Source organism: Sphingopyxis sp. PET50 (assembly GCF_025244705.1).
Taxonomy (GTDB): domain Bacteria; phylum Pseudomonadota; class Alphaproteobacteria; order Sphingomonadales; family Sphingomonadaceae; genus Sphingopyxis.
Genome location: NZ_CP104207.1, coordinates 507,230 through 564,900, shown reverse-complemented (window position 1 = coordinate 564,900; position 57,671 = coordinate 507,230). Strand labels below are relative to the sequence as shown.

General features: G+C 67.0%; 47 protein-coding genes and 6 pseudogenes (2 of these 53 running past the window's edge). 16 read left to right on the top strand and 37 right to left on the bottom strand.

All coding sequences use genetic code 11. The features are described from left to right. The 3 genes in view from N0A20_RS02935 to N0A20_RS02930 are tightly spaced (at most 1 nt apart) and all read right to left on the bottom strand, a layout consistent with a single transcriptional unit that may run on beyond the window. A protein-coding gene (locus tag N0A20_RS02935) for an efflux transporter outer membrane subunit (RefSeq protein WP_312846594.1) crosses the window boundary here: on the bottom strand, positions 1-629 show its 5' portion. The gene continues 343 nt to the left of window position 1, outside the view; only the first 629 of its 972 coding nucleotides appear in the window; the start codon lies at positions 627-629; its stop codon lies beyond the left edge, outside the window. 1 nt (position 630) lies between these two features. Next, complete coding sequence (locus tag N0A20_RS19980; RefSeq protein ID WP_312846633.1) at positions 631-1,017, bottom strand: TolC family protein; 387 nt, start codon at positions 1,015-1,017, stop codon at positions 631-633. After that, the gene (locus N0A20_RS02930; RefSeq protein WP_260583799.1) at positions 1,017-2,189 is read right to left on the bottom strand and encodes an HlyD family secretion protein; all 1,173 of its coding nucleotides are present in this window, start codon (positions 2,187-2,189) and stop codon (positions 1,017-1,019) included. Before N0A20_RS02930 ends, N0A20_RS19980 begins: the two co-directional genes overlap by 1 nt. Between N0A20_RS02930 and N0A20_RS20475 the strand changes: the two genes are divergently transcribed. Continuing rightward, entirely contained in the window at positions 2,170-3,924 is a 1,755-nt protein-coding gene (locus tag N0A20_RS20475) for a hypothetical protein (RefSeq protein ID WP_409574719.1), read from the top strand. The genes N0A20_RS02930 and N0A20_RS20475 overlap by 20 nt on opposite strands. An 83-nt stretch (positions 3,925-4,007) precedes the next feature. Here the strand turns inward: N0A20_RS20475 and N0A20_RS02920 are convergent, their stop codons facing one another. From N0A20_RS02920 to N0A20_RS02910, 3 genes are read right to left on the bottom strand one after another with little or no spacing between them, the layout of a single operon-like run. Continuing rightward, the gene (locus tag N0A20_RS02920; protein ID WP_260582528.1) at positions 4,008-4,610 is read right to left on the bottom strand and encodes an FkbM family methyltransferase; all 603 of its coding nucleotides are present in this window, start codon (positions 4,608-4,610) and stop codon (positions 4,008-4,010) included. Then, positions 4,579-5,958 carry a hypothetical protein gene (locus N0A20_RS02915; RefSeq protein ID WP_260582527.1) on the bottom strand — a complete coding sequence of 460 codons (1,380 nt, stop codon included), beginning with the start codon at positions 5,956-5,958 and terminating at the stop codon, positions 4,579-4,581. Before N0A20_RS02915 ends, N0A20_RS02920 begins: the two co-directional genes overlap by 32 nt. A 4-nt stretch (positions 5,959-5,962) precedes the next feature. Continuing rightward, a complete protein-coding gene (locus N0A20_RS02910; RefSeq protein ID WP_260582526.1) occupies positions 5,963-6,703 on the bottom strand; it encodes an HAD family hydrolase in 741 nt (246 codons plus the stop codon). A 160-nt stretch (positions 6,704-6,863) separates the two neighbouring features. Here N0A20_RS02910 and N0A20_RS02905 point away from each other — a divergent pair, with 160 nt between their 5' ends. The 8 genes from N0A20_RS02905 (at position 6,864) to N0A20_RS02870 (ending at position 15,200) form a co-directional block, all read left to right on the top strand. Beyond that, complete coding sequence (locus tag N0A20_RS02905) at positions 6,864-7,538, top strand: response regulator transcription factor (protein WP_260582525.1); 675 nt, start codon at positions 6,864-6,866, stop codon at positions 7,536-7,538. Further along, positions 7,535-8,896 carry a sensor histidine kinase gene (locus N0A20_RS02900; protein WP_260582524.1) on the top strand — a complete coding sequence of 454 codons (1,362 nt, stop codon included), beginning with the start codon at positions 7,535-7,537 and terminating at the stop codon, positions 8,894-8,896. Before N0A20_RS02905 ends, N0A20_RS02900 begins: the two co-directional genes overlap by 4 nt. A 54-nt stretch (positions 8,897-8,950) precedes the next feature. Beyond that, complete coding sequence (locus tag N0A20_RS02895) at positions 8,951-10,162, top strand: hydrolase (protein WP_260582523.1); 1,212 nt, start codon at positions 8,951-8,953, stop codon at positions 10,160-10,162. After that, positions 10,159-11,160, top strand: coding sequence for an arginine N-succinyltransferase (locus tag N0A20_RS02890; protein ID WP_260582522.1), 1,002 nt, complete (start codon positions 10,159-10,161; stop codon positions 11,158-11,160). The genes N0A20_RS02895 and N0A20_RS02890 overlap by 4 nt, the downstream gene beginning before the upstream one ends. Positions 11,161-11,307: 147 nt before the next feature. After that, on the top strand, positions 11,308-12,558 hold the full coding sequence (locus tag N0A20_RS02885; RefSeq protein WP_260582521.1) for an N-succinylarginine dihydrolase: 1,251 nt from the start codon (positions 11,308-11,310) through the stop codon (positions 12,556-12,558). A 10-nt stretch (positions 12,559-12,568) separates the two neighbouring features. Continuing rightward, entirely contained in the window at positions 12,569-13,651 is a 1,083-nt protein-coding gene (locus tag N0A20_RS02880; protein ID WP_260582520.1) for a helix-turn-helix transcriptional regulator, read from the top strand. Positions 13,652-14,064: 413 nt separating this feature from the next. After that, positions 14,065-14,322, top strand: a complete 258-nt coding sequence (locus N0A20_RS02875; RefSeq protein ID WP_260582519.1) for a hypothetical protein — start codon at positions 14,065-14,067, stop codon at positions 14,320-14,322. Positions 14,323-14,447: 125 nt separating this feature from the next. Continuing rightward, positions 14,448-15,200 (top strand): alpha/beta fold hydrolase, encoded by a 753-nt coding sequence (locus N0A20_RS02870; protein ID WP_260582518.1) that lies wholly within the window; start codon positions 14,448-14,450, stop codon positions 15,198-15,200. Here the strand turns inward: N0A20_RS02870 and N0A20_RS02865 are convergent. Both N0A20_RS02865 and N0A20_RS02860 read right to left on the bottom strand, forming a co-directional pair. Next, on the bottom strand, positions 15,154-16,185 hold the full coding sequence (locus tag N0A20_RS02865; RefSeq protein ID WP_260582517.1) for an alpha/beta fold hydrolase: 1,032 nt from the start codon (positions 16,183-16,185) through the stop codon (positions 15,154-15,156). The genes N0A20_RS02870 and N0A20_RS02865 overlap by 47 nt on opposite strands. A 49-nt stretch (positions 16,186-16,234) precedes the next feature. Then, the gene (locus N0A20_RS02860; protein WP_260582516.1) at positions 16,235-17,623 is read right to left on the bottom strand and encodes a DEAD/DEAH box helicase; all 1,389 of its coding nucleotides are present in this window, start codon (positions 17,621-17,623) and stop codon (positions 16,235-16,237) included. A 430-nt stretch (positions 17,624-18,053) separates the two neighbouring features. On the opposite strand from N0A20_RS02860, the gene N0A20_RS02855 reads away from it, so the two are divergent. Continuing rightward, on the top strand, positions 18,054-19,841 hold the full coding sequence (locus N0A20_RS02855) for a di-heme-cytochrome C peroxidase (RefSeq protein WP_260582515.1): 1,788 nt from the start codon (positions 18,054-18,056) through the stop codon (positions 19,839-19,841). Positions 19,842-20,044: 203 nt separating this feature from the next. After that, a complete protein-coding gene (locus tag N0A20_RS02850; protein WP_260582514.1) occupies positions 20,045-21,517 on the top strand; it encodes a glycerol kinase in 1,473 nt (490 codons plus the stop codon). Positions 21,518-21,526: 9 nt separating this feature from the next. Here the strand turns inward: N0A20_RS02850 and rpmE are convergent, their stop codons facing one another. The 12 genes and pseudogenes from rpmE to rpsB form a co-directional block, all read right to left on the bottom strand. Next, positions 21,527-21,754: a 50S ribosomal protein L31 gene (rpmE, locus tag N0A20_RS02845; RefSeq protein ID WP_058814783.1), complete on the bottom strand. Its 228-nt coding sequence runs from the start codon at positions 21,752-21,754 to the stop codon at positions 21,527-21,529. Positions 21,755-21,973: 219 nt separating this feature from the next. Beyond that, positions 21,974-22,371: pseudogene (fabZ, locus tag N0A20_RS02840) on the bottom strand (3-hydroxyacyl-ACP dehydratase FabZ). After that, positions 22,305-23,087: an OmpH family outer membrane protein gene (locus N0A20_RS02835; RefSeq protein ID WP_260582513.1), complete on the bottom strand. Its 783-nt coding sequence runs from the start codon at positions 23,085-23,087 to the stop codon at positions 22,305-22,307. Before N0A20_RS02835 ends, fabZ begins: the two are co-directional and overlap by 67 nt. Before the next feature lie 60 nt (positions 23,088-23,147). Further along, positions 23,148-25,832 carry an outer membrane protein assembly factor BamA gene (gene bamA / locus N0A20_RS02830; RefSeq protein ID WP_260582512.1) on the bottom strand — a complete coding sequence of 895 codons (2,685 nt, stop codon included), beginning with the start codon at positions 25,830-25,832 and terminating at the stop codon, positions 23,148-23,150. Between the two features lie 71 nt (positions 25,833-25,903). Next, entirely contained in the window at positions 25,904-27,034 is a 1,131-nt protein-coding gene (rseP, locus tag N0A20_RS02825) for an RIP metalloprotease RseP (protein WP_260582511.1), read from the bottom strand. Then, a pseudogene (locus N0A20_RS02820) lies at positions 27,027-28,191 on the bottom strand (1-deoxy-D-xylulose-5-phosphate reductoisomerase). Before N0A20_RS02820 ends, rseP begins: the two are co-directional and overlap by 8 nt. Before the next feature lies 1 nt (position 28,192). Continuing rightward, a complete protein-coding gene (locus tag N0A20_RS02815; protein WP_260582510.1) occupies positions 28,193-28,867 on the bottom strand; it encodes a phosphatidate cytidylyltransferase in 675 nt (224 codons plus the stop codon). Between the two features lie 3 nt (positions 28,868-28,870). Next, a complete protein-coding gene (uppS, locus tag N0A20_RS02810) occupies positions 28,871-29,515 on the bottom strand; it encodes a polyprenyl diphosphate synthase (protein ID WP_409574763.1) in 645 nt (214 codons plus the stop codon). Positions 29,516-29,719: 204 nt separating this feature from the next. Continuing rightward, a pseudogene (gene frr, locus N0A20_RS02805) lies at positions 29,720-30,275 on the bottom strand (ribosome recycling factor). 14 nt (positions 30,276-30,289) lie between these two features. Then, entirely contained in the window at positions 30,290-31,021 is a 732-nt protein-coding gene (gene pyrH / locus N0A20_RS02800) for a UMP kinase (protein WP_260582508.1), read from the bottom strand. Between the two features lie 114 nt (positions 31,022-31,135). Then, a pseudogene (gene tsf, locus N0A20_RS02795) lies at positions 31,136-32,064 on the bottom strand (translation elongation factor Ts). 134 nt (positions 32,065-32,198) lie between these two features. Beyond that, on the bottom strand, positions 32,199-33,047 hold the full coding sequence (gene rpsB, locus N0A20_RS02790) for a 30S ribosomal protein S2 (protein ID WP_260582507.1): 849 nt from the start codon (positions 33,045-33,047) through the stop codon (positions 32,199-32,201). 315 nt (positions 33,048-33,362) lie between these two features. Here rpsB and N0A20_RS02785 point away from each other — a divergent pair, with 315 nt between their 5' ends. Continuing rightward, positions 33,363-33,638: a hypothetical protein gene (locus tag N0A20_RS02785; RefSeq protein WP_260582506.1), complete on the top strand. Its 276-nt coding sequence runs from the start codon at positions 33,363-33,365 to the stop codon at positions 33,636-33,638. Here the strand turns inward: N0A20_RS02785 and N0A20_RS02780 are convergent. Then, on the bottom strand, positions 33,611-34,384 hold the full coding sequence (locus N0A20_RS02780) for a phosphatidylcholine/phosphatidylserine synthase (RefSeq protein ID WP_260582505.1): 774 nt from the start codon (positions 34,382-34,384) through the stop codon (positions 33,611-33,613). The two genes, N0A20_RS02785 and N0A20_RS02780, sit on opposite strands and share 28 nt — an antisense overlap. Continuing rightward, positions 34,384-35,115, bottom strand: coding sequence for a phosphatidylserine decarboxylase (locus N0A20_RS02775; RefSeq protein ID WP_260582504.1), 732 nt, complete (start codon positions 35,113-35,115; stop codon positions 34,384-34,386). The genes N0A20_RS02780 and N0A20_RS02775 overlap by 1 nt, the downstream gene beginning before the upstream one ends. 138 nt (positions 35,116-35,253) lie before the next feature. On the opposite strand from N0A20_RS02775, the gene N0A20_RS02770 reads away from it, so the two are divergent. Together N0A20_RS02770 and N0A20_RS02765 are read left to right on the top strand one after the other, a co-directional pair. Continuing rightward, positions 35,254-36,468, top strand: a complete 1,215-nt coding sequence (locus tag N0A20_RS02770; protein ID WP_260582503.1) for an NADP-dependent isocitrate dehydrogenase — start codon at positions 35,254-35,256, stop codon at positions 36,466-36,468. Positions 36,469-36,541: 73 nt separating this feature from the next. Beyond that, positions 36,542-38,329 carry a cation:proton antiporter gene (locus N0A20_RS02765; protein WP_260582502.1) on the top strand — a complete coding sequence of 596 codons (1,788 nt, stop codon included), beginning with the start codon at positions 36,542-36,544 and terminating at the stop codon, positions 38,327-38,329. Between the two features lie 152 nt (positions 38,330-38,481). Here N0A20_RS02765 and N0A20_RS02760 read toward each other — a convergent pair whose 3' ends face one another. Together N0A20_RS02760 and N0A20_RS02755 are read right to left on the bottom strand one after the other, a co-directional pair. Continuing rightward, positions 38,482-41,331, bottom strand: coding sequence for a M16 family metallopeptidase (locus tag N0A20_RS02760; protein WP_260582501.1), 2,850 nt, complete (start codon positions 41,329-41,331; stop codon positions 38,482-38,484). Positions 41,332-41,484: 153 nt separating this feature from the next. After that, positions 41,485-41,622 (bottom strand): hypothetical protein, encoded by a 138-nt coding sequence (locus N0A20_RS02755; RefSeq protein ID WP_260583994.1) that lies wholly within the window; start codon positions 41,620-41,622, stop codon positions 41,485-41,487. Here N0A20_RS02755 and N0A20_RS02750 point away from each other — a divergent pair. Beyond that, positions 41,591-42,357 (top strand): annotated as a pseudogene (locus tag N0A20_RS02750) (carbon-nitrogen hydrolase family protein). The gene N0A20_RS02755 and the pseudogene N0A20_RS02750 sit on opposite strands and share 32 nt — an antisense overlap. A 119-nt stretch (positions 42,358-42,476) precedes the next feature. On the opposite strand, the gene N0A20_RS02745 reads toward N0A20_RS02750, so the two are convergent. Both N0A20_RS02745 and N0A20_RS02740 read right to left on the bottom strand, forming a co-directional pair. Next, entirely contained in the window at positions 42,477-42,725 is a 249-nt protein-coding gene (locus tag N0A20_RS02745; protein ID WP_260582500.1) for a hypothetical protein, read from the bottom strand. Between the two features lie 180 nt (positions 42,726-42,905). After that, complete coding sequence (locus N0A20_RS02740) at positions 42,906-43,688, bottom strand: NUDIX domain-containing protein (RefSeq protein ID WP_260582499.1); 783 nt, start codon at positions 43,686-43,688, stop codon at positions 42,906-42,908. A 100-nt stretch (positions 43,689-43,788) separates the two neighbouring features. Here N0A20_RS02740 and N0A20_RS02735 point away from each other — a divergent pair, with 100 nt between their 5' ends. Then, complete coding sequence (locus tag N0A20_RS02735) at positions 43,789-44,421, top strand: DUF4126 domain-containing protein (RefSeq protein WP_260582498.1); 633 nt, start codon at positions 43,789-43,791, stop codon at positions 44,419-44,421. Here the strand turns inward: N0A20_RS02735 and N0A20_RS02730 are convergent, their stop codons facing one another. The 11 genes and pseudogenes from N0A20_RS02730 to N0A20_RS02685 form a co-directional block, all read right to left on the bottom strand. Continuing rightward, positions 44,422-45,645, bottom strand: a complete 1,224-nt coding sequence (locus N0A20_RS02730; protein WP_260582497.1) for an NAD(P)/FAD-dependent oxidoreductase — start codon at positions 45,643-45,645, stop codon at positions 44,422-44,424. It lies immediately after the preceding gene. Positions 45,646-45,881: 236 nt separating this feature from the next. Beyond that, positions 45,882-49,004 carry an efflux RND transporter permease subunit gene (locus N0A20_RS02725; RefSeq protein ID WP_260582496.1) on the bottom strand — a complete coding sequence of 1,041 codons (3,123 nt, stop codon included), beginning with the start codon at positions 49,002-49,004 and terminating at the stop codon, positions 45,882-45,884. 17 nt (positions 49,005-49,021) lie between these two features. Further along, positions 49,022-49,963 carry an efflux RND transporter periplasmic adaptor subunit gene (locus N0A20_RS02720; RefSeq protein WP_260582495.1) on the bottom strand — a complete coding sequence of 314 codons (942 nt, stop codon included), beginning with the start codon at positions 49,961-49,963 and terminating at the stop codon, positions 49,022-49,024. A gap of 2 nt (positions 49,964-49,965) precedes the next feature. Next, the gene (locus tag N0A20_RS02715) at positions 49,966-51,207 is read right to left on the bottom strand and encodes a TolC family protein (protein WP_260582494.1); all 1,242 of its coding nucleotides are present in this window, start codon (positions 51,205-51,207) and stop codon (positions 49,966-49,968) included. Positions 51,208-51,277: 70 nt separating this feature from the next. After that, the gene (locus N0A20_RS02710) at positions 51,278-51,598 is read right to left on the bottom strand and encodes a hypothetical protein (RefSeq protein ID WP_260582493.1); all 321 of its coding nucleotides are present in this window, start codon (positions 51,596-51,598) and stop codon (positions 51,278-51,280) included. Positions 51,599-51,724: 126 nt separating this feature from the next. Then, the gene (locus N0A20_RS02705) at positions 51,725-52,390 is read right to left on the bottom strand and encodes a TetR/AcrR family transcriptional regulator (RefSeq protein WP_409574718.1); all 666 of its coding nucleotides are present in this window, start codon (positions 52,388-52,390) and stop codon (positions 51,725-51,727) included. Between the two features lie 67 nt (positions 52,391-52,457). Beyond that, entirely contained in the window at positions 52,458-52,886 is a 429-nt protein-coding gene (locus N0A20_RS19975; protein WP_409574717.1) for an AMP-binding enzyme, read from the bottom strand. Further along, positions 52,792-54,045 (bottom strand): AMP-binding protein, encoded by a 1,254-nt coding sequence (locus N0A20_RS19970; protein WP_409574716.1) that lies wholly within the window; start codon positions 54,043-54,045, stop codon positions 52,792-52,794. Before N0A20_RS19970 ends, N0A20_RS19975 begins: the two co-directional genes overlap by 95 nt. Next, a complete protein-coding gene (locus N0A20_RS02695; protein WP_260582492.1) occupies positions 54,042-55,007 on the bottom strand; it encodes a carboxylesterase family protein in 966 nt (321 codons plus the stop codon). The genes N0A20_RS19970 and N0A20_RS02695 overlap by 4 nt, the downstream gene beginning before the upstream one ends. A gap of 97 nt (positions 55,008-55,104) precedes the next feature. Next, a pseudogene (locus N0A20_RS02690) lies at positions 55,105-56,889 on the bottom strand (MFS transporter); the annotation flags it as partial. Between the two features lie 70 nt (positions 56,890-56,959). Further along, positions 56,960-57,671, bottom strand: the 3' end of a protein-coding gene (locus N0A20_RS02685; protein ID WP_260582491.1) for a TonB-dependent receptor. The gene runs 1,541 nt beyond the window's last position; only the last 712 of its 2,253 coding nucleotides appear in the window; the start codon falls outside the window, past its right edge — the gene reads right to left on this strand; its stop codon occupies positions 56,960-56,962.

Sequence of the window (57,671 nt, the reverse complement as noted above, 5' to 3'; positions counted from 1 at the left end):
CGCCCGCCCGAGAAGATCGGCGCGAGGATGCTGCCGCCGACCGACCAGATGCTGATCGGATCGTCGAGCAGGGTCGAAATCGCCGCGCCCGCCGACGCCGACAGGCGGACCTGCGGCAGGAACTGCGCGCGGGCGGCGCGCAGATTGGCGTCGGTCGCGGCGAGCGCATATTCGGCCTGCGCGATGTCGGGACGGCGCCGCACAAGGTCGGAGGGCAGCACCGCGGGAACGCCGGGCGCGGCGAGCGCGTCGAAAGCCGCGCCGCGCGCGATGGCGTGCGGCGTATCGCCGACCAGCAGCGACAGCGCATGTTCCTGCCGCGCGATCGCCGCCTCGATCGCCGGGATCTGTTGTTCGGTGGCGCGATATTCGGCCTCGGCCTGGCTGAGTTCGAGCCGCGAGGTATAGCCCGCCTCCGCCCGGTCGCGCGCGATGCGCAGCGCCTCTCCGCGCGTGGCGAGCGTCTGGCGCAGCAATTCGTGCCGCTCGTCGAGCGCCAGCAGGACGATATAGCTGCTCGCCGTCGCCGCGCTGACCGACAGCGTCGCCGCCTCGCGCGCCGCCGCGACCGCCGCGGCGTTGGCGCGCGCGGCATCGACCTGCGCCGCGTTGCGGCCGAACAGGTCCATTTCATAGGCGGCCTGGAACAGCCGGCTGCGCGGCGGTGCTTTCGCTCGGCTGGCCGAAGGCGTTGACGCTGCGCGATTGCGAAGCGAGGACGCCGGCCGACAGCGAGGGCAGCAGCAGCGAGCGCGCGACATTTTCCTGCGCGCGCGCCTCCGCCACGCGCGCCGCGGCGATGGCGAGGTCGCTGTTGTGCGCCCGCGCCTGTTCGACCAGCGCCGTCAGTTGCGCGTCGCCGAACCCCGCCCACCAGGCGCGCTCGACCGAGCCGTCGGCGGGTATCGCGCTGCGCCAGCCGGCGGGCGGCGCGACAAGGCTGGTTTCCGGGCGCGGAGTGATCGCGGGCGCGCAGCCCGCGAGCAGCAACGCCATCGTCAGGGCGGCGCGGCGCATCAATCGTTCCCGGTGTGGACGGTCGCGATCACCGACATGCCGGGGCCCAGCCGCTCGGCGGGCTTCTGGTCCTTGTCGATGCGGATGCGCACGGCGATCCGCTGCGGCACCTTGACGAAATTGCCCGATCCGGTGTCGGGCTTGATGACGCTGAACTCGCTGCCCGCCGCCGGGGCGATGCTTTCGACATGGCCCGTGATCTTCACGCCGTCCAGCGCATCGACCTTCAGCGTCGCCCGCTGGCCGACGCGGATCTTCGCGGTCTGCGCTTCCTTGAAATTGGCGACCACCCAATGCGTCCGCGGCACCAGATACATGAGCTGCGTGCCCGGATTGACGAGCTGGCCGACGCGCACGCCGACCTCGCTGAGCTTGCCGTCGCGCGGCGCGCGGATGACGGTGCGTTCGAGGTCGAGGTCGGCGAGGCCCTGCGCCGCCTGGGCATTTTCGACCCCGGCCTGAAGCCCGCCGCGCCCGACCGCGACCGAGCGCACCTGTTCGAGCGCGATCTGGCGCTGCGCCTCGGCCTGGCGGACGCCCGCCTCCGCCTGGCGCAGCGCGGCGAGCGTCTGGTCGCGTTCGCGCAGCGACACCGACCCTTCGCCGACCAGCTCGTTGACGCGCCGCATGTCCGCCTGCGCGCGGGCGAGCTGCGCGCGGGCGTTGCCGATCGCCGCCTCCTGCGCGCGCACCTGCGCCTCCGCCGACCGCTGGTTCTGTTCGCTGTTGCTGAAGCCCGCTAGCTGCACCGCGATCCCCGCCGCGCCCTGCGCGACGCGGCGGCGATAGGTGCGGTCGTCGATCCGCACCAGCACCTGCCCCGCCTTCACGGCGTCGAAATCCTGCACCAGCACCTCGGTCACATAGCCGCCGACCTGCGGCGCGATGATCGTCGTCTGGCCCCGGACATAGGCATTGTCGGTGGTCTGGCTCGATGCGCGGAAGGGCGGCAGGCCCCAGGCGTAGAGGACGGCGAGCGCGCCGATCAGGATGATCGCGGCGAACAGGACGATCTGCCGCCGCGAGCGGTCGGGCCGCCAGCCGGCTTCGGCAGGCGGCGGCGCGGGTTCGGGCCCCGGCTCCGGCTCCGGCGCGGGCTCGGGTTCGGCCGGCGGCAACGCGGCGGGCGGCTGGTCTTCGGGCTGGGCACTCTTGTCTTCGGTATCGGTCATTGTCGTTGCGCCAACATTTTCTGGAGGTTGGAGAGGTCCGCCGCGAGCGGGCTGTAGCCGCGCTGCGGCGATCGTTGAGCCAGCGCGCGAGGATGATCAGAAAACCGGTCGCCGACAAGGCGCCGATGACGAAGAACACGTCGTTATAGGCGAGAACCATCGCCTGGCGCGCCGCTTCGCGAACGACGTCGCCGCCCGCGAGCGCGCCGCGCAGCGCGGGGTCGGCGACCGTGCCGGCCCGTCCCTCCGCGAGCCCGCCGAGAAGCTGGGCGAGCCGCGGGTCGTCGGTCGGCAGGCTGAGCCCGAGGGTCATCAGATGATCCTTGGTGCGCACCGTGAAAAAGGCCGACAGCGCCGCGGTTCCGGCGAGGCCGCCGACCGTCTGCGACAGGTTGAACAGCGCGAGGAAGCTGACGATGTACGACGGGCCGCGGCTGAGCGCGCGCAGAAATCCCTCCATCAGCATCGGCCCGATGAAATAGACCGCCGCAAAGGCGATCGCCGCCTGGCTGAGGTAGAGGTTGACCGGGCGCGTCATCAGCCCCGAATGGGTGTCGGCAAAGGCGGCGACGGCGATGATCGCGAGCGAGATCAGCGTCGACATGCGCAGGTCGACCGGGTTGAGCCGGACGAGCGGCAGGACGACGCCGAGGCAGGCGGCAGCGGCGGTGACCGCATAGAAGGTCACCAGCTGGTCGTTCACCAGCCCCAGCGTGGTCAGCAGGCCGGTCGCCCCGAAATTCTGTTCCGACAGCACGACGCGCACCAGCGCGCCGCTGAGCGCGAGCTTGATCAGGTCGCTGCTCGCCATCCACCGCGTCTCGAGCATCGGGTGCAGGCGGTTGTGCTCGATCAGGAAAGCCGCGCCGATCAGCACGACCGACAGCGCCAGCACGCCGCCGAGCCAGGGTGTCGGCCACCAGACGATGCGGCCCTGCACGAAGAAGACGCAGAGCAGCCCGACCCCGACCGCGAGCAGCGGGAAGCTGATCATGTCGTAGATGTTGAACGCGCGGATCTTGATCCCCTGCGGCAGCGGCAGCACGTTGACGAGACCGACGGCGACGAGCGAGAGACCGAACTGGAAGGCGAACAGGCTCTCGACATTGCCGTCATAGACGAGCAGCGGCGAGAGAGCGCGCGCCAGCGGCAGCCCGGTCTGCACCATGCCGATGCCCAGGATCAGCGCCGCCATCCGTTTCGGGCCGGGCAGGCTCTGGAACATGTAGAAGATCGCCAGGGTCACGAGGCCGCTCGCCGCGATGCCCGAAAAACCGCGCGAAATCAGCTCGACGCGGTAACTGACGTCGAACAGTTGCACGAAATTGGCGGCCAGCAGCGCGATCATCGTCGCGCGGACGAAGCGCTGGATGCCGAAATGCTGCCGCGCCTTGAACAGCAATATGCTCATGCAGACGTTGGTCACGCTGTAGGCGACGGTGATCCAGCCCGATTCGACCGGCGTCAGGCCCATATGCCCCTGCAGGACGGTGAGATTCGCGAGCAGCAGGCCGTTCTGGAAGCCGCTGACGAGGCCAAGAAACACGCCGATCGCGAAATAGGCCTGGCGGCGGCGGAGCGGATGGTCGGGGGTCGCCGGCGAACCGGGGATGAGCGGCTGCTCATGCGGTTTCAGCACATAGTCGCCGGGCTTTTGTCCGTCAGCCATGGGGAACCCGCGGTCCGGCACGGCACAGGGGATCGGGTCGGATCATCGGAGCGGCTCCCCTGTTAAGACCGGCCCCCTTATGCGCCGGTTCGCCACCGCTCGGCAATCCTCCAGTTGTACGACATGTCCGATTTCATTGCATCATCATGTCATCCCGCAAGGGCCTGGCGGACCGCCAGTACGTCGTAATGGCGCCCGAAGCCGAAGCGGTCGAAGCGGGCGAAACCCGCCGCAGCCAGCCGTGCCTCGATCGCCGCCGCGTCGGTCCAGCGCCGGTCGACCTCGTAGAAGACGGCGGCGATCCGCGCGGCGTGCGCCGAGGCCGTCAGCGCGGCGATCACCGCCTCCTCATGCCCCTCGACGTCGACCTTGACGATCATGGGGAAATTGCCCGCGAGCATCTCGTCGAGCGCCGCGCCGCCGACCAGCCGCACCATTTCCGCGCCATCGGAGCCGTTCCCGTCGCGCAGGCTGGCGGTACCGCTGTGCGCGGCATCGGTCGAGATGGCGGCGGTGCCGGATTCGCGCGATACCGCCGCCGCGACCGGACGGATCGTCCCCGCCCGGTCGCTCAGCGCGATATTGCGGCAAAGGCGGTCGTGCGTCGCTGCGACGGGCTCGAAGGCGATCACCGACCGGCAATGCGGGTTGTCCGCCGCGATCAGGCTGTACAGCCCCTGGTTCGCGCCGATGTCGATGAAGGTGAAGGCGCGGCGCTGGCTAAGCCAGAAAATCCGACAGCACCCGGCCATAGGTCGCATGATAGCAATATTGAAAGGTCCGGTCGCGCCAGTTGGCGTGCATGCGCACCCCATAGCGCGTCCGCACCGGCGCGTCGTTCGCCTGGCGCAGCGCGGATACCAGGCGCGCGCGCCACTTGGCGAGCGTCTTGAGCAGGCCATATTCGACAAAGGCCCCGAACGGCGAAGGTGCCATGATGCCGGTCATGCCCGCCCCCAGAAAATCGAGGATCGCCTCGGCCGCGCGCTCCGACGACGGGCGTTCGTCGAGGTCGAAGCTGTACGCGAACAGGTCGCGCTGGCGCTGGCGGTCGGCGGGATCGAGCAACGGCACCTCTTCGAAGGCGGCGGCGAAATCTTCGATCGTCTCGACCACCGGTCCCGCCTGCCAGTGCGTGAAATCGGGATTGCCGCGCCACGCGTGGCCGCGCGGGTTCAGAAAGACGCATGGGCGCGGGCGGCGGAGGAATTCGTAGACCTGGCTGCTCGCATCGCCAAGATAGATGTCCGCAGCGTCGGTATAGGTCATGTCGAGGCTGGCCGGGCTGCCCGTGTCGATCAGCATATGGTCGCGGTCGTAATGACGCGCATCGGGCCAGCGGTTCCAGCCGAGCGCGAAGGGCGACAGAGAGGCCGTGATCCGTTTCCGGAACAGCATGACGTGCGGCGCGAAGATCAGATTGTACCGGTCGCTGTTCGCGAACCAGTCGAGAATCTGTGGCCCCATCCGGTACCAGCTCGACAGCGCGGGCGACGGATGCGGGTTGTAGAGGACGGTCGGCCGGTCCTTGACGAACAGCCGCGGGCGCGGAGTGCGCGGCGGCAGGTCGAATTTGGGATAACCGGTGATCGCATGGCCGCCCGCGCGCAGCAGCCCCGCATCCTCCAGCCGGTCGCGGATCTTGGCGCCCGACATCAGCACAAGGTCGAACTGCCCGCTCGCCTTGTCGAAACCGATCGCGCGGTCGCCGGCGCCGTGGCGGGTATGGATCAGCTTCAGATTGTCGAGCCCGAAATGCGTCCTCAGCAGCAGCGAGGTCTTTTCGGGCACCACCAACGCATCGAGGTCGCGAAAGCGGTCGAGATTGCGGCGCAGCACCGACAGCGTGTCGGCGGGGACCGCCCCGCCGGTCGCGCGCTTGGCGGCGCGGGCGAGCCGCGACGGCGGCGCCAGCCGGACGATATCGGGACGCGGCCCCGCCTCGCGGTCGGCCAGCCGCGTCACCTCGGCCGCGCTGCCCTCCGAGACGAGGATGCGGATGTCGGCGCGGTTCGACAGGCGCCGGAGCGCGAAGGCGACGGGCAGCGCGTGCGCGACCTGATGCCCGCCGCCATGGTTGAAGAGAAAGCCGATTCGCATGGGGTCAGGCCCGGGGCTGGCGCCAGTCGAGCACCGGCCAGCCGCAGCGGGCGGCGATGGCGGCGAGCTTTGGCGAGGGGTTCACCGCGACGGGCTCGTCGCAACAGTCGAACAGCGGAAGATCGGACACATGATCCGAAAAGAAGCGGATATGCGCCGCATCGCGCGCGATCCCGGCGCGGCGCATGAACGCCTGCACCATCGCGCATTTGTCGGCGCCGTAGCAGTTGGCGCCGTCGATCGCGGGCACGAGCTGGCCATCCCGCCACGACGAGGCGGTCGCGACGACATCGGCGATGCCGAGCCGGCGCGCGAGCGCGGCGGTGTAGAAATGCGGCGCGGCGGTCGCGATCAGGATGCGGCGGTCGGCGGCGCGTTCGCGCTCGATCAGTTCGATCCCCTGACGGTAGAGGCCGCGCGCGACGAGACGCCGGGCGAAATCGTCGGCGAGGCGCGCGGCGTCGCGCTCGGCGAGCGATCCGCCGAGCGCGAGGCGATGCATCGCCTGCTTCATGCGGCGGCGCGGGATCAGCTTCAGAGCATGGAGAAGCGCCAGCGGCAGCAGCAAGGGTACGAGCAGGAGCCGCCACGGCGCATGGGTACGCGCCGCGAAGAAAAGAAAGGATGCGTAGGTCGGCCGGATCGTCAGCGTGCGGTCGAGGTCGAACACCGACAGCCGGACCGGTTCCGGCACGACCAGCGTCTGCGGCAAGCTTGCCGCGATATGCATTTCGGCCCGACCCATGGCTTTCTCCTTTGCGGGGAGAGCCATGGCGGCGGTCGTTATCGCGTGCATGGGCCACAGATTTGAATCCGGCCATCTTCGGTGCCGCGCGGCGAAGATGACGAAAATCAAATGTTCGAAAGCGTGGCGGCGCGCCGCGCGGCTCCCTAAGGGGTAAGCGATGCAGATCCTGGTGATCGAGGACGATGCCCGTGTCGCGGAGCATATCGGCAAGGGGCTGAAAAGCGCTGACCATGTCGTGTCGCTGGAAACCGACGGGCGCGCCGGCCTGCTGCGCGCCGCGGCCGACAGTTTCGACCTGATCATCGTCGACCGGATGCTGCCGCAGGTCGACGGGCTGACGATCGTCCAGACGATCCGCGCGACCGGCGATGCGACGCCGGTCCTTTTCCTGAGCGCGCTCGGCGACGTCGACGAGCGCGTCGCGGGGCTTCGCGCCGGCGGCGACGATTATCTGACCAAGCCCTTCGCCATGTCCGAACTGCTCGCGCGCGTCGATGTACTCGCGCGGCGCGGTCCGGCGATCGTCGCCGAGACGCGGCTGACGATCGGCGACCTCGAGATCGACCTGCTCGGCCAGCAGGTGAAGCGGCGCGGCAAGACGATCGACCTGACCGCGCGCGAATATCGCATCCTGACCTATCTCGCGCGGAACGAGGGGCGGGTCGTGACGCGGTCGATGCTGCTCGAACATGTGTGGGACTATCATTTCGACCCGCAGACCAACATCATCGACCAGCATGTCAGCCGGCTGCGGCAAAAGGTCGATCGCGGCTTCGAAACCGCGCTGATCCATACGGTGCGCGGCACCGGCTACCTGATGCGCGCCGCATGACGTCGCGCTGGCGGCAGATGGGGCACAGCCTGACCTTTCGGCTCGGGCTGACCTATGTCGCGCTGTTCCTGACCTCGATGCTGCTGCTGTTCGGGACCGCCTATTGGGCGGGGGTCTACCGGCCCCTGCTGCGCGAGGCCGGCCAGGTAGCGGCCGAGGCGGACCGGCTGGCGCGCCTCGACGCCGCCGACGGACGCTCCGCGCTGGTCGCCGCGCTCGACAGCCGGCAACGCGCGCCGGGACATCGCCACGCCTTTCACGCGCTGGTGGGCGGCGACGGGCGGGTGGCGAACAGCAATCTGCCGAGTTGGCCCCACCAGCCGATCGTCGGCTGGCGGCTGCTGGAGGCCGACCTCTATCGGAATGGCGAGGAACTGGATTACGAGGCGCTGGTCGTCGAACGGCGGCTGTCCGACGGGGCACGGCTGATCGTCGGGCGCGACGTCGAGGATATCGACGACCGCGACGAGCTTTTCGCGGTCAGTTCGGCGTGGATCATCCTGTGCGCCGCGCTGCTCGCGATCGGCGGGAGTTTCGCGATGAGCGCGGCGGTCGGACGCCGGATCGACGCGGTGACGCGCACCGCGCGGCGCGTGATGGCGGGCAGCCTGACCGAACGCATCCCGCTGCGCGGGACCGGCGACGATTTCGACGAGCTCGCCGAAACGCTCAACCTGATGCTGGCGCGGATCGAGGAGTCGGTCGAATCGGTGCGGCGCGTGTCGGACAATATCGCGCACGAACTGCGCACTCCGCTCGCGCGGCTGCGCGCCGACCTCGACGAACTCGGCGCGGCGGCCGACGAGACCGAATGGCAAAGGCTGGCCGAGCAGGCGTCGGCGGAGGCGGTCCGGCTGCAATCGATCTTCGACGCCCTGCTGCGCATCGCGCGCATCGAAAGCGGCCAGCATCTCGCGGGGTCGCAGCGCGTCGACCTGTCGTCGCTGCTCGCCGACGCGATCGAACTGCACGGCCCCGCCGCCGAGGACCATGGGCCGGTCATCGAAGGCGCGATCGCACCGGGGCTGGCGATGGAGGCCGATCGCAACCTGCTGTTCCAGGCGATCTCCAACCTGCTCGACAATGCGATCAAATATGGCGGCGACGCGGGACCGGTTCGGGTGACCGCCGAGCGGACGGGCGGCTGCATCCGGATCGCGATCGCCGACAGCGGCCCCGGCATCGCCCCCGCTTTTCGCGAGCGGGTGAAGGAACGCTTCTTCCGCCTGCCCGAAACCGTCGGCAAGCCGGGAACGGGGCTCGGCCTGTCGCTCGTCGCCGCGGTCGTCGCCCTGCATCGCGGCCGGATGACGATCGAGGACGCGGAACCGGGCACGCGCGTCGTCCTGCGTTTTTGAGCGCGGCGGCCGAGGGGGGTGCCAAAGCCCCTTCCCGCTCGCTATAGCCGTGCGATGACCGCCCTCACCGCCTCCGAAAGCGCGACGCTCGAAATCGCCGCCGACGCGCCGATGCTGGCGCAGGTCGAGCAGTGGGCCGCGGTGAACAGCGGCACGGGCAATCTGTCCGGACTGAAAACCGTCGCGGACATGCTCGCCGATGCCTTTGCGGCGCTGCCGGGCGACATCCGCCTCGTCGCGCCCGATCCGGTCGAAAGCGTCGATGCGAACGGCAACATCAGGACCACGCAGCGCGGCGATCACCTGCACCTGCGGGTGCGGCCGCAGGCGCCGGTGCAATTGCTGCTGACCGGACACATGGACACGGTGTTCGCCGCCGATCATCCGTTCCAGACCTTGCAATGGCTGGAACCCGGCGTGCTCAACGGCCCCGGCACCGCCGACATGAAGGGGGGCATAGCGGTGATCCTCGCCGCGCTGACCGCGCTCGAAGCCTCGCCGCTCGCCGATCGTGTCGGCTACGACGTGATGATCAACAGCGACGAGGAGACCGGAAGCCACGCGTCGGCCGCGCTGATCGCCAGGCTCGCCGCCGGAAAAACCGCCGCGCTGACCTATGAACCCGCGCTCCCCGACGGCACGCTGGCGGGTGCGCGGCCCGGAAGCGGCAACTTCAGCATCACCATCCACGGCCGCAGCGCCCACGCCGGACGCAACCCCGAAGAGGGGCGCAACGCCCTTGTCGCCGCGGCCGATCTGGCGGTGCGGCTGAATGCACTCAAATCCTTGGAACTAAAGGTCAATCCGGCCAGGATCGACGGCGGCGGGCCGAACAATGTCGTCCCCGACCAGGCCATATTGCGCGTCAACCTGCGCCCCGCGACCCCCGAAGCGATGGCCGCCGCCGAAGCCGCGCTGCGCGACACTATCGCCAACATCCAGCACGACCACGACGTCCACTGCCACCTCCACGGCGGCTTCAACCGCCCGCCCAAGCCACTCGACGCCGCCGCGACGCGCCTGTTCGAGCTGGTGCGCGATTGCGGCGCGGCGCTCGGCCTGCCGCCGATCGGCTGGAACGCTACGGGAGGCGTGTGCGACGGCAACAATATCGCGGCGTGCGGAGTGCCGGTGGTCGACACCATGGGCCCGCGCGGCGGCGCGATCCATTCGTCGGACGAATTTCTGATCGTCGACAGCCTCGCCGAACGGGCACGACTGTCGGCGCTGACGATGATGCGCATAGCGGAACGGGGGGAAGTGTGAACCATGTGATCCGGGCGGCCAAACCGGGCGATTTGCAGAGCATTTACGAGATGGCAAAGCTGACCGGGGGCGGCTTCACCAACCTGCCCCCCGACAAAAAGGCGCTGCGCGCCAAGCTCGAGCGTGCCGAGGCGGGTTTCCGGTCGGAGAAGGAATATCCGGCCGACGAGCTGTATCTGATGGTGCTCGAGGATCTCGACAGCGGCGACGTGCGCGGCACCTGCCAGATTTTCGGACAGGTCGGGCAGCGCTGGCCCTTCTACTCCTATCGCATCGGCACCGACAGCAAGCATAGCGAGCAATTGGGGCGTACGTTCCACGCGCAGGTGCTGATGCTCAGCAACGACCTCAACGGCGCGAGCGAGGTCGGCGGGCTGTTCCTCCACCCCGCGGCGCGCGCGGGCGGGCTGGGGCTGCTGCTCGCACGCTCGCGCTATCTGTTTATCGCGCGGCACCGACCGCGCTTCGCCGACCGCATCCTCGCCGAGCTGCGCGGGGTGATCGACGAAGCGGGCGGCTCGCCCTTCTGGGACGGGGTCGCGGGCAAATTCTTCGGGATGAATTTCCAGGAAGCCGACCAGTTCAACGCGGTCCACGGCAACCAGTTCATCGCCGACCTGATGCCCAAGCACCCCGTCTATATCGCGATGCTCAGCGACCATGCGCGCAGCGTCATCGGCGTGCCGCACCCGACGGGCCGCGCCGCGATGCGGATGCTGGAGAATGAAGGCTTCGCCTTCGAAAATTATGTCGACATCTTCGACGGCGGCCCGACGATGACCGCGCGCACCGATCAGGTCGCGAGCATCCGCGACGCCAAGCATCTCGAAGTGTCGGGCATCGGCGAGGGCGGCGAGGATGCGCTGGTCGCGACCGGGCGGCTGGCGGACTTCCGCTGCTGCTTCGGCAAGGTCGGTCCCGACGGCACGATCGACGCCGATGCCGCGCGCATATTGGGCGTCGGACCGGGCGACCAGATCAGCTGGATCGGGCGGTAACGAAAAGCCCCTCCCCTTCAGGGGAGGGGTTGGGGTGGGGTCCATCGGCCTTGCGCGAGGCCGATGGACCCCACCCGCTGCGACTAGGCAGCAAGCTGCCAAGTCTCGCTGCCCTCCCCTGAAGGGGAGGGATTGGAGAGGGAGTTTATGCTCACCGAAATCAATTTCGACGGGATCATCGGCCCGACACATAATTACGCCGGCCTCAGCCGCGGCAATATTGCGTCAGCGAACAATGCCGGCGACGTGTCGCAGCCACGCGCCGCCGCGCTGCAGGGCATCGACAAGATGCGCCACAATCTGGCGCTCGGACTGCCGCAGGGTTTCTTCACCCCGCTCGACCGGCCCGATGCGGCGTGGCTGGAGGTGCTGGGAACGACGCTGGAGGAGGCCGAGCCGCATTTGCGCGCGCAGGCCTGGTCGGCCTCGTCGATGTGGGCGGCCAATGCCGCAACCGTCTCTCCCGCCCCCGACAGCGGCGATGGCAAATGCCACCTCACCGTCGCCAACCTGGTGACCATGCCCCACCGCAGCCATGAATGGCAGGGGACGCTGGCGCAGCTCAAACTCGCCTTCGCCAACGCGGCCTTTGCGGTCCATGGTCCCGTCCCCGCCCCCTTTGGCGACGAGGGCGCCGCCAACCATATGCGGCTGTGCGACGGGCACGGATCGCCGGGGGTCGAGATTTTCGTCTACGGCGTCGGCGGCGGACGCTTTCCCGCGCGCCAGCATCTCGACGCTTCGAAGGCGATCGCGCGCCGCCATCGGCTTGATCCGGCGCGCACGCTGTTCATCCGCCAATCCGATATCGCGATCCAGGGTGGCGCGTTCCACAATGACGTCGTCGCGGTGGCGAACGAGAAAGTGCTCTTCACCCACGAAACCGCCTTTCACGACCGCGAGGCGGCGCATGCGGAAATCCGCGCCGCCTTCCCCGCGGTCGAGATCGTCGAGGTGCCCGCCGAGGCGGTGAGCCTGCCCGACGCGATCAGATCCTATCTGTTCAACGCCCAGCTCGTCAGCCTGCCCGAGGGCGGCGGCATGGGGCTCGTGCTGCCCACCGAGGCACAGGCCACGCCCGCAGTGTGGAACTGGCTGGAAGCGCATGTCGCGGGCAATGGCCCGATCCGCAGGCTGCTGCCCGTCGATGTGCGCCAGTCGATGGCGAATGGCGGCGGTCCGGCGTGCCTGCGGCTGCGCGTGGTCGCCGATCCGGCTACCGTCGATCCGCGCTTCATGGCCGATGCGGACAGGCTCGACCGGATTTCGGAGGTGGTGGCGAAGCACTGGCCCGAGGCGATCGCGGCGGGCGATCTGGGTTCGGCCGGGCTGGCCGCCGATGTGCGGCGGGCGCGGACGGCGTTGCTGGAGGCTTTGGGGCTGAGCGAGTTGAACTGAGGGGGCACGCATGCACGATGACCTGATCGACCGCATCTACGAATGTTCGGTAGTGCCCGAGGCGTGGCCCGGCGTACTCGACGACGTCGCGGCGCTCGCAGGGTCGACCGGCGGCCTGCTCTTCTCGGCGCGCAAATCCTTGAACTGGACGGCGTCCGAGAGCGTCGCCGATGCCTTTGACGCCTATGTCAACGACGGCTGGTTCGGCAAGTGCAGCCGCCGCGTCTGCCTGATGAGCCAGGAAGCGCCATCCTTTTTCGTCGAATATGATTTCTGGAGCGAAGAGGAGCTGCGCGCCGATCCGGTCTATCGCGACTTTTTCCGCCCGCGCGGGCTCGGCTGGTCGGCGGGCACGGGGCTGCAGGTGCCGACCGGCGACAATATCGTGTTCAGCGTCGAACGCGCCTTCGACGGCGGGCCGATCGAGCGCGAGAATGTCGCGCGGCTGAACGCGATCCGCCCGCATATCGCGCGCAGCGCATTGGTCAGCGCGCGGCTGCAGCTGAAACGCGCCGAGGGCGCGACCGAAGCGCTGGCGGCGCTGCGCCTGCCCGCGCTGCTCCTCCACGCAAATGGCGAGGTCATCGAAGCGAGTTCTCTGGCCGAGGATCTGCGCGAACATCTGGTCTGGGGCGCAATGGGCAGGCTGCATCTCGCCGACAAGCAGGCCGATACGATGTTGGGCGAAGCACTGGCGGCGCTCGGCAGCGACGCGGGCGGCGAAGTCCGCTCCTTCCCAATCCGCGATCGGGCCGGTCATCCCGAACTGGTCGCCCACGTCATCCCGGTGCGACGTAGCGCGCACGACGTGTTCGGCGACAGCTATGCCTTGATGCTGCTGATCCCGGTCGCATCCGGGCGCGCGCCGTCGGCGACGCTGATGCGCTCGCTGTTCGACCTCACGCCGTCGGAGGCGCGCGTCGCCCAGGGGATCGCGGGCGGCGAGACACCCGAGGCGATCGCGGCGGCGGGCGACGTCGCGATCAGCACGGTGCGCAGCCAGCTGAGCCGCGTGCTCGAAAAGACCGGCTGCACGCGGCAGGCCGACCTCGCCTCGCTGCTCGCACGGATTGCGGTGACGACCCCGAACTGACCCGACTCCGTTCGTGCTGAGCTTGTCGAAGCTTGTCCTGGGCGCCTGCAAGGCAGTCGAAGGGGGCCATTGTTTCCTTTTGCCATTGAAGAAGGACATTGCTTCGACAAGCTCAGCATGCACGGAGTTTGAGACACCGCATTTTTTTTGGCATCCATCCTTCATATGAAGGATGCGGCCGCGGCACAGCGCACCGATAAGACCGCAACTGCTCAGCCCTTCTGCGACCCTGGGACGTCAGTCAGCGGCGCCCTTGCAGCGATGCGGGGGTGCCGCTTTCCATTTGGGCGGGAAATATTGCCTCCGCCCTTCCCGCCGCTGTCGAGTTAATTTACAGTTTACCATAAGCCCGCGGCGCCGAATCCCCGATTTGCGCCACTGGCACGGCTCTTGCCCTTGTCGAGGCTATGGTGATGCTGAAGAAAATCGGACGGCTGTTCGTCATCAAGACCAGGTTCGAGGCGTGCCTGATCATCTATGCGCTGGGGGTCGGGGCGATGGCGCGCGGCATGATCTATATTCACGAATATCCTGGTGTCGGCGGCAAATTGCTGCTGCTGGCCTGCAGCGGGTCGGTGTTCCTGGCGGGGGCGAAGATTTTCGACTGTTTGCGATACGAACAGGCCGAGCGAGCGGCCCTGGCGACACCGGTCCCGACACCGCAGCCCTGAGCCTGTCGAAGGGCGCTTCTCGGATAGGCGCCCTTCGACAGGCTCAAGGCTGCGGTTTGGTTTAATATGGGGCCTTCAGCCAACCGGACTTTCGCCCGTCACCAAAAGATGCCAAGGCGACCTCGATGAGCAGGATCAGCGGTTCGCCGACAATCGGCATGGAACATATCTATGGCCTGATGCTGCGCGTCGCGCGCTGGCGCACGGGCGCGGGCGAGACGCCCTTGCTGTTCCTCAACGGCATCGGCGCCGATATCGCCGCGGCAGCGCCGCTGCTGGCGCAGCTTCACGGCCGCGAGGTGTGGACGCTCGACATGCCGGGCGTCGGCGGATCGCCCGACGCGCTGATGCCCTATGGCGCGCCGACGATGGCGGCGATCCTGGTCGAGATCGCCGAGCGATTCGGCCACAAAAGCTTCGACCTCGCCGGCTTCAGCTGGGGCGGCGCGATGGCGCAGCAGATCGCAGTGCAATTCCCGAGCCGCGTGCGGCGGCTGGTGCTGATGGCGACGACGCCGACCGTCGCGGCGCCGGGCATCGGCTGGGCGGCATTGCTCGACGACGACATGCTGGCGAGCGGGCTCAAGCTGCCGACCGCAACGCCGCTCGGCCTGACCTATCAAAGCATGGCGATGGCGGGCTGGACGAGCGCGGCGATGCTGCCGACGCTGAAGCATATCCCCACGCTGGTGCTGATGGGAGAACAGGACGGCGTCGTGCCCGCGGCCCACGGCCAGATGATCGCCCAACTGATCGACGGCGCGATGCTGGAAGTGGTGCCGGGATCGCACCTGTTCCCCTTCACCCATGCGGCGAAGGTCGCCGACCGGATCAGCGACTTTCTGGACGCGCCGGCGGCGGAACAAGCCGCCGCTTGAGGAAATCGGCGATCACCGCGGCGGTCGCGTCGGGCGCCTCCTCCATCGGCAGATGGCCGATGCCGTCGAGCAGCACGACCTCCGACCCGGGGATGCGTTCGTGGAAGGTCTGCGCGGCACTGGCGTTGATCAACCGGTCCTGTTTGCCGAACAGGATCAGCGTCGGCGCCCTGATGCCCCCGATCCGGTCGGCCATTGCGGGTTCGCGGTCCATGCGGGCGCGCAGCACCGTCGCCTCGCGGTTGCCGGGGAAGCGCAGCAACTCCCAATAGCGGTCGATCATCGCCTCATCGACCACCGCCTGTTTCTCGACCGAGCCACGCAGCGATATCTCGACGAGCGAGCGCGGGGTGATCCGGGTCGCGAGCCAGCGGCCCGACGAATATTCGAGGACACGAAAGCCGATGTTCGATTCGGGCGCCTTCTCGCCCGCGCGTAGCGGCATCCCGCTCGCGTCGAGCAGCAGCAGCGCGTCGATCTTGTCGGGATGGTCGAGGGCATAGCGCCACGCGACCCAGCCGCCCATCGAATTGCCGCCCAGCGTGAAGCGGTCGAGTTCGAGCTTCGCCGCAACGACGTCGATCGCCGCCATCATCCCGCTCGCGCCATAATCCTTGTCGGGCGTGCCGCCCGTCAGGCCATGGCCGGGCAGGTCGAGCGTGACGATGCGGTAATCGCCGCCGAGCCGTTGCACGAGCGGCTCCCAGGTGTGCAGGCTGCTGTTCGATCCGTGGAGCAGCACGATAGCCGGGCCGTCGCGCTTGCCCTGATCGCGATAGTGGATGCGCTGGCCCGCCGGGCTGGCCACGAAATTGGCATCCGGGCTGCCATATTTCGCGATCATCGCGTCGCGGTCGGTGTCGGGGGTGCGGAGCGCGAAGAAGGCGACGACGATCGCGAGCAGCAGCGCGAGCGGGATCAGCACCCGCTTGCGCCGCATCATCGGACGCCGCGGCAGCGGCTCATATTCGTCGTCGTCGATCACCCAAGCCTCCCCGAACCCGGGAGACCCTAACGAGCGAGCACGCCTTCCGTCAACCGACGCGCTTGACCGCGCCCTTGTGCGCACCGACCTTGCCGCCGCGCGGGCGGAAGCGGCGCTTGCGCTGCGGCTGGCCGTCGGCGCCCGCACCTTCGCGGCGCGGACCACGGTCGCCGCGCGGCTGGTTGCCGCGATTGCCCTCGCCGCGCCCGGCGAACGCCTCGTCGCGCTGGCGCTGCGGGTTGCGGCCCTTGCTGCCGGTATCGCGCGGCGGCTGCGCGGGCTTGGGCAGGTTGCGCACCAGCTCGTTGAAATTCTCGGGCAGCGGCATCGCTTCGGACTTGCTCCGCGTGACGCGCTCGATATCGCGCATATACGGCCGCTCGTCGGGAGCGATGAAGCTGATCGCCTTGCCCTCGGCGCCGGCGCGCGCGGTGCGGCCGATGCGGTGGACATATTGTTCGGGCACGTTCGGGATCTCGAAGTTGATGACGTGCGAAACGCCCGACACGTCGATGCCGCGCGCGGCGATGTCGGTCGCGACGAGCAGCTTGATCTCGCCCGAGCGGAAGGCCTGCAGCGCATGTGTGCGCTGCGACTGGCTCTTGTTGCCATGGATCGCCATCGCCTTGATCCCCGCGCCCGCGAGGTGGCGCACGACGCGGTCGGCGCCGTGCTTGGTGCGGGTGAAGATCAGGGCGCGGTCGATATCCTCGCTGGCGATCACCGAATGGAGCAGCGCCTGCTTTTCCTTCTGCTCGACGTAGGTCGAGAACTGGCGGATTTTTTCGACGGTCGTCGCCTGCGGCGTCACCGACACGGTGACCGGATCCTCGAGGAACTGCTCGGCGAGGTGCGCGATCTCCTTCGGCATCGTCGCCGAGAAGAAAAGGTTCTGACGGCGCGAGGGCAGCAGCTTGGCGATGCGGCGCAGCGAGTGGATGAAGCCCATGTCCATCATCTGGTCGGCTTCGTCGAGGACGAAGATTTCGACATCGTCGAGGCGCAGCGCACGCTGGTCGATCAGGTCGAGCAGGCGGCCCGGGGTGGCGACGAGGATTTCGACACCCTGCGCAAGGTCGCGGATCTGCTTGTTGATCGGCACGCCGCCGAAAACGGTCGAGACGCGCAGCTTGGTGAAGCGCCCGTAGTCGCGGCAGCTCTGCGCGATCTGCGCCGCGAGTTCGCGCGTCGGTGCCAGCACGAGCATCCGGCAGCTGCGCGGATTGGTGTGGTGCGGATGGGTGATCAGATGGTGAATCGAGGGCAGCGCAAAGCCTGCGGTCTTGCCGGTGCCGGTCTGCGCGATGCCGCACAGGTCGCGGCCCTTCATCAGCGGCGGGATCGCCTGCGTCTGGATCGGGGTCGGAACGGTATAATCCTTGGCGGCAAGCGCGCGATTGATGTCGGCATGCAGGCCAAAGTCGTTGAAACTGGTCATATATTACTCACAATGGGCGACGCGCACAGCGTCCGTTCGTATCGAACGGACGGCGCACGGCCGCGGGTTCGAAACGACCCGCGTGAAAGGGTGCCTCTGGGGACAAAGCGCGCTTCCGGCTCGTCCCGCGCCTGAAACGGGCGGGAAAATCACGCTACCGGTGGTTGCGGCGGGTGATCCCGCCATGCTGCGTTGCACAACATATGGCATGGATGGCGCGGATTTGCAAGGCTCCCGCGTCAGGGGCCACCGCTTAACGGGCGGCTTACCCTGTCCTTGCCTTGACTCGCGCGCGCGATCGGCGCTTATTTGCCGCCTTCTCTATTCGTCGCCGATCCCCGTTTCGCGGATCGGATGAAACCTGTGGGGCGCACAGTTCGCGGGTTTGGCGGCAACGATCGCCAACGGCGCGGCGGACAGGGAGACGATGATGACCGACATATTGCCCGCCACCGGAAGGCGCGGAGCCGCGTTGCTCGCCACAGCCATGGGCGCCACCCTGCTGCTCGGCGCCTGCATGACGAAAGGCGACAAAGGCCCGCTGACGCAAGGCTGGACGCGCGCCGAACAGCTCGCATGGTACCACGGCGACCAGGGATCGCGGCTGATCCCGCACGCCTGGTTGATGGCGCTCGAGGAAAAAGGATCGCAGGCGAAATTCTTCACCTTCGACCGCATGGCGGCACTGGGCTATCTGCCGCCCGATGCCGACGACAGCGATGGCCTGAAATATGGCCTGCCGATCGGCTTTGCGCTCAACACACGCGGCGACGACGGACTGATCCGTTCGCGGCTGCGCTGGAAGAGCGGCCAGGGCGCGAAGGAACCGTGGGTCGGCATGAACTGCGCCGCGTGCCACACCAACGAGATCCGCCACGGCGACGCGGTGGTGCGGGTCGAGGGCGGCCCCGGCATGACCGATTTCCAGACCTTCATCGAGGAACTCGACCTCGCCGCCGAGGCGACGCTTGCCGATCCGGCGAAGTTCGACCGCTTCGCCGCCGCGGTACTCGGTGCGGGGGCGGCCCGCGACAAGGACCTTCTGCGCGGCGCGCTGAAGAATTTCGTGGCGTGGGAGGCGCAGGTCAAGGCGCTCAACGATCCGCCCGACCGGCCGACCTCGCGCTATGGCCATGGGCGGCTCGACGCGGTGGGGCATATTTTGAACAAGGTGGCGCTGATCAACCAGGCCCAGGATCCGTTCACCGGCGCCGCCGACGCGCCCGTCAGCTATCCCTTTTTGTGGAACATTGCCCAGCACGACAAGGTGCAGTGGAACGGCTTCGCACCGAACCGGAAGTTCAAGCTGCCAAGCGGCGATATCGTCGACGTCGGCGGGCTGGGCCGCAACACCGGCGAGGTGATCGGGGTGTTCGGCGATGTCAATATCAGCACGCCCTATCCCGGGCTCGATGGCTATGCGTCGAGCGTCAACGTGACCAACCTCGACGCGATGGAGGTGCAGGTCGCCAAGCTCTTGCCTCCCGCCTGGCCCGGGAGCTTTCCCAAGCCCGACGCGGCCCTGGCCGAACGCGGCAGAATATTGTTCGCGGAAGAATGCGTGTCGTGCCACGCGATATTGGCGCCCGACGATCTGGACACCGATATCAAGGCGGTGCTGACCCCGATCTGGGCCGGACCGCGGCCGGTCGGCACCGATCCATGGATGGCGTGCAACACGATGACGATCCGCAACCGCACCGGCAATCTGAAGGACGTGCCCGAGGGATATTTCGGCAGCGGGCCGAAATATGGCGCGGTCGGCAGTTCGCGCCAGATGCTGGTGACATCGGTAGCGGGGTCGCTGTCGGGCAAGAAGCTGGAGCTCGCCGAAGTGTTCGCGAAGGCCGGGCTCGGCCTGCCGCGGCGGATCGATTTCTCGCTCGTCGCGCCGGGTTCCGAAACGGCGCAGAAAACCGCGGCACAGCGGCTCGCGATCTGCATGGCGGAGATGAACGATCCCCTGCTCGTCTACAAGGCGCGGCCATTGAACGGCATCTGGGCGACCGCACCCTATCTGCACAACGGGTCGGTGCGGTCGCTCTACGAATTGTTGTTGCCGCCAGCACAGCGCGCCGCGAGCTTCACGGTGGGCTCGAAACAATTCGACCCGGTCAAGGTCGGCTTTGTCGACGCCACTGGCTCGGCAAGCTTCCGTTTCAGCACCACCGACACGCAGGGCAGGCCGATCCCCGGCAATTCCAACATGCGGCCATGATTATGGCAATGCGCGGCTGACGCATGAGGACCGGCTGGCGCTGGTCGAATATATGAAGGGGCTTTGAGCGCGGCCTTCCCGTCCCGGCAATCCTCCCGCGTCGATCCGGCTGCCCTGCGCTTGTCGAAGCGCCGTCCTTCCTTCATCTAGGGTGAAAGAGAAGAACGGCGCGTCGCCGGGCACAAGCGGATGGGGAGCTCTCAGTGACCGAACGGATCATCGTCATCGACGAAGGCACGACCTCGACGCGCGCGATGCTGTTTGCCGCCGACGGCAAGCCGCTGGGCAGCGCGCAGCGCGAGTTCCGGCAGCATTATCCGGGGCCGGGACTGGTCGAGCATGATGCCGCCGAAATCTGGGAGGCAACGCTCGCCTGCACCCGGACGATGATCGACGAGGCGGGCGGCGCTAGCCGCATCGCCGCGATCGGGATCACCAACCAGCGCGAGACGGCTGTATTCTGGGACCGAACGACCGGCGAGCCTTTGGCTCCTGCGATCGTGTGGCAGGACCGCCGCTCCGCAGCCGATTGCGCGGCGCTCAAGGAAGCAGGGCACGAAGCCACGGTGCAGGCGAAGACCGGTCTGCTGCTCGACCCCTATTTTTCGGGAACCAAGATCGGCTGGGCCCTCAAGAACTGGCCGCAATTGCGCGAGGCGGGCGAACGGCTGGCGGTCGGGACGGTCGAATCCTATCTGATCTTCCGCCTGACCGGCGGCGTGCATGTCAGCGATGCGAGCAATGCGTCGCGGACCTTGCTGATGGATATCAACAGCGCGGGCGGTTGGGATGCCGGGCTGTGCGACCTGCTCGGCGTGCCGACAAGCCTGCTACCCGAGATCACCGGTTGCACGACCAACGTCGGCGCCACCGACCCCGCGCTGTTCGGCGGCGCGATCCCGATCAGCGGCATGGCCGGCGACCAGCAGGCGGCGACCATCGGACAGGCCTGCCTGGCGCCAGGGCAGACCAAGGCGACCTTCGGCACCGGCGCCTTCATCCTGTCGGCGAGCGGCCCGACGCGGCCGGTGTCGAACAATCGCCTGCTTGCGACGGTTCTGGTGCAGGAGGGCGAGCGGCGCAGCTATGCGCTCGAGGGATCGGTGTTCGTCGCAGGCAGCCTGATCAAATGGCTGCGCGACGGGCTGGGCCTGCTCGCGAGCGCGGGCGAGAGCGAGGGGCTGGCGCGCTCGGTCGTGGACAATGGCGGCGTCTATCTGGTCCCCGCCCTCGCCGGGCTGGGTGCGCCGCACTGGCGGCCCGATGCGCTGGCGGCGCTATCGGGCCTCAGCTTCGCGAGCACGAAGGCGCATGTCGCACGCGCGGCTCTGGAGGCGCAGGCCTATCAGGCGCACAACCTCAAATCGGCCTTCGCCGCCGACGGCGTCGACTGGGCCGATCTGCGCATCGACGGCGGGATGGCCGCGAACGACTGGATGGCGCAGGACCTGGCCGACATGCTAGACCTGACCGTCGAACGGCCCGATTTCATCGAGAGTACCGCGCTCGGTGCCGCCATGCTCGCCGCGACCGGGGCCGGGCTCTACTCCGACCTCGCAAGTGCCGCCAAGGCGATGCGCGGCACCGCGACGCGCTTCGTCCCCGCGCTCGATGCCGAAAAACGCAAAACGCGCCTTGCCGGGTGGCAAAGCGCGCTTGCTAAAGTTCTCGGCTGATGCCGGGGATCAGCGCTTGAGGGTAAGCCCGCCAAAGCGCTTGTTGAACTTCGCGACCTGGCCGCCCGCGTCGAGCATCCGGCCGGTGCCGCCGGTCCACGCCGGGTGCGCGGTGGGGTCGATTTCGAGCGTCATCACGTCGCCCTCTTTGCCCCAGGTCGAGCGCGTCTGATATTCGGTGCCATCGGTCATCTTGACCGTGATCATGTGATAGTCGGGATGCGTGTCTTTTTTCATGTCTCTGGCTCCTGTGCCGCTGGTTTCCGACCAGCAGCTGAGTCGATGCGTCCGGGGACGCGAAGCGGCGTCCCCTAACGGCGAACGGCCGATTTGGCAAGTAGTGGCGTTTATTTCCGGCTAACGCCGGAAGCGGCACCAGCCCGCTCCCCCACCCGGCCTCCCCAACGATAGTAACCTAGGGAGGCCGGGTGGGGGAGCGGGCTGGTGCCGCCTGAATTAGTCGCTCGGCGGGTCGGCGATCATCGCGGTGAACTGGCATTCGGTCGCCAGTTGGTCGCCCAGCATCGCACGCCCCTCAAACTTGCAGATATTGCGCTTCGCCTGAAGGATGGTGACGTGGAGGTCGAGCAGGCAGCCGGGTTCGACCGGCTTCCGGAACTTCACGCCGTCGATCCCCATGAAATAGACGAGCTTGCCGGTGCTCGGCGAGGCCGAGCGATTCGATCGCCAGCACGCCGCCGGCCTGCGCCAGCGCCTCGACGATGAGGACGCCGGGCATGATCGGCTAGGCCGGGGAAATGGCCCTGGAAAAAGGGCTCGTTCATCGTCACCGCCTTGATCGCGTGGATCGAGGTGTCCGGCACCATCGAAACCACCCGGTCGACGAGCAGCATCGGATAACGATGCGGCAGCAGCGACAGGATCCGGCGGATATCCGCGGGCCCCTTGGCGCCGTCCGTATTTTCCCCGTCCGCCACGATCTTAGCGGGTGGTCGGCGCGCTGCTTGGCCGGGGCGGGAGCCGCGGCGCCCGGCTGCGCGGCGCGGGCGGCGTCCATCAGCTGCTGGTTGCGCTGCTGGACGAGCTGGCCCGGCTGGTAGTCGGCCGGAACCGCGATCGACACGGCAGGCAGGATCTTGTTGAGCTCGGCAACGACGGCATCGGTGATGTCGACATTGTTTTCGCGCGCCAGCACCGCATCGGGGTTGAGCAGCAGATCGACCTTGCGCGCGGTCATCGCGGCCTTGATCGCCTCGTTCATGCGGACGCTGATCTGGTCCTCGACATAGGCGATGGCGAGGTCGACGGGCGCGCCGATCTGGGCGAGCTCGGTCTGTGCGGCCTGGCGCTTGTCCTGCACCGCCTTCGCCGCGGCCTGGAGCGCGGTCTGGTTCTGCGGGGTCTTTTTCGACTCTTCATTATATTTGGCGATCAGGACATTAATCTCGGCCTGCAGCGTCTGGCCGCGGGTGTTCTGCTGGTCGATCTGCGCCTTGTAGGTGGTCTCGATCTGCTGCGTGGCCGTGGTGAAGGCGGTCGAGCGGGCGGCGGCGACGCGGACGTCGGCGACGGCAACGCCCTTGGCCTGAGCAAAGGCTCGGCGCCGCAACCATGGGCGAAACCGACAGGGTGGCGATCGCCAGTGCCGATGCGACAAGAAGTTTTTTCATTAGAATTGGGTTCCTACGTTGAATGAGAAGCGTTTGGTGTCATCGCCCTCTTCTTTGCGAAGGGCGTAAGCGAAGTCGATCCGGAAGGGACCGAAAGGAGAGTTCCAGTTGACGCCCGCGCCGATCGACACGCGCGGCATCCAGGTGTCGCCATAGAAGCGTTCCTCGAACGGCGACAGCGACGAGAAGCCCTCCGGACAAGCGGTATATTGGGCGCCGACCGGCAGACCGTCTTCACCGACCGGCCGGGTCGCGAACTGCTGCGTGCCGGTGGTGGCGTTGCGGCACAGGTTCTTGGTCAGATTGTCGAGCGGATCCTTGAAGTTCGCGAGCGTCGTCAGCGTCGGGCGCTTGACGCTGAACACCGAACCGACGTCGAGGAAGACCGATGGCCGCAGCCCCAGTTCCTTGGCGCCGGTACCGAGCGGAATGTCGACCTCAAGCCGTCCCTGATAATAGGCGCGCCCGCCGAGCGCGTCATCGATCAGGTTCCGGCGGCTCGCCAGGCTGGCGTCAAGAATCGGATTGGCCGGATCGGTCAGATCGACATTGCTGAAGCGGATCACACGCGGGCCGATGCCGCGAATGTCGAAGCCGCGCATCTGCGGTTCGCCAAGCTGGAAACGGTCGGTCAGCCGGACCTTGTCGCTCGTCGGGGTCGGGCGTCCGCCGAACGGATAGATATAGCCACCCTCGGCCGAGACATTGAGGATGAAGCGGCTGCCGAGGTTGAAGTGCTTGCTGCCCGTCAGACGGGTGCGGACATATTTGACGCTGCCGCCGAGACCCGCGAAATCCTGGCTGATCGACAGCGCCTGCCCGCGCGTCGGGCGGATGCGATTGTCGCGGTCGTCATAAGCGAGGGTGAAGCCGAGCAGCGACGTCGTGCGGTTGCCGATCGCGTCGCACAGATAGCGCCCAGCGATCAGCGGATCGCACTGGTCGCCGAAATAATAGAGCGACCGGTCGAGCGTCACATCGTCGAAGTTCAGGCTGTAGCGCCCGAACGCCGACAGATATTCGGTCAACGGCACGCCGACCGTCACCTGCGCGCCGGTGGTGACCTGCTGGAAGGTCGTGCGGCGGTCGTTGTTGATGAAGTTGAACGAATTGAGGTCGCGGCGATAGATGCTGCCGCCGATCGAGATATTGCGGTCGAACAGATAGGGTTCGGTGAAGCCGAGTTCGACCGACTTCGAATAGCTCGAATAATTGACCGACGCCTGCAATTGCTGGCCGAGGCCGCGGAAGTTGCGCTGGCGCACCGAGGCCTGGAGCAGGAAATTCTCGATCGACGAGAAACCCGCCGACAGCGACAGTTCGCCGGTCGGCTTTTCCTCGACATTGGTTTCCAGGATGATGCGGTCGGGAGCGCTGCCTTCCTTGCGCTCGATTTCCAGATTTTCCTGGAAATAGCCGAGGCTGTTGATGCGGTTCTCGGTACGCTTGACCGCAAAGCTGTTGAAGGCGTCGCCCTCGTTCAGGCGAAATTCGCGGCGGACGACCTTGTCCTGCGTCAGCGTGTTGCCGTTGACGTCGATGCGCTCGACATAGGTCCGCGGGCTTTCGGCAACGTTGAAGGTGATCGCCATCGTCCGCGTTTCGGGGTCGCGGCGGAATTCGGGGTTGATGTCGGCAAAGGCATAGCCGAACAGGCCCGCCGTCTCGCTCAGGCTTTCGACCGTATCTTCGACCTGCTTGGCGTCGTACCAGTCGCCTTCCTTCATCGGCAGCAGGGTCTTGAGCGTTTCGGGACGAAAATCGCGCAGTTCGCTTTCGACGCCGACCTTGCCGAATTTATAACGCTCGCCTTCCTCCACCACATAAGTGATGATGAAGTCCTGCTTGTTGCTGGTCAGCTCGGCGACCGCCGAAATGACGCGGAAATCGGCATAGCCGTTGGTCAGGTAGAACAGCCGCAGCTTCTGCTGGTCATAGGCGAGGCGATCGGGATCGTAGCTGGTGTTCGACGACAGGATCGTCAGCAGCCCCGATTCCTTGGTCGCCATCTCGTCCTTCAGGTCACCGTCGCTGAACTTCTCGTTGCCGATGATGTTGATCTGGCGGACCTTCGACTTGGGTCCCTCGTTGATCTCGAACACCACGTCGACGCGGTTCTGGTCGAGCGACACCATCTTGGGTTCGACGGTCGCGGCGAAGCGACCCTGGCGCTTGTAGAGTTCGATGATGCGCGCGACGTCGGCGCGGACCTTGGAACGGGTGAAGATCTGGCGCGGCGCGAGCTTGATCTCGGGCCGGATCTTGTCTTCCTTGAGCCGCTTGTTGCCTTCGAGGATGACGCGGTTGATCACCGGGTTTTCGGCGACCTGGATCGTCAGCGCGCCGTCGTCGTCGCTGATCTGGAAATCCTTGAACAACTCCGTCGCGGCCAGATCCTTGAGCGCCTGATCGAGCATAGCGCGATTATATTCCTGCCCGACCCGCAGGCGGAGGTAGGACAGGATCGTCTGCCCTTCGAGCCGCTGGTTGCCGGTGACGGTGATCGAGCGGATCGTCGCTGCGGCCGGAGCGGCCTCGGCAGCGGGAACCGGGACGGTCGGCGCGGCGACGACCGGGGGCTGCACGCCCTGAGCGAAGGCGGGGCTGGCAAGCATCGTCCCTGCCATGAGCAAAGCCGCCAGCCGCGTCCGCGCCGAAAATGTCTGTGAAGCCACGCTGTTCATCCCGCAAAAATAACCCAAAAGCGACGAACCCGCTTGCCCACGGGTTGGCGCGCTCTCCTGCACGAGTCCGCTTATCCAATCAAGCGCGCGATCCCGTCCCACAGCCCGAATGAGGCCAAATCATTGAAAGTCACGACCAGCATGAGCATGACGATCGCCGCGAAGCCGAATCGAAAGGCCCATTCCTGCGCCGCAGGGGGCGCCGGACGCCGCCGGATCGCCTCATAGCCGTAGAAAAGCAGATGTCCTCCATCGAGCATGGGCAATGGCAACAGGTTGATGAACCCCAGATTGATGGAGATGAGCGCGATCAGGAAGATCAGCGAATCCGGGCCGAGCGTCGCGGCTTCGCCCGAAACCTTGGCAATCTTGAGCGGGCCGCTGAGGTCCTTGATCGAGCGGTTGCCGGTGAGGAGCTGCCCGAGAACCTCGACCGTCTGGCGCACGATCTGTGCGGTCTGGCGAAAGGCCACAAGCGGCGCCTCGGCCAGCGGCACTGTCTCGAACACGCGCTTTCCCGGCGCGATGCCGATGACCGCACGTTCGGTCACATTGCCGAAATCGTCCTTTTCCTTAATCGGCCGCGGCGTCATGCGAAGCGTGTGCTGCTGCCCTCCGCGTTCGATCCGGACGTCCATCGTCTCGCCCGGCCGGTGCGCGACCGCCATCGGGATGTCGGTGAACACCTCCATCATGCGCCCGTCGACCGACAGGATGCGGTCGCCGCCGCGAAGGCCCGCGGCGTCGGCGGCCGAACCCTTTATCACCGCGCCGACGACCGCAGGCGTCGTGGGCGTCCCGACAAAGGCCGCGAAGCCGGCGAGGATCAGGATCGCGAACAGGAAATTGGTCACCGGTCCGGCGGCGACGATCAGCGCGCGTTTCCACACCGGTTGCGCGGGAAAGGTGTGCGAGCGCTCTTCGGAAGGCAGCGACTGCCATTCGGCGTCGGGCTGGCTGACCGCATCGCGGTCGCCCGCGAACTGGACGTAGCCGCCGAGCGGCAGCCAGCCGATCTTCCATTCGGTACCGCGCCTGTCGGTCCAGCCGAGGATCTTGCGCCCGAAGCCGATCGAAAAGGTGTCCGCCTTCACCCCGCACCAGCGGCCGACGATATAATGTCCGTATTCGTGGACGAACACGAGCGGCCCGAGCACGAGCAGAAAGGCGACGACATAGAGCCAATAAGGCACGCTAGACATGTTCGAGCTGATCCACAAAATGCTGCGCGGCCGCGCGGGATGCGGCATCGACGCTGAATATGTCGTGAAGCGATGCCGGCACCGGCGGTGCCTCGGTATCGAGCACGCGCTTCACGGTATCGACGATCGCGGGAAAGGAAATGCGCCCGGCGAGGAAGGCGGCCACCGCAACCTCGTTCGCGGCGTTGAGCTGCGCCGGGCGCGCGCCGCCCTCGGCAATCGCGGCGCGGCAGAGCGCGGTAGCCGGGAAGCGGGCCTCGTCCGGCGCTTCGAAATCGAGGCGCGCGATGCCGGCAAGATCGAGCGGCGCGCAGGGTGTCGCCATGCGATCGGGCCAGGCGAGCGCACTGCCGATGGGAATCCGCATGTCGGGCGATCCGAGCTGCGCCAACGTCGAGCAGTCGATAAATTCGACCAGGCTGTGGACCACCGACTGCGGATGGACGAGGATTTCGATGCGGTCGAGCCCGACCGGGAACAGATGATGCGCCTCGATCAGTTCGAGACCCTTGTTCATCATCGTCGCCGAATCGACGCTGATCTTGGCACCCATCGACCAGTTGGGATGCGCGACCGCCTGCGCCGGGGTGACGCGCGCCATCGCCTCGGCCTCCATCGTGCGGAACGGCCCGCCGCTGGCGGTCAGGATGATGCGGCGCACCTGCTCGATGCGCCCGCCCGCGAGACACTGAAAGATCGCATTATGCTCGCTGTCGACCGGCAGGATGGTGGCGCCCGATTTGCGCGCCGCGGCGATCATCAGCTCGCCCGCTGAAACCAGCGATTCCTTGTTGGCCAGCGCGACATTGCATCCTGCCTCCAGCGCCGCCATCGTCGGGGCCAGCCCCGCGGTGCCGACGATCGACGCAAGGACCAGATCGGCCGGAGAGGCCGCGGCTTCGACCAGCGCCTCCGCGCCGCATGGCCACACCGATGTTCGTCCCGGCCAGCGCTACCTTGAGCTCCTCGTAACGCGCCTCGTCGGCAATCACGACGAGATCGGGGCGAAACTCCAATGCCAGCCGCGCCAGTTCGGCGACGTCGCTGTTCGCGGTGAGCACACCGACCTGCCATGCCTCGCCGTCGCGGCGCACGAGATCGAGGGCCGATTGCCCGACCGATCCCGTCGCACCGAACAGCGAGAGGCGGCGTGTCATCTCAGTGCGCCACCCGCACCGCGAGCGTCCCGGCCAGCGCGAGACCGCCGAGGATCAGCGCCACGGGCAGCAGCCCGTCGACGCGGTCGAAGACGCCGCCGTGGCCGGGGATCAGCTTGCCCGAATCCTTGACGCCGGCGCGGCGCTTCATCCAGCTTTCGCCGAGGTCGCCGAGCTGGGCAATCAGGCCCATGACGAGGCCGATCCACAAAGGCACGCCGACGATGCCCGCGCGGTCGCCGAGCGCCGCGCCCGCAATCAATGCCGCGATCATGCCGCCGAACAGCCCCGACCAGGTTTTCGACGGGCTGATCCGGGGCGCGAGCCGCGCGCCGCCGAAGGCGCGCCCGGCGAAATAGGCGCCGATGTCGGTCGCCCATACCATCGCGAACACCCACAGGGCCGCGGTCATCCCGAGCGTGTCGCGGATGAACCACAACCCGCCGACCGCGCCGATCGTCAGCACCGGCCCCAAGACGAGGAGCGCCGCCCTGGCTCCCCCGCCGAGCGTCATCGCGCGCACCAGCGCGAACCATTCGACGAGCAACAGCGCGGCGCCGAAGAGGAGCAGCAACGCGAAAGCGATGCCGCCGAACCAGAGCGCCGCGCCCGCGATCGCCACCAGCACGATCGCCGATCCGACGCGCACCATCAGGTCCGATTTGCCTGCCGCCATAGCTTAGAGTCCCCCATAGCGGCGTTCGCGCCGCGCAAATTGGTCGAGCGCCGCCTGCAGATCGGCGGGCTTGAAATCTGGCCACAACTGGTCGGTGAAATAGAGCTCGGCATAGGCCGACTGCCAGAGCAGGAAGTTCGATAGCCGCACCTCGCCCGAGGTGCGGATGAGCAGGTCAAGTGGCGGCATGCCGACGGTGTCGAGATGCGCCTCGATCGCCTCGGCGGTGATCGCGCCTTCAGCGGCGGCGGCGGTCGCCGCCCGCACGAGTTCGTCCTGTGCGCCATAGTTGAGCGCGACCGCGAGCGTGGTGCGCTTGTTGCCAGCCGTGCGTTCGAGCGCGTTGTCGATCAGCGCGACGACATCGGGCGCGAGTGCGCGCCAATTGCCGATGACCTTCAGCTTCACGTCGTTTGCGGCGAATTCGTCGAGGTCGGAGAGGATGAAGCGCTTCATCAGCCCCATCAGATCGGAAATTTCTTCCTCGGGCCGTTTCCAATTCTCCGACGAGAAGGCGTAGAGCGTCAGTGCCTCCAGCCCCATGTCGCCCGCCGCGCGGACGATGGTGCGCACCGCTTCGACGCCCGCCTTGTGCCCGGCGACGCGGGGGAGCAGCCGCTTCTTCGCCCAGCGGCCATTGCCGTCCATGATGATCGCGACATGGCGCGCGGCTTGGCGATGGTCAGACACGCGTCAAACCAAACAAAACCCATTCCCCGAGCGAAGACGAGGGGCCCCGCCGAGCGAAGTCGAGGTGCGCGCAGGGCATGGTTTCTCGCTTCGCTCGAAAGAGCCCCTCGTCTTCGCTCGGGGAATCGGCACTATTGGGGAACAGCGGATCGCGAACAGGCACTAACCCAGGATTTCCTTTTCCTTGGCCGCAGCCGCCGCATCGATCTCGGCGATCGTCGCGTCGGTCAGCTTCTGGACCTCGGTTTCGGCGCGCTTGCGCTCGTCCTCGCTGATTTCCTTCTTGTTCTCATCGGTCTTGAGATTGTCCATGCCGTCGCGGCGGACGTTCCGCACCGCGACGCGCGCCTTTTCTGCATATTGGCCGCACGAGCTTCGACAGCTCCTTGCGGCGCTCCTGCGTCATTTCGGGGATCGGCAGGCGCAAAGTCTGGCCGTCGACGATCGGGTTGAGGCCGAGGCCCGCCGAGCGGATCGCTTTGTCGACCGGGCCGACGTTCGACTTGTCCCACACCTGCACCGACAGCATGCGCGGTTCGGGGGCGCTGACCGAGGCGACCTGGTTGAGCGGCATGTGACTGCCATAGACCTCGACCGTCACCGGATCGAGCAGCGCGCTGTGCGCGCGGCCGGTGCGCAGGCCCGCGAGGTCGCTCTTCAGCGATTCGACCGCACCGTGCATCCGGCGCTCGAGATCGGCCTTGTCATATTTCGCCATCGTCTTAATCCTCTCTATGCGTGTCCGGCGGCGTCGCTGACGACGGTCGAGATACCCTCGCCCGCCAGCACGCGTGCCAGATTGCCCGCCTCGCGGATGTTGAACACCACGATCGGGATATGGTTGTCGCGGCACAGCGCCACCGCGCTGGCGTCCATCACCTTCAGATTGTCGGCGAGCACCCGGTCATAGCCCAATGTGTCGTAGCGGACCGCCTTGGGATCCTGCTTGGGATCGGCGTTATACACGCCGTCAACGCTGGTGCCCTTCAAGAGCGCGTCGCACTTCATTTCGGCGGCGCGCAGCGCGGCGCCACTGTCGGTGGTGAAGTAAGGCGCGCCGACGCCTGCGGCGAAGATCACCACCCGGCCCTTTTCGAGGTGGCGTTCGGCGCGGCGGCGGATCACCGGTTCGCATACCTTGTCCATCTCGATCGCCGACTGGACACGCGTCTGGACGCCGAGCTGTTCGAGCGCATTCTGCATCGCGAGCGCGTTCATCACCGTCGCGAGCATTCCCATATAGTCGGCCTGCGCGCGGTCCATGCCCTTGGCCGCCCCCGCCATGCCGCGGAAGATGTTGCCACCGCCGATGACGAGGCAGATTTCGAGCCCGCGGTCCTTGGCTTCCTTGACCTCGGCCGCCATGCTCGCGACCGTCTCGGGGTCGATGCCGAAGGGGGTCGAGCCCATCAACGCCTCGCCCGACAGCTTGAGCAAAATGCGTTTCATGCCGGGCAATGCCATGTCGGGGGGAACCTCTCGCTACTCACTATATGCGAATGGCGCGCACCCTAGTCAGAGTGCGCGCCATTGCCAAGCGGACTGCCGCGCGGGTGCGCCGCAATCCCGCGTTTCTTTTTAGACGCCGACGACCGCCGCGACTTCCGCCGCGAAATCGCTTTCTTCCTTCTCGATGCCTTCGCCGAGCTGGAAGCGGGTGAAGCCCTTGAGCGTGATCGTCGCGCCGACATCCTTGCCGCACGGCGGCGACGACTTCGGCTACCGGGGTCTTGCCGTCCATCACGAACAGCTGCGACAGCAGGGCGTTTTCCTTGCGGAACTTGGCGATCGCACCATCGACCATCTTGGTCACGATGTCGGCGGGCTTGCCCGACTGGGCGGCCTTTTCCTCGGCGATCGCGCGTTCGCGCGCGACGAGGTCGGCGTCGAGATCGTCGCCGTTCAGCGCCAGCGGGTTGGCGGCGGCGACGTGCATCGCCAGCTGCTTGCCGAGCGGTTCCAGAACGTCGGCGCCCGCGGTCGATTCGAGCGCGACGAGCACACCGATCTTGCCCATGCCGGGCGCGGCGGCGTTGTGGACATAGCCGGTGACGACGCCCGAGCCGACCGACAGGATCGCGGCGCGGCGCAGCGACTGGTTCTCGCCGATCGTCGCGATGTTGCTCGTCAGCTTTTCGGCGACGGTGCCGCCGGCGGGATAGGCGGCGGCGGCCAGCGCGTCGATGTCGGTGATGCCGTTCGCGAGCGCGACCTGCGTCACGTCGCGGACGAAGCTCTGGAACTGCTCATTCTTGCCGACGAAGTCCGTTTCGCTGTTGACCTCGACCATCGCGCCGCGGGTGCCGTCAGTGGCGACACCGACCAGACCTTCGGCAGCGACGCGGCTCGGCCTTCTTGGCGGCGGCGGCGAGGCCCTTGGTGCGCAGCCAGTCGATCGACGCCTCGATGTCGCCGTTGTTTTCGGCGAGCGCCTTCTTGCAGTCCATCATACCCGCGCCGGTGCGGTCGCGCAGTTCCTTGACGAGAGCGGCCGTAATCTCAGCCATGGGATAATCCTTTCAAAAGGGGCGAGCCCGTCCGGCTCGCGGGACGCCCGCGCGCATGACGGGGCGATAAGTCAAAGCGATGACAGGGACGGCGCGAGCGTGGTGCCGCGCCGTCCCGTCACGCACGCGAGCGATTACGCGTCGCTCTGGCGTTCGGTTTCGGCGGCAGCTTCGGCCGGGACCTGTTCGTCCTCGGTCACCGGAGCGGCGGCTTCGGCAACCGGAGCTTCTTCAGCCAGCACCGGTTCGGCGACGGGTTCGACCGATGCGCCCAGGTCTTCGCCGCGATCGGCGCGCGCCTGCTGGCCGCCGCGGGTCGCGGCCTGCGCCACGGCGTCGCAGTACAGGCGGATCGCGCGGGCCGCGTCGTCGTTCGCCGGAACCGGGAAAGCGATGCCGTCGGGCGAGACGTTCGAATCGAGGATCGCGACGACGGGGATGCCGAGAACATTGGCTTCCTTGATCGCCAGCTCTTCCTTGTTCGCGTCGATCACGAACATCACGTCGGGAATGCCGCCCATGTCGCGGATGCCACCGAGCGACATTTCAAGCTTGTCGCGTTCACGGGTGCGGTTGAGCACTTCCTTCTTGGTGAGGCCCGAGGTGTCGCCCGAGAGCTGTTCCTCGAGCGTCTTGAGGCGCTTGATCGAGTTCGAGATCGTCTTCCAGTTGGTGAGCATGCCGCCCAGCCAGCGGTGGTTGACGAAATGCTGGCCCGAAGCGCGGGCCGCATCGGCAATCGGACCCTGCGCCTGGCGCTTGGTGCCGACGAACAGGACCTTGCCGCCCGCGGCCGAGGTCGAGGCGACGAAGTCGAGGGCGCGCGCGAAGAGCGGCACGGTCTGCGACAGGTCGAGGATGTGGATGCCGTTGCGCGCGCCGAAGATATACGGCTTCATGCGCGGGTTCCAGCGGTGGGTCTGGTGGCCGAAGTGGGCGCCAGCCTCGATAAGATTCTGCATCGTGACGACAGGTGCCGCCATGGTCTTTCTCCTTCCGGTTGGTCCTCTGGAAAGCAAGAACCGGGGTCCGCAAGCGGATGACCCGGCACCGGTTTATGTGCGCCTTCCATGTGGAATGGGCGGGCCGTTAGCGGCAGCCGCCGTCAAAAGCAAGCGGCAAAGCGCGTTTTCCGTCGCGTCGAGCGCCGCATCCGCAACGCGGACGGACTCATTCCGGCGACAAAATGACTCCATTCGTCGCAAACGTGTTGAGAACAAAACAGGAACATGGAACGAAGCGCGTAACGGAGCCGTCGTTCGAGACATGGTTTCGCACAAAGAAACCGGAAGGACAAGATGATGGTTCAGCTCGCCGCCGCTCTCCTCTTCGCCGTCGCCGCCGGGCTCGGCATCACCGTGATCCTGGCGATGCTGAAGAATAACGAAACTGCGATTCTCTCGGCCCTGCTCGGCGAAGGCGCCTTCCCGATCATCGCCGGACCGGCGACCGGTCCGGCGAACGGCGCCGTTCCGCTGCACCGGCCGTACGACGCGCCGCGACGTTCCGCGGCCGCTGCGTGCCGCCCCGACCGTCCGTCCTCTGCTCAGCCGCGCCGCCTGATGCGCGCATAGCTGGCGATGCCGAACGGCAGCAGCGTCAGATAGACGGTGCTGACCGCGATCAACGTCCACCACGGCGCGGTAACCAGCGCCGCGCCGAACAGCCCGACGCCCGCCAAGGCGAATATCCGCCACGAGCGGCGCAGGCGGATCGACGACCAGCTATAGGTCGGGATCGCCGAGATCATCAGCATCGCGACGCCGAGCGCCCAAGGCATCACCAGATACCATTGGCGGAACAGTTCGTTTCCCGTGACCAGCCACAGATAGACGGGCACGAAGGACAGCCCCGCCCCCGCCGGGGCGGGAATCCCGGTCATGAAACCCGCCGACTTGTGCGGCTGGAATTCCGCATCCATCCGCGAATTGAAGCGCGCGAGCCGCAGCGCGCAGCACACCGCGAGCGCGAGCGCCGCGGTCCAGCCGAATTTCGGCGCATCGGTCAGCGACCAGAGGAAGAGGATCATCGCCGGCGCCACGCCAAAGGCGATCACGTCGGACAGCGAGTCGAGTTCGGCGCCGAACTTGCTCTGCGCGCGCAGCAGGCGTGCGATGCGTCCGTCCATGCCGTCGAGCACGCCCGCGAAGATCACCGAGCCGATCGCATATTCGAACTGCCCGCCGATCGCGAAACGCACGCCGGTCAGCCCGAAGCACAGCGCCAGCACGGTGATCGCATTGGGCGGGAAGGCGCGCAGGCTGATGCCGCCGATCCGGCGCCCGGCGGCATCCGCGGGAATTTGATCGGACTCGGGCATTATTGCGCGATGCCGTCGATCGTCTGCGAGGTGCCGATCCGCGCGATGACCGTCTCGCCCGCCAGCGTGCGCTGGCCACGCAGCACCTGCGGCGCCGTACCCAGCGGCAGATAGACATCGACCCGGCTGCCGAAGCGGATCAGCCCGATGCGCTGCCCGGTCGAGACGTCCTGCCCCATGCTGACGAAGGGCAGGATGCGCCGCGCGACGAGCCCGGCGATCTGGGTGAAGCCGATACGCACCCCGTCGGCGCGTTCCACGACGAAATGCTGGCGCTCATTCTCCTCGCTGGCCTTGTCGAGGTCGGCGTTGACGAATTTTCCGGGGATATAGACGATCTTGCGCAACGTTCCCCCGATCGGCGTGCGGTTGATATGGACGTCGAAGACGCTCATGAAAATCGACACGCGCAGCATCGGCGTGTCGCCCAACCCGTCGGCACCGGCGATCTCGGGCGGCGGCGGCACTTCGGCGATCTGGGTCACCAACCCGTCGGCGGGCGCGATGATCACGTCGCTGCCGGTCGGGGTGACGCGCACCGGATCGCGGAAGAAAGCCGCGACCCAGATCGTGATGCCGAGCATCAGCCAGCCTATGATCTCCCAGCCGAGCAACCAGAAGCAGAGGGTGACGATGGCAGCGATCAGGACGAATTTGCGTCCTTCGGGATGGACGGACGGCCAATGCCATTTGATACCGCCACCGGGGCGGTTGGAAGAGATGGAGGACATGGGCGCTCATTCTAAGGTCGGGATTTCCCACTGACAACGGAATAAGCCGCGCGGCCGTTCCCACCGCGACGTTTGACCAAAGGCTCGGCTTTGCCTAAGGCCCGCTGCAACTCGACTCCCCAAGGAAAAGGCAGGCATATGGGCAAGATCAAGGTAGCCAACCCGGTCGTCGAACTCGATGGCGACGAAATGACCCGGATCATCTGGCAATGGATCCGCGAACGGCTGATCCTGCCCTATCTCGACATCGACCTGCATTATTACGACCTCGGCATCGAGGAACGCGACCGCACCGACGACAAGATCACGGTCGAGGCCGCGAACGCGATCAAGAAGCATGGCGTCGGCGTGAAATGCGCGACCATCACCCCCGACGAAGCCCGCGTCGAGGAGTTCGGCCTGAAGAAGATGTGGAAGTCGCCGAACGGGACGATCCGCAACATCCTGGGCGGCGTCGTGTTCCGCGAACCGATCGTGATGAAGAACGTCCCGCGCCTCGTCCCCGGCTGGACCGACCCGATCGTCGTCGGCCGTCATGCCTTCGGCGACCAGTATAAGGCGACGGACTTCCGCGTTCCCGGCCCCGGCAAGCTGCGCCTGGTGTTCGAGGGCGAGGACGGCACGGTCATCGACGAGGAGGTGTTCCAGTTCCCCTCGTCGGGCGTCGCCATGGGCATGTACAATCTCGACGATTCGATCCGCGACTTCGCGCGCGCCAGCCTGAACTACGGCCTCGCGCGCCAGTGGCCGGTGTATCTGTCGACCAAGAACACCATCCTCAAGGCCTATGACGGCCGCTTCAAGGATATCTTCGAGGAAGTGTTCATCGACGAGTTCAAGCCGCAGTTCGACCAGCTCGGCATCGTCTACGAACACCGCCTGATCGACGACATGGTCGCATCGGCGCTGAAATGGTCGGGCAAGTTCGTGTGGGCGTGCAAGAATTACGACGGCGACGTCCAGTCGGACACCGTCGCGCAGGGTTTCGGTTCGCTCGGCCTGATGACCAGCGTGCTGATGACCCCGGACGGCAAGACGGTCGAATCGGAAGCCGCGCACGGCACCGTCACGCGCCACTATCGCATGCATCAGCAGGGCAAGGCGACGTCGACCAATCCGATCGCGTCGATCTTCGCCTGGACCGGCGGCCTCAAGCACCGCGGCAAGCTCGACGACAATGCCGCGCTGACCAAGTTCGCCGACGACCTGGAAAAGGTGTGCGTCGCAACGGTCGAAGGCGGCAAGATGACCAAGGACCTGGCGCTGCTGATCGGCCCCGACCAGAATTGGCTGACCACCGAAGGCTTCTTCGAGGCGATCGTCGAAAATCTCGAAGCCAAGATGGGCGCCTGACCCGCCGGCGCCCCAAATATGGTTCCATAACCACCTAGCCAATCGGGGCTTGGCCTGCATAAGGTCGGCCCCTATGGTAACGGAATCCGACACTTCGGCCATCGGCGACGCGCTGGTGGTCCTCGGCGCCGCAGGCGTCGTTATTCCCGCCTTTGCGCGGTTCAAGATTTCGCCGGTGATCGGCTTCATCCTCGTCGGCCTGCTCGTCGGCCCGTCGGGGCTGGGCGCGCTCGCCGCCGATTATCCCTGGCTGAAGCATGTCACCATCGCCTCGGCCGAGGATATCGCGCTCTTCGGCGAACTCGGCATCGTGCTGCTGCTCTTCTCGATCGGGCTCGAACTGTCGTTCCGGCGCCTGTGGCAGCTCCGGAAACTGGTGTTCGGCATCGGCGCCGCGGAGCTGTTTCTGGCGGGCGCCATCCTAGGTACGGCGCTGTATCTGTTCGGCAATCATTCGACCGCCGCGGCCTATGGCCTCGGCATCGCCCTCGCCCTCTCCTCGACCGCGCTGGTGCTGCCGATCGCGGGAACGAAATCGGCGGTCGGGCGCGCCAGCTTTTCGATGCTGCTGTTCGAGGATCTGGCGCTCGTCCCGATCATCTTCGTCCTCGCCGCGCTGTCGCCGACCGCGTCGGGGGATAGCGCGGAGTTGCTGTTCACGACGTTGTGGCAGGCCGCGGCGGTCGTCGCGGCGCTCGCGATCGGCGGCTGGTTCCTGCTGCCGCGCATCTTCGCGCAGGCGGCGCGCGCCAAGGACCCCGAACTGTTCCTCGCCGCCAGCCTGCTCGTCGTCATCGTCGCCGCGCTCGCGACCGCGGGGGTCGGCCTGTCGCCGATCGTCGGCGCGCTGCTCGCCGGCCTGATGATCGCGGAGACCGAATATCATGAGGAGGTCGAATCGATCACCGCGCCGTTCAAGGGGCTGGCGCTGGGGGTCTTCCTGATCAGCGTCGGCATGGGGCTCAATCTCAAGACGATCGCCGCGCAATGGTCCGGACTCGTCGCCGCGGTGGTCGGCGTCGTGGTCATCAAGGCGCTGGTGACCGCGGCGTTGCTGCGCTTTTCGAGCGTCGCCCGGCGCGGCACCGCGACCGAGGTCGGCCTGTTGATGGCGAGCCCGTCGGAAACCACCTTGATCGTGCTGGCGACCGCGCTGCAGGCGCAGATCATCAGCCGTGACACCGCCGAATTCTGGCAGATCGTCACCGCGATCGGCCTGACCATCACGCCGCTGCTCGCGCGCATCGGCCACGATATCGCCCGCCGCATCGAAATGCGCAGCGGCGACACGCAGGCCGATGAAACGCCCGAGGGACGCACTGTCGTCGTGGGTTTCGGCCGCGTCGGCCGCACCGTTGCCGAACTGCTGCGCGAACATGAGCGGCCCTATGTCGCGGTCGACGCCGATATCGACACCGTCGCGGCGGCGCGGCGCGACGGTTTCGCGGTGCGCTTCGCTGATGTGGCAAGACCGGGCAGCCTCGACAAGCTGGGCATCGAGACCGCCAACGCCATCGTGCTGACGATGGACGATCCGGTCCAGCAACTGCGCATGACGCGCCAGTTGAAGCAGAAATATCCCGATCTGCCGGTTATCAGCCGCGCGCGCGATGCCAATCATGCCGCTGCGCTCTACAAGGCCGGTGCCAACGACGCGGTGCCCGAAACGCTCGAAAGCTCGCTGCAGCTCGCCGAAGCGGTGCTGATCGACCTGGGCGTTGCGATGGGCCCGGTGATCGCGTCGATCCACGACGTGCGCGCCAAGATGCGGCGTGACATCATGACCAAGGGCGACCTCGACCATGAGCCGCGCATCCGCAAGCTGCGCCGCCCCGTTGAACGGAGTGAAGAGGGAGCCTGACGAGCCCCCTAGGCTGTATCGACATTCAGCCCTGGCGGCCTGCAAATGGCGGCTTTCCGCGCTTCCGGTGCTCACGCACATGGAGTGCGCTGCGCTCCGGGTCACGGAAAACCACCATTTTCGGCTCGCCATCTTCTGAATGTCGATGCAGCCTAACGCCCGCCGCCCGCAACCGCAGGCTTGTCGGTCGCCGACGCTTCGGCGAGCGTCATCCCGGTCGGCAGGATCGCCAGCGACCATTGCTTGTCGGGAGTGAGATATTCCCGGGCCAGCCGCTGGACGTCGACGGGCGTCACGCCCGCGATGTCGTTTCCGATCGAAAGCGCCGCCTGCGTCACGCGCTGATCGCGCGTCGCGCCTTCGAGCAACACCATCCAATAGGCGTTGCCGGTCGTCGCCCGCAGAACCCGTTCGTAGATCGGTCCCACGCTTCGCGCCAATTCGTCGGCACCGACGGGGTTGGCGGCAAGATCGGCCGCGATATCCCGGGTAATAGCGTAAAAGCGATCGACGTCCTTGGGCGCGAGCAGGCTGGTCGCGAGCACATAGCCGCCACTGTTTTCGAATCCCGTCGGCCAGTCGCTCAGGACGGTCGGGCTATAGCTGGCGCCCTGTTCGGCGCGCAGCCGGTCGAAGAGGCGGTCGTAGAAAATGCCCGCCAGAACATCGAGTGCGCGCGCATCGCGGGACCTGGCAAGACCGCCGCTCGTCGGCCAGGCGACCATCGCCGCCGCCTGCCCCCTGTCCCCCCGGTGATAGGCGAGCATTGGCGATACATTATGCTTCGCAAAAGCGACCGACTGCCCCGATGCGGGTGCGATCGGCTTGCGGATGGCAAGCGCCCCGAAGGTTTCGGACAGGATTTTGCGATAGTCCACCGACGCCAGGTCGCCGAACATCTGCACTTCGATCGGCCCCGCAGCGAGCCGCGGTTCCCAGAAGGCGCGAAAAGCAGGCAGGGTCAAAGCCGAAATCTCGGCCTTGGTGGGCGGAGCCCAACGCGCGTCATTGTCGGTCAACCATCCCCTGAGGTTGCGTTCGAGAACCGCGCTGGGCGTCGCGTCGTTGAGTTCGTAGCCGGTCAGCAGGCCGACACGCAGCCGCTCGACCGCCGCATTGTCCCAACGCGGAAAGGCGATCTTGCCGGCAAACAGTTTCATCTGATCCGCAAGGTCGGCTAGCGTGCTCTCCGCACTCAGTTCGAAGGCGTCGTCCTCGACCGAAAAATTCATGCCGATCTGCCGCCCGTTGGTCAGCTGATCGAGTTCCTGGGCCCCCCACGGTCCGACGCCGCTGAAGGTCAGCGCATAATTCCCGGTCCATAACAGGTTCGCGGCATCGGCCGCGACGCTGCGGCTTCCGGTCCCGAACCGCACATTGACGCGCACTTTGCCCGGCTCGATATCGTTATTGGACACCAGCGCCGTGACGCCGTTGGCAAACTCGATCCTTTCGGTCTTCAGACCGAGGATCGGCGTCGTCGACACGATCGTCCCCGGCGGACCGAAAGCGGGCAGTTGGCTCCAATCGACATTCAGCGCCGCGAGACGGTCGTCGCGCACCTTGGCGGGCGCAGCGAGGGCGGCGAGCAAGGCCGCGTTGCCGCCGGGTTCGGGTTTCGGGGTCGTCAATATGATCCGCGAGACCGGCGCCGTGAAGATCGCGCGGCTGATATCGAGCATCACTTCCGGCGTGGCCGAGGCACGAATGGCGGCGAACATGTCCACCTGCCCCTGCGGCGTCGAAACGACCTCATGGATATCGACCGACTGGATCACATCGTCGGCCAGTTTCGCGCCCGGCTCATTCTGGGCGTTTTCCAGTTCCCGGCGCAGGGCGACTTCTATTTCGTTCGCCTCCCGGTCTATGTCGGCCTGCGAGGGCGGCGTTGTCACCGCGTCGGCGATGACGCCGCGAACATCCGCAAGCGCCGCCTGCCAATCGCCGATGGGCGCGATGAAGGCCGAGGTCATATCGGCGCTGCGGCTTTGATAGTCCTGATCAATGGTCGCGAACAAATATGTGCCGCCCGCCCGCGCCCGGTTTTCAAGCCGCCGGTTGACCAATGCCCGGGCCAAATATTCGAGATACAGCCGCCGGGTATTTTCGATGGTGTCGAGACGCTTTTGCCAGGGGCGAATCATCGCCAGCGTGACCGTCACAGGCTGATCGGCCTCGACGATGACGGTCGCGACCGGTGCCTTCGGGTCGGGCTTTCCGAAGTCCGGGGCGGGCGAGGCCAGCCCTTCGGCCTGCCAGTCGCCGAAATATTTCTCGACCAGGCGAGCGAAATCGGCTGGGTCGCCGTCGCCGGAGATGACGATGATCGCGCGGTCGGGCCTGTACCAGCGGCTGTGGAACGCCCGGACCGTGTCGGCACGCGCGGCGGCGAGCGATTCATTCGTGCCAATGGGCGAGCGGTCGCCCAGCAACTGTCCGGCAAAGAGATGGGCCGTCGTCTGATCCGCGATCCGCTTTTGCGGGCCATCGGATTCGCGCAGTTCGGACATCACGACGCCGCGTTCGGCGGCCACGGCGGCTTCCGACATGCCCGGCTCGCGCACCATGCCGGCGAGCAGTTTCACACTTTCGTCGAGGTTCGCGGGCGTCGCGCTCGGCAGGTCGAGTTGATAAACGGTCTGCGTCGGCGTGGTTTGGGCATTGCTGTCGCTGCCGAAACTGACGCCGAAGCGCTGCCAGATGCGCTTTGCCTCGCCATCGGGAATATGTTCGGATCCACGGAAGGTCAGATGCTCGAGAAGATGAGCGAAACCCCGCTCCTTCTCGGTTTCGAACATCGACCCCACGTCCATGCGGACCCGGATCGACACCTGTCCCGGCGGGACTCTGTTGTTCCGCACGGCATAACGCACGCCATTGGGCAGGGTGCCGAACTGCCACGCGGTATCGCGCGGAATATCGCTGCCTTCGTAAAGCCAGTCGTCGGACTGAACCTTCGCGGCCGGGTCCGGCTGTTGCGCCAGTGCAACCGGCGGCGCCACGGCAAGCGCAAGGGCGGCGCAGACGGCGAGGAAGACAGGGGCGAAGCGGGCTCGGCATCGGCGAGGGGCAATGGGACATTGCCCCATCTTATCGCGTCCGAACCTTGCTCGCCACTGAACTGTCGCGATGCTTGCGCGCTTCGTCGCACCGGCCTAGCCACGCGGCATGACCACCGATGCCCCGCCCCCGCTGATCGCCCTCATCGAGATGACGAGCGGCATCGACCCCGACGCCAACCTGGCGGTCATCGATCGCGCATTGGGCGCCGCGGCGCAGGCGGGCGCCGCCATGGCCTTTTTCCCCGAAATGTCGGTGCTGCTCGACCGCGACCGGGCGCGGTCCGCCGTACATATCCTCCATGAAAGCGACAGCCCCTGGCTAGCGCCGCGCTGCAGGCGATGGCGCGGCGCCACGGATTATGGGTCCATAGCGGCTCGGCGCCCTTCCTGTCGGGCGACGGCAACCGGCGCGTCAACCGCAGCCATGTCATCGCCGCCGACGGGGCAATCGCCGCGACCTATGACAAGATTCACATGTTCGACGTGTCCCTGCCGTCGGGGGAGAACTGGAGCGAATCGTCGAGCTACGCCGGAGGCGAGGCGCTGGCCGTCGTCGAGACGCCTGTGGGCATGCTCGGCCTCAGCATCTGTTACGATCTGCGCTTCCCCGAACTCTATCGCGCGCTCGTCGATCGCGGCGCGACGCTGATCGCGATTCCTGCCGCCTTCACCGTGTCCACCGGCGAGGCGCACTGGCATATCCTGCTTCGCGCGCGCGCCATCGAGACCGGCTGCCATATCCTCGCTGCCGCGCAGGCGGGGACGCATGCCGACGGCCGGTCCACCTACGGCCACAGCCTTGTCGCCGGTCCCTGGGGCGAGGTGCTGAGCGAATCGCCCGCCGCCGATCGCGGCCCGGACGCTTTCCGGATCGTGCTGGCACCGATCGACCCCGCGGCGACGGAGCGTGCGCGCCAATCGATTCCGCTCGCCCGATCCCGCGCGAATCGGCGCGCGCGCCTTTGACCCCGTTAGACGCCGGGCGTCGCCCGGACGCCCGGCGATTCGCCTGCCGATGCTCCAGACGTGCAAAAGGCCCCGAGCAGAACTCGGAGCCCTTTGTTAATTCGACGGAGACGAGCCGATTACGGGCTGGTCGGGGTGTCGCTGTTGTTGCCAGCGGCGATCACGATGCCGCCGATGATGGCGATCAGGGCCAGGAGGGCGATGATCCAGCTGCTGCCTTCCAGCTCGCTCTGGCCGTCAACGGCCGAAACGGCGCCTACGTCGTCAAACGACACAGCCGACATGGCGGGCGCAGCCGAAGCGGCCACCGGGGCTGCAATCATCGAAGTCGCGGCGAGGGAGATCGCAGCTTTTTTCAGGAAGTTCATCGTTTTCTCCATCCACTGGAATTTTGATCTTCTCGAATCGAGCCCGAGAATCGCTTCTCCAACTCGCTTCCGCCTCGCCCTTCTATGCACCGCTGCCAGATATTGCAAGGCGTTTTGCCGTACTGCAGCATTTCTTAGGATTTTGCTAAATAGAGGGAAAGTTGTCCGGAAGTGGTCCGGCTACCCCCGCCGCACCCGCTCGAAAGGCTCGCTCGTCACAGGATAGCCCAGATGGCCGGGAATGCAGAGATGCGCTTCTCCCTCGCGCTCCTCGATCCATGGCGTGACGAGTTCGACCGGATGCGCGGTCGCATGAACCGAAAATGCGGGAAAATCATCGACCTGCGCCAGCTTTTCGAGATTTCGCCGGGTCGGGAAGATGATCGACACCTCGCCGCGGTCAGCCATGGCGAGCGTCGCGCGGGCGCTGGCCCAGAAAATATGGCTGTGCTCGCTTTCCTCGACGGTCAGCTCATGACTGTGCGCGGGCGCAGCGACCGCGAAAAAGCGGGTATCAAAGGTCCGCGCTTCCTTGAAATTGGGGCACCAGCGCGCGAAGGGCACCAGCGCATCCAGGTCCAGCCGGTCGCCGCGTTCGTCCAGGATGGCGGACAGGAGCCGGTCGGCAAGCAGCGCCTGCCGTATCGCGCGAGCCTCGTCCTCGGCAAGGGTCGGCCAACCGACAGCCAGCCCGGTTTCCTCCAGCGTTTCGCGGAGCGCCGCGACCCGCGCCGCGCCGTCGGGGTCCATCTCGGCATAGCCGTGACGGTGCGCCACCAGATAATCGTCGGGGTCTATCCGGCCACCGGGAAAAACCATCGCCCCCGCGGCAAAGGCCATCGTCGCGGCGCGCTTGACCATCAGGATTTCATCGGGGCCGCCATTGTCGGCGGGCCGCATGATGACGAGGGTCGCGGCGGGGATCGCGCCGTCGGGCAATATTTCCGTGTCGCTCTGGGCCATCGGCGAACATCCTCTCTGCTCTGCTTGTCGTCCGGCATTGCCGACGCTGGCGGCCGGGTGCAAGATACCAATCGCAAAGGACTATGGTGGGAGCAGGTCGATGAGCATCGTCGAGATACTGGGTGTCGCGGGCAGCCTCAGCCTGCTTGCGGGCTGGCGGCTCTATCTCACCATCCTTGCGACCGGGATCGCGATGCATTTCGGCTGGCTCCCGCTGCCCGACCATCTGCAGGCACTGCAGATATTGGCCAACCCGTGGGTATTGGGGGTCGCCGCAGTCGGCACCGTCGCCGAATTCCTCGCCGACAAGGTCGCATGGGTCGATTCGATCTGGGACGGGGTGCATAGCGTCATCCGGCCGCTCGGCGGGGCACTGCTCGCGCTGGCACTCGTCGACAGTTCGGACCCGGCGTGGCAGGCCGTCGCCTTCCTGCTCGGCGGCGGCGGTGCGCTGCTCAGCCACGGCGCCAAGGCGACGACGCGCGCCGTCGTCAACGTCAGTCCGGAACCGTTCAGCAACGTCGCGGTGTCGACCGGCGAAGATGTCGCGACCGGCGGCCTGCTCGCGCTCGCGATCGCCTATCCGCCGCTCGCGATCGTCATTGCCGTGCTGATGCTGATCGCGGCGGTGATCGTGATCGTCGCGCTGCGGCGGTTGCTGCGCAATATCAAGACGACGTTGAAGCGGGCACTTGGCGATGAGCCCAAGGCCGGCGCATTGCCGCCGGGTTGATCAACCGGGCAACAATGCCTTCAGCGGCGTGTCGGTATCGGCGAGCTGTTCGGCGCTCGCCTGCAATCCCGCGGTGACCAGCATCCGGCCCTGGACATAGTCCTTGGTCGCGTTGACGCAGTCGATCGCGATCACCCGGCCCTGACGCAGATAGACGATCGAGAAGCTGCGCTCGGCCACATTGCCGCGCAGCACGGTCTGATCGTGACCGGCGGACAGGCCGGCGGTCTGCAGCTTGAGGTCGTACTGGTTCGACCAGAACCAGGGGATGGCATGATAGCGCGCCTCGTCGCCGCAAATGCCCTTGGCGACGACATTGGCCTGATCGTTCGCATTCTGCACCGATTCCAGCCGGATGACCGCGCCGTCGGCATAGTCGTTCTCGTGCGCCGCGCAGTCGCCGATCGCATAGATGTCGGCTAGGCTGGTCCTGCAATGATGATCGACGAGCACGCCGTTGCCGCCCGCCGCGCCCGCCGCGATCAACGGTTCGATCGCGGGCACGATGCCGATGCCGACGATGACGAGGTCGGCGGGGATAACCTCGCCGGTCGACAGGCGGACGCCGGTGACGCGCGCGTCGCCCTCGATCGCCACGACCTGCACGCCGAGACGCAGATCGACACCATGGTCGCGATGCTCCTTCTCGTAGAAACGCGACAGGTCCTCGCCCGCGACGCGTGCGAGCACGCGGTCGAGCGCTTCGAGCAGCACGACGGGCTTGCCGGCCTTGCGCAGCACCGCCGCGGCCTCGAGCCCGATATAGCCGCCGCCGATCACGACGATCTGGTCGGCCGTCTCCGACGCTGCCTTCATCGCGTCGGCATCGGCTTTCGTCCGCACGCCCTGCACGCCGGGCAGGTCGCCGCCGGGAATCGGCAGCATCCGCGGGCTGCCGCCCGTGGCCCAGACGAGCTTGCCATAGCCGATCGTCTCCCCGGTGTCGGTTGTGACGCTGTGCGCGGCGGGGTCGACCGACTCGACGCGCTTGCCGAGCAGCATCGTGACTTCGCGTTCGTCCCAATATTTGGCGGGGCGGATCTGGATGCGTTCGAATTCCTTTTCGCCGGCGAAATATTCCTTCGACAGCGGCGGGCGTTCGTAGGGGAGTTCGGGCTCGTCGCCGATGATCGCGATGCTGCCCTCGAACTTCTGCGTGCGCAAGGCCACCGCGACCTGCGCGCCGCCATGCCCCGCTCCAACGATCACCACGTCGAACCGCATCGCCAAATCTCTCCCGCATAGGTTATGCGCAGCCGTCCCTTGCACGCAGGCGAAGGCGAGGCAAGCGACGGCGGGCCCAATGGAGAATAGAAATTCTTGGGCCGCCCGCATCCGGGTTCGCCGTCAACCGGGACGCGGACAGGCCGCGAGAGTGCTGCATGACTGCCGCCATTCGACCGGCGTCGCGCGGAGCATTTCGCGCTCGCGCACGAAATATTCGATCGCCGAAGCCCGGCTTATCCCGTTCCGGAATCGGGCCGCGCGCGATGCGCCAGCGCATAAAGCGCGGGAAGCACCAGCAGGGTCAGGACCGTCGACGACAGGATGCCGCCGATGACGACCGACGCGAGCGGGCGTTGCACTTCGGATCCGGTGCCGACGTTGAGCGCCATCGGCACGAAGCCGAGCGACGCGACGAGCGCGGTCATCATCACCGGCCGCAGGCGTGTCGATGCCCCCTCGCGGATCGCTGCCATCAGCGGCTGGTCGCGTTCGCGAAGGTCGCGGATGAACGACAGCATCACCACGCCGTTGAGCACGGCCACCCCCGACAGCGCGATGAAGCCCACGCCCGCCGAGATCGACATCGGAATGCCGCGCAAGGCGAGCGCCGCCACGCCGCCGGTCAATGCGAGAGGAACCCCCGAAAAGACGATCGCGGCATCCTTTGCACTCCCGAACAGGGCAAAGAGCAATCCGAAGATCAGCAGCAGCACCAGCGGGACGACGATCTGCAGCCGCGTCGCCGCCGACTGGAGCTGCTCGAAGGTCCCGCCATATTCGACATAATAGCCGTCGGGCAGACTGACCTCGGTATCGACCTTTTGCCGAAGTTCGGCGACGAAGGAACCGAGGTCGCGGCCGCGGACATTGGCGGTGATCACCGCGCGGCGCTTGCCATTCTCGCGGCTGATCTGGTTCGGCCCGGCGGCGAGGCGGATGTCGGCAAGCTCGGCGAGCGGCACCGCGCCGCCACCCGGCAGCGCGACGGGCAGGCCGCCGAGCGCGCCAAGGTCGGTGCGCAGCGCCTCGGGCAGCCGCACGACGACCGCGAAGCGGCGGTCGCCGTCGAACAGTTCGCCCGCGCGGCGTCCGCCAGTCGCGGTCGCGACCGCGTCCTGCACATCGGCCATGCTGACGCCGTACCGCGCCAGCATGTCGCGCCGGGGCGCGACCGACAGCATCGGCAAGCCGGTCACCTGCTCCATCTTCACATCCTCGGCGCCGGGAATCGACCCGGCCACCCGCTCGATTACCCCGCCCTGTTCGATCAACTGGTCGAGGTCGTCGCCGAACAGCTTGATCGCGACATCGGCGCGCACGCCGGCGATGAGCTCGTTCATCCGCATCTTCACCGGCTGGGTGAACTCGTAATTGTTGCCGGGAAGCGCATCCACCGCTTCGTTCATCTCGGCGACCAGCGCGTCGGTCGGCTTGCGCGGGTCGGGCCATGCCTTGCGGTCCTTCAGCATGATATAAGTGTCGGCGACCGAAGGCGGCATCGGATCGTTCGCGATTTCCGCCGTGCCGATCTTGGAAAAGACGCGTTCGACCTCGGGAAAGCGCCGCAGGCGTTTTTCTATCTGCGCCTGCATCGCGATTGCCTGGGTCAGGCTGGTGCCCGGGATCCGCATCGCGTGCATCGTGATGTCGCCTTCGTCGAGGTCGGGGATGAACTCGCTGCCGAGGCGGGTCGCGCCGATCCCCGCGATCGCGACGAGCAGCACCGCCGCTCCGATCGCCGCCTTGGGTGCGGCGAGCGCGCGACCGAGCAGCGGGCGATAGATGTTGCCCAGCCGCCGCATCAGCCAGTTTTCCTTTTCCTCGACCTTGCCGGTGACGAACAGCGCCACCCCCGCCGGAACGAGGGTCAGCGACAGGATCAGCGCCGCGGTCAGCGCGAGCACGACCGTTATCGCCATCGGATGAAAGGTCTTCCCCTCTATCCCTTCGAGCGCGAAGATCGGCAGATAGACGGCGGTGATGATGATAATGCCGAAGATGCTCGGCCGGATCACCTCGGCGCTTGCCGAGGCGACGAGGCCGAAGCGTTCGTCGCGTGTCAGCAGGCGGCCGAGCCGGTGCTGCTGCTCGCCGAGCCGCCGCAGGCAATTTTCGACGATGATCACCGCCCCGTCGACGATCAGCCCGAAATCGAGCGCACCGAGGCTCATCAGATTCGCCGAGGTGCGCGTCTGGAGCATCCCGGTCAGCGTCATCAGCATCGCAACGGGGATCACCGCCGCGGTGATCAGCGCCGCGCGGAAATTGCCCAGCAGCAGGAAGAGGATCGCGATGACGAGCAAAGCGCCCTCGGCCAGATTCTTCTCGACCGTCGCAACCGTCCGGTCGACGAGCGCGGTGCGGTCGTAGAGCGGGTGCGCGACGACGCCTTGGGGCAGCGCGGCGGTCGCCTGTTTGAGCTTCTGGGCCGCCGCCCGCGCGACGATGCGCGGGTTTTCGCCGGTGCGCATGAAGATGGTACCGATCACGATCTCCTTGCCGTTCTCGGTCGCGGCGCCCGTGCGAAGTTCGGACCCGATCACGACATCGGCGACGTCGCCGATGCGGATCGGCACCCCGCCGCGCGTCGCGATGACGATTTCGGACAGGTCGCGCTCGTTCGCCGCCTGGCCCGGCACGCGGATCAATATCTGCTCGCCGCCCTTCTCGACATAGCCGGCGCCCCGGCTCGCATTGTTCTTCTCCAGCGCTTCGACGATATCGTTCAGCGAAAGGTTCAGCGAAGCGAGGTGCGCGGGGTTCGGGGTCACATGATATTGGCGCTCATAGCCCCCGATCGTGTTGACCTCGGCGACGCCGGGGATCGTCCGCATCTGCGGCCGCACCACCCAGTCGGACAGGGTGCGCAGATCTTCAGCGCTCCATTCGCTGCCGTCGGGCTTCTTCGCGCCCGGCTCGGGTTCGATGGCGAACATGAAGATTTCGCCGAGCCCCGTCGAAACCGGTCCCATCTGGGGCTCGAGCCCCGGCGGCAGCTGCGATTTCACCGACTGGATGCGCTCGGCGACCTGCTGGCGAGCGAAATAGATGTCGGTCCCGTCCTCGAAGACCACGGTGACCTGGCTCAGGCCATAGCGCGAGATGGAGCGTGAATGGGAAAGGCCGGGCATACCGGCAACCGCGGTTTCGATCGGATAGGTGATGCGTTGTTCGGACTCGATCGGCGAATAGCCCTCGGCCTCGGTGTTGATCTGGACCTGTACGTTGGTGATATCCGGAACGGCGTCGATCGGCAGGCGAAGCGCGCTCCACACGCCGACCGCGCACAGGAGGAGGACAGCCGCGAGCACGAACCAGCGCTGGCGGATCGAAAAGCCGATGATTCGGGCTAGCATGGACCTGCTCCTCCCGCTCAATGGTCGTGGCTCGCGCCCGACTTTTCGATGTCGGCGCGGACGAGGAAGCTGCCCTTGGTCACATAGCGCGTGCCGGGCTCGAGGCCGGAGAGGATCTCGGTCCACTCGCCCGCCGCGCGGCCGACGCGGACCGGCTGCGCGATATAGAGATCGCCCCGGTTGACGAAGACGGCGCTGCCGCCCGCATAGGGCTGGATCGCCTCGCTTCGCACCGCGAGCGGCACCTCGAACGCGTTCACCGTCACCCGGCCGCGCAGCGCCATGCCGGGGCGCAGCGCGCCGCTGCGGTTGGGGATCGCGGCGCGGACCAGCGCCGTGCCCGCCGCGCTGTTTCCTTCGGGGAGATAGTCGCCGAGCGCCGCGGTGCCGATCACGGTGCCGTCTTGCGTCAGCACCTCGGCCTTCATGCCGGGACGGATGGTCGCAAGGTCGCGTGGGAAGATGTTGAACACCACCGTCGTCGCGGCGGGATTGGTCAGCACATAGAGCGCGCGGTCGCCGGTGACGTCGCCGGGGTTGGCATTGCGCTCGGCGACGATGCCGCCGGTGCTCGCATGGACCGGATAGATTTGCAGGCTCTCGCTCGATTCGATCCGCGCCAGCAGCTCGCCGCGCCGCACGCTGTCGCCGACGCCTTTGGTCACGGCGACGACGCGGCCCGGGAATTGCCCCCGGATTTCGGAACGTGCCGACGGGTCGAGCTCGACCGTGCCGAACAGCTCGCGCGTCTCGCCGATGCGCGCGGGGCCGGCAGTCGCAATCTCGATGCCGCCCGCGCGCGCTGCCTCGGCGCCGATGCGGGTCCGGCCTTCGCCGCCCTTTTCTTCGTCGCCATGCTCCTCCGCCTTCTGCGTGGGGGCTTCGGCGCCGCCGCCGCAGGCGGCGAGGGGAAGGGTCAGGATCAGCGCGGCCACGGCCGCGCGAACGGGGAAATCCATCGTCATTTCTGTGTCTCCGCAAAGGAAGCCGCGTCGAAGCGGCCGGTCAGGCGGTCGATTTCGGATTGGGCGTCGCGGTATCGCGTCATCGCCTCGGTCCATTGAGCCTGGATCGCGATGATCGCGTCGGCGGCGTCCTGCACGTCGCTGAAACGGAAGCCGCCGCGATTATAGCCCTCGCGCACCTGCGACAGCGTCTTCACCGCCTTGGGATAGACCTGCTCCATGATGCCCTCGGCGCGGACGCGGGCCGCATCGGCGTCGGCGCGCAGCGACGCGAGCCGGCTGCAGCCGCGCGAGGCGGTTCGCCTCCGACTGGAACTCGACCCGCTGCGGCGCTCGGCCTGCGCGCGCTCGATATTGCCCTGGTTGCGGTCGAAACGGCCGAGCGGGATTGACACCCCTGCGACCACCGCGACATCGTTCGTCTCGCGCAGGAAGCGCGCGCCCCCGCTGACGCTATAGTCCGGCACGGCCCGCGACTGTTCGACGACGACCCCGGCGCGGGCGCGGTCGATCGCCGCGTCGAGCACCGCGCCGTCGGCCTCGGCGAGCGGCGGCGCGCCGGGATCGGGCTTTTCGATGCCTTCGTCGATCACCAGCCCGGCGCCGCTGCCGCCCCAATAGGAGGCGAGCAGCGCGGTCGCGGCATCGAGTTTCGCCGTCGCTTCCTTGACCGCCAGCTCGGCCTCGACAATCCGCGCCTCGGCGCGCGTCTCGACGAACAGCGGGTCCTTGTAGCCGCGGACGCGGCGCACCGCCTCCTTCTGCATCTCGCGTTCGAGCCGCAGCCGCTCCTCGGCGATCCAGACGAGCTGGTCGGCGATCTGCGCGTCGATGAAGGCGCGCTGTACCTCGCGGGCGAGGTCGAGCCGCGCGACGCGCGCCTGCGCTTCGGCCAGCGCGACGCCGCTCGCCGCATGGGCGATGCGCGCGTCGCGCTTGCCGCCGCGCTCGATCGGCTGTTCGTAGCTGACCGTCACTTCGGACCGGCCGAAGGGGCCATAGGCGCCCGATCCGGCGAAATTCTCCGCCTCGACCGACAGCGTCGGGTTGGGGCGCACGCGCGCCTGCGTCTTTTCGGCGCGGGCGGCGTCGACGCCGGCCCCGCTTGCTTGCAGGTCGGGCGAGAACGCGATCGCGCGCTCGACCGCCTGCGCCAGCGTCAATGGCTCGGCCCACGCAGGCTGCGCCATCGACAGCGCAGCCCCGGCCAACAGGGCAGCGCGCATTCGGAATGTCATGGAATAAACTCCTGAACCAGTCACGTCGGGCGCGGGCGCACGGAGGCACCCACGCGGGCAGTGCGGCGGTTCAGGCCAGCGGCGGGTCGAGCAACGGCGGCGGAGCGCGCGAAGTCAGGCGCGAGACAATGGCCGCGAACTGCGGTTCACGCACCGCTGCGGTCGCGGCATCGCCAGCCGCTTGCCGCAAGTCGGGCGCAACCGGGCAATGATGATGGCCGCCGTGGGCGGCTTTCGACGCCGGTTCCGGCTCATCGCCGTCGCCATGATCGACGACCAGATGAAAAGCATTTTCGTCGCCGGCGGCATGCGCCGAAGCCGACTCGGCCACATGCATGCTGCAAATCAGCACGCTTAGGACGACCAAAAATCGCAGTATCGCTCCGGCCATGCCGCCTCCTATCAGCGATCGGCGTCGGTCGATAGGCTCAAGTTCGACCCGCTTGCCGAAGCGTCCGGCAAATTTTCCCGGCGCCGGCGGCGCGGCGCCACACGCAACATGCCGGGCCCGGTCTTCCTAGATGACGGGATTGGCGCAGATCTGCAGGAAACCCGCCGCCATGAACGAGGCCATGCGCGCCTTGATCGCCTCGAAATCCTCCGATCTGCACATGCCGCCCGACAATTTGTCGATGCGCCCGGTGCGCGCGAGGGTGACCATCAGTGCGCCGGTGACGAAGTGATAGCCCCAGAAAATGTCGCGCTCGGCGCAATCGGGCAGCGCCTTTTTCAGAAGGTCGATCAACCGCAGCACGACCGGATCAAAATGGCTGTCCATCAGATCGGCACCCCATTCGGGGGTGTTCGCGACGAGGGCGCCCAGCGCGCCATAATTCTTCCATCCCTCGCCGCCGTGGATGTAAAGGTCGAGGTCGGTGTCGAGAAAAGCGTGGAGCGCGCCCTCGACCGTCGGCCTGCCGCCCGCGGCCTTCTCATAATCGTCGAGCGCCTTCATCCGCCGCTCGCTGGTCACCACCGCGCGGCGCGCGAAGACCGCGTCGAACAGGCTTTTCTTGTCTTCGAAATAATAGTTGAGCAAAGTGTGGTGGACACCCACGCGCTTCGCGACATCCTTCAGCGTGACCCCATGCAGCCCGTGCTTCGAGAAAAGGTATTCGGCCTCGTCGAGAATCTGTTCCATCGTCTCGGCGCGCTGTTCGGCCTTGGTCGATCGCCGCCGCACTTTCGCCTGCTCTGTCACTGATCCCGATTCCGATCCCTGTTCCCCGGCGTCCCGCGCCGCCGCCCGCTCAACCCGCTCCATGTTCGTTCCGCAAGCGAATCTTATCTATTTTTCCTGTCGGCGCCAGCGGCATGGCGTCGAGCCGCACCACCGCATCGGGGATCCACCAGGGCGCGACGCGGCCCGCGAGCGGCGCAAGCAACTCATCATCGCCGATCGCCTCGCCCTCTCGCATCTCGACGAGCAGCACCGGACGCTCGCCCCATTTGGCATCCTGACGGCCGATTACCGCGGCAAGCGTCACCTGCGGCAACGCGCCAATCACCGCCTCGATCTCCGCCGGGTTGATCCACTCGCCGCCCGACTTGATCAGATCCTTGGCGCGGCCCGTGATGATCAGGTTACCCCTGGCGTCGATCCGCGCGAGGTCGCCGGTCGGGAACCAGCCCTCGGCATCGGTCGCGGGCTCGGTCTCGCCGAAATAGCGGCCGACCACCGACGCGCCGCGAACATGAAGATGCCCCTCGCCGCCGCGCTGCTCGGCAAGCGGGATGCCGCCCGCATCGGTCAGCCGCAGATCGACGCCGATCGCCGCGGCAGCCCGACACCGCGGCGCTGCGCTGCGGATCGCCGGGCGGCGCGATCACGCCGAGCGGCGACAATTCGGTCATCCCCCAGCTCGTCTGGACGGTGACGCCGAGCCGTTTTTCGATCCGCTCCATTAGCGCGGGCGCCATCGGCGCGCCGCCGACGATGATGCGTTCGAGCGAGGGCAAAGCGCCGCCCGATGCTTCGAGATGCTCGACGAGCCCGAGCCACACCGTCGGCACGCCGACCCCGATGGTGACGCCCTCGGCGGCGATCAGCCGCGCGAGGCTGGCGCCGTCGGCGTGACGCCCCGGCAGCACCAGCTTGCCGCCGACCGCGGGCAGCGCGAAGGGCAGCCCCCAGGCGTTGGCGTGGAACATCGGCACCACCGCGAGCACCGCGTCGCGGCTGGTGAAGGCCATGACGTCGGCCTGCAGACTGCGCAGCGTGTGGAGGAAGCTGCCGCGGTGCGTATAGGTCACCCCCTTTGGCGCGCCCGTGGTGCCCGAGGTGAAACAGAGGCCGGCGGGCGCGGTTTCGGGAAAATCGCCCCAGACCGCGCCGCCGGGCGCGTCGGCGATCAGGGTTTCGAGATCGACCGCTGCCATGCCCGCCGCATCGCCCTCGCCCGCCGCTCCGTCGATCAGCAGCAGCCGCTCGATCCCCGTCGCACGCTCGGCGATCAGTTTCGCCAGCGGCAGCAGGTCGGCGCTGGCGACGAGCATCTTCGCGCCCGAGCGCACCGCCATCGAGGCAAGCTGCGGCCCGGTCAGGCGCGGATTGAGCGTGTGGCACACAGCCCCCATGCCCATCACCGCATACCAGAGCTCGACATGCGCCGTGCTGTTCCAAGCCAAAGTCGCGACGCGGTCACCCTGCCCGATGCCGAAACCGGCGAGCAGCGACGAGATGGCGAGGCTGCGGCTCCGAAGCGCGGCATAGGTGGTGCGGCCGATGCTGCCGTCGTCGCGCGCCGTCGCCACTTCGGCCTCGCCGTGCCAGCGCGCAGCATGGTCGAGGAAGCGGTTCAGCGTCAGCGGATAGTCCTGCATGCTGCCGTCGATCATGGGCAATCGGGGCCCTTGGCCAGCACCGGCGACACGATTCCGGTGTTCCAGTTCCACGGCAGGTTGCCCGCCGCGCGGCGGCGGCACATCGCCGCCTCGTGCAGGGCATACATGCCCGGCATCAGCCGCACGCCCGGACGCGGGATGTCGGCGAAGGCGAGGAAGGCCGCGTCTGCACCATAGGGCCGCCATTCCGCCTGCCCCGCCGCCTCGGGTCTTCCGGTGCGCGCGAAAGACACCCAATAGTCGCCCATCGCGGCCGCGAAACGGCGTTCGGCAACATTGTCCGGGATTTTCGGCCAATAGGGCGGCGTATCGGCCGCGGTGCCGAAGACGAAGGGAATTTCGGCGGCATGAAAGCCATGCAGCCCCGCTTCGCTCGCCGCCGGATAGCCGTGATCGAACAGATAGAGATAGGCGCTCTGGCCAAGCGCCGTCTGCTTGACCGCCAGCCGTTCGGAGGTCCAGCCGTACATCGCGTCGCGCGGCGCCGCGAGTACCGCTTCGCCGAGGTCCTTTGCGGGATAGAGCTTCAGCCAGGCGTCGGCGAGATCGCCGTACCGCTCGCGGATCGCCGCTTCATAGGCCGCGGCGCTGCCGGGCGGCGGCGGCGCGAGGATGCGCAGCGAGCGGATCTCGCCGATATTGAACCCCGCGAGCACCGGCACCGGCGCTTGTTCGCCGCGGTCAAAACTGTCGACGAGCTGACGCGGCAATATCTTGCCGTCGACCGTGCCCCACGGGAAATAGCCCGCCTTCAGCGCGCCCTCGGTCAGCGCCGTCGCGTCCATCGCGCGCAGCGCGGCGATGTCGGTGGCGCCGAGCGCGGCGGCGACGCTGGTCCCCATGGTTTCGGCGGGAATTTCGCCATGATGCGCTTCGCGCAGAGACGGGGTCGAGATCATATAGGCGCTCTGTGCGATCGCCTTGTGGAACAGGCCGCGCGCCCGGGGCGCGGTCATCAGATACAGGACGCTCAGCGCGCCGGCGGACTCGCTCGACGATCGTGACATTGCCCGGGTCGCCGCCGAAAGCCGCGATATTCGCCTTCACCCATTCGAGCGCCGCGATCTGGTCGAGCAGACCGTAATTGCCCGACACCCCGTCGGGCGATTCCTTGCTGAGCTCGGGGTGCGCCAGATAGCCGAGCGCGCCGAGCCGGTAATTGATCGACACGACGATCGCGCCGCGCGCCGCGAGCTTCGACCCGTCGTACATCGCCTCATGGCCATAGCCGTTGAGCAGCGCGCCGCCGTGTATCCACACGATCACCGGGGCGCCCTCGGCTTTTTCGGGCGCCCAGATGTTGAGCGTCAGGCAGTCCTCCGACATTTTGGCGGGCGGGTTGGTGTAGATGCCGATCGCGGTCGGACGCGGCTGGATACAGGCCGCGCCGAAACTCTGCGCCTTGCGCACGCCCTCCCAGGCGGGCAGCGCCACGGGGGCTTTCCAGCGCAGCGGCCCGACCGGGGCCTCGGCATAGGGAATGCCCTTGAACAGCCGGATCTTGCCGGCCAACTTGCCCTCGACCGCGCCCGCCGGGGCCTCGACCACTGGCGGTGCGGCGAACGCAGGCGCCGCCATCGCCAACCCTGTCGCCAGCAGGGTGCCAACGATCCTCTTCATGCCCGTACCTCCTGCCGGCTGGAGCAACCGCGCGAGCCACAGGAACAGCCCGATCGCGATCGCATAGAAGGGCGTCAGCGTGTAGAGTGCCGTTTGCAGCCCATGGGCGTCGCCCCGCGCCTGGAACCAGTCGCTCGCGAAACCGACCCACGTCGGCCCAAGTCCCAGCCCGATAAAATTCATGATGAGCAAAAGCAGCGCGCCCGACAGCACGCGCTGGTTCGGTTTCACTTCCTCCTGCACCAGCGCGACCGCGGCCGAGAGGTAGAAATAGTTGAACACCATCACGACCGTCAGCAGCGCGAGTGCCAGCGGCCAGCCGGGCGCCCAGACGAAGGCGAGGTAGAAAGGCATCGCCACCGCGAGCGACAGCGCCGGAGCGATCGCATATCCGGTACGCGACTTGCGCACCATGCGGTCGATCACCCGGCCCGACACGATCATCCCGCCGCCCATGCCGATCAGCAGCACCAGCGCGTACCAGACCGCCACGTCGCCCAGCAGCATGCCCTTCTCGCGCATCAGGAAAAGCACCGCGAAATTGCCGAGACCATAGGTCACGAACTGCGCCGCGCCGCCGCCCAGCGCCGCAAGCATCAGCACCGGGTGCGACAGGAACATGCGGACCGTCGGCCAGAAGGTCGCCTTTCCGGCATCGGCCAGCCCCGCGATGTCGGTGGCGCCGCGTGCGGGTTCGCGCACCGTCAGCCAGACGAGCAGCGCCGTGACGACGCCCAGCGCCCCCACCGCGACGAAGGGAAGGCGCCAGCCGAACCGCTCGGCGATCGCCGCGCCGAACGCCACCCCCGCCGCAGCGCCGATCGCCGGCCCCAGATTGTAGATGCCGAGCGCCGCGGCGCGCTTGCCCGGCGGATACGTGTCGGTGATGATCGCATAGGAAGGCGGAACGCCCCCCGCCTCCCCGAAGCCGACGACCATCCGCGCGATCGCAAGCTGGGTATAAGTCGCCGCCATGCCGCACGCGATGGTCGCGCCGCTCCAGACTGCACAGGCGAGCGACAGCACGCCGACCCGGCTCGTCCGGTCGGCGAACCAGCCGACCGGGATCGCGATGAAGCAATAGAACATCGCGAAATAGAGCCCACTGATCAGCCCGAGCTGGCCGTCGCTGATCTGCAGCGCGTCCTGGATCGGCTTCGCCAGGATCGACAGCAGCTGCCGGTCGAGGAAGTTCAGCACATAGACGAAGCAGAGCATCCCCAGCACGAAGCCGGGCCGCGTGGTCAGCCGCGTGGCGGCGGGGGAGAGCGTGCCTAGCCGCCATGGCTTAGAGGCTGTAGCCGAAGCGGACGCCGAAGGTGCGCGGCCGCATCGTGCCGAAACGGCTGACCAGAAAGGCCTCGGGATGGATGTAGGTGATCGAATGATTGTCGAAGAGGTTCTCGACATAGAATTGCGCCGACAGGTCGCCCTTCTTGAGGCCCAGGCTCATGTTGACGTTGCTGTAGGCGTCGGTCTTGCCAAAGGTCGCAAGCGGCACGTTGGGCAGCCCCGGTGTATTGGGAAAGCTGCTGTTGTACGACCCGATATGCTGCGCGTTGACCGCCAGCATCGCGTCGACATCCTCCGCCAGGCGGAAATTATAGGTCATATAGGCCGAGCCCTGAATGCGCGGCGCCGATAGCCGGTGCCCGAGCACCGCACCCGAAATCGCCGCCTCGGCGGGCGACAGCTTGGTGATCTTGGAATCGTTGTAGGCACCGTTGAAGCCGATCGACACCCCGGTCGCGGGAATGACGTTAACCTCGAACTCGAAGCCCTTGCTGCGCGCGGCGCCGATGTTGGTCGCGAACTGCACCGAATCCGACACGCGGTTCGCCTGCGCCTGGATATTGCTCCAGTCGATCAGATAGAAGGCGGTGTTGATCGACACGCGCCCGCCGAGCCAGCGGCCCTTCGCGCCGACCTCATAGCTTTCGAGCCGGTCGGACGTCGCGCCGAACGGGATGATGATGTCGTTGGGATCGACAAGGCTCGGC

Bases quoted from the DNA above. Each gene is read 5' to 3' on its own strand.
- N0A20_RS19980 (WP_312846633.1), bottom strand. From the start codon at position 1,017: ATGCGCCGCGCCGCCCTGACGATGGCGTTGCTGCTCGCGGGCTGCGCG.
- N0A20_RS02930 (WP_260583799.1), bottom strand. From the start codon at position 2,189: ATGACCGATACCGAAGACAAGAGTGCCCAGCCCGAAGACCAGCCGCCC.
- N0A20_RS02920 (WP_260582528.1), bottom strand. From the start codon at position 4,610: ATGGCCGGGTGCTGTCGGATTTTCTGGCTTAGCCAGCGCCGCGCCTTC.
- N0A20_RS02915 (WP_260582527.1), bottom strand. From the start codon at position 5,958: ATGCGAATCGGCTTTCTCTTCAACCATGGCGGCGGGCATCAGGTCGCG.
- N0A20_RS02910 (WP_260582526.1), bottom strand. From the start codon at position 6,703: ATGGGTCGGGCCGAAATGCATATCGCGGCAAGCTTGCCGCAGACGCTG.
- N0A20_RS02905 (WP_260582525.1), top strand. From the start codon at position 6,864: ATGCAGATCCTGGTGATCGAGGACGATGCCCGTGTCGCGGAGCATATC.
- N0A20_RS02900 (WP_260582524.1), top strand. From the start codon at position 7,535: ATGACGTCGCGCTGGCGGCAGATGGGGCACAGCCTGACCTTTCGGCTC.
- N0A20_RS02895 (WP_260582523.1), top strand. From the start codon at position 8,951: ATGACCGCCCTCACCGCCTCCGAAAGCGCGACGCTCGAAATCGCCGCC.
- N0A20_RS02885 (WP_260582521.1), top strand. From the start codon at position 11,308: ATGCTCACCGAAATCAATTTCGACGGGATCATCGGCCCGACACATAAT.
- N0A20_RS02880 (WP_260582520.1), top strand. From the start codon at position 12,569: ATGCACGATGACCTGATCGACCGCATCTACGAATGTTCGGTAGTGCCC.
- N0A20_RS02875 (WP_260582519.1), top strand. From the start codon at position 14,065: ATGCTGAAGAAAATCGGACGGCTGTTCGTCATCAAGACCAGGTTCGAG.
- N0A20_RS02870 (WP_260582518.1), top strand. From the start codon at position 14,448: ATGAGCAGGATCAGCGGTTCGCCGACAATCGGCATGGAACATATCTAT.
- N0A20_RS02860 (WP_260582516.1), bottom strand. From the start codon at position 17,623: ATGACCAGTTTCAACGACTTTGGCCTGCATGCCGACATCAATCGCGCG.
- N0A20_RS02855 (WP_260582515.1), top strand. From the start codon at position 18,054: ATGACCGACATATTGCCCGCCACCGGAAGGCGCGGAGCCGCGTTGCTC.
- rpmE (WP_058814783.1), bottom strand. From the start codon at position 21,754: ATGAAAAAAGACACGCATCCCGACTATCACATGATCACGGTCAAGATG.
- bamA (WP_260582512.1), bottom strand. From the start codon at position 25,832: ATGAACAGCGTGGCTTCACAGACATTTTCGGCGCGGACGCGGCTGGCG.
- rseP (WP_260582511.1), bottom strand. From the start codon at position 27,034: ATGTCTAGCGTGCCTTATTGGCTCTATGTCGTCGCCTTTCTGCTCGTG.
- N0A20_RS02815 (WP_260582510.1), bottom strand. From the start codon at position 28,867: ATGGCGGCAGGCAAATCGGACCTGATGGTGCGCGTCGGATCGGCGATC.
- uppS (WP_409574763.1), bottom strand. From the start codon at position 29,515: ATGGACGGCAATGGCCGCTGGGCGAAGAAGCGGCTGCTCCCCCGCGTC.
- pyrH (WP_260582508.1), bottom strand. From the start codon at position 31,021: ATGGCATTGCCCGGCATGAAACGCATTTTGCTCAAGCTGTCGGGCGAG.
- rpsB (WP_260582507.1), bottom strand. From the start codon at position 33,047: ATGGCGGCACCTGTCGTCACGATGCAGAATCTTATCGAGGCTGGCGCC.
- N0A20_RS02785 (WP_260582506.1), top strand. From the start codon at position 33,363: ATGATGGTTCAGCTCGCCGCCGCTCTCCTCTTCGCCGTCGCCGCCGGG.
- N0A20_RS02780 (WP_260582505.1), bottom strand. From the start codon at position 34,384: ATGCCCGAGTCCGATCAAATTCCCGCGGATGCCGCCGGGCGCCGGATC.
- N0A20_RS02775 (WP_260582504.1), bottom strand. From the start codon at position 35,115: ATGTCCTCCATCTCTTCCAACCGCCCCGGTGGCGGTATCAAATGGCAT.
- N0A20_RS02770 (WP_260582503.1), top strand. From the start codon at position 35,254: ATGGGCAAGATCAAGGTAGCCAACCCGGTCGTCGAACTCGATGGCGAC.
- N0A20_RS02765 (WP_260582502.1), top strand. From the start codon at position 36,542: ATGGTAACGGAATCCGACACTTCGGCCATCGGCGACGCGCTGGTGGTC.
- N0A20_RS02755 (WP_260583994.1), bottom strand. From the start codon at position 41,622: ATGGCGGCGCCCGCCTGCGCCGCGGCGCCCAATGCGCGATCGATGACC.
- N0A20_RS02745 (WP_260582500.1), bottom strand. From the start codon at position 42,725: ATGAACTTCCTGAAAAAAGCTGCGATCTCCCTCGCCGCGACTTCGATG.
- N0A20_RS02740 (WP_260582499.1), bottom strand. From the start codon at position 43,688: ATGGCCCAGAGCGACACGGAAATATTGCCCGACGGCGCGATCCCCGCC.
- N0A20_RS02735 (WP_260582498.1), top strand. From the start codon at position 43,789: ATGAGCATCGTCGAGATACTGGGTGTCGCGGGCAGCCTCAGCCTGCTT.
- N0A20_RS02730 (WP_260582497.1), bottom strand. From the start codon at position 45,645: ATGCGGTTCGACGTGGTGATCGTTGGAGCGGGGCATGGCGGCGCGCAG.
- N0A20_RS02725 (WP_260582496.1), bottom strand. From the start codon at position 49,004: ATGCTAGCCCGAATCATCGGCTTTTCGATCCGCCAGCGCTGGTTCGTG.
- N0A20_RS02720 (WP_260582495.1), bottom strand. From the start codon at position 49,963: ATGGATTTCCCCGTTCGCGCGGCCGTGGCCGCGCTGATCCTGACCCTT.
- N0A20_RS02715 (WP_260582494.1), bottom strand. From the start codon at position 51,207: ATGACATTCCGAATGCGCGCTGCCCTGTTGGCCGGGGCTGCGCTGTCG.
- N0A20_RS02710 (WP_260582493.1), bottom strand. From the start codon at position 51,598: ATGGCCGGAGCGATACTGCGATTTTTGGTCGTCCTAAGCGTGCTGATT.
- N0A20_RS19970 (WP_409574716.1), bottom strand. From the start codon at position 54,045: ATGATCGACGGCAGCATGCAGGACTATCCGCTGACGCTGAACCGCTTC.
- N0A20_RS02695 (WP_260582492.1), bottom strand. From the start codon at position 55,007: ATGACCGCGCCCCGGGCGCGCGGCCTGTTCCACAAGGCGATCGCACAG.